Source organism: Pseudoalteromonas sp. B131b (assembly GCF_037162545.1).
Lineage (GTDB): Bacteria > Pseudomonadota > Gammaproteobacteria > Enterobacterales > Alteromonadaceae > Pseudoalteromonas > Pseudoalteromonas fuliginea.
In genome coordinates this window covers 2766795-2824465 of record NZ_JARLUZ010000001.1, presented here as the reverse complement: position 1 = coordinate 2824465, position 57671 = coordinate 2766795, and the positions used below count along the sequence as shown (strand labels likewise).

Annotated in this window: 43 protein-coding genes, 1 tRNA gene and 2 pseudogenes (2 of these 46 cut by a window edge); 12 read left to right on the top strand and 34 right to left on the bottom strand. The window is 38.3% G+C overall.

Annotation, left to right across the window (positions count from 1 at the left end; all coding sequences use genetic code 11):
- The 9 genes from P4S65_RS13040 to P4S65_RS13000 form a co-directional block, all read right to left on the bottom strand.
- A protein-coding gene (locus P4S65_RS13040) for a family 16 glycosylhydrolase (RefSeq protein WP_337120316.1) crosses the window boundary here: on the bottom strand, positions 1 to 593 show its 5' end (the start). The gene continues 682 nt to the left of window position 1, outside the view; only the first 593 of its 1275 coding nucleotides appear in the window; its start codon is at positions 591 to 593; its stop codon lies off the left edge, out of view.
- Between the two features lie 148 nt (positions 594 to 741).
- Positions 742 to 4215, bottom strand: coding sequence for a TonB-dependent receptor (locus tag P4S65_RS13035; protein ID WP_096793024.1), 3474 nt, complete (start codon positions 4213 to 4215; stop codon positions 742 to 744).
- A 213-nt stretch (positions 4216 to 4428) separates the two neighbouring features.
- The gene (locus tag P4S65_RS13030; protein ID WP_096793023.1) at positions 4429 to 6768 is read right to left on the bottom strand and encodes an alkaline phosphatase D family protein; all 2340 of its coding nucleotides are present in this window, start codon (positions 6766 to 6768) and stop codon (positions 4429 to 4431) included.
- 68 nt (positions 6769 to 6836) lie between these two features.
- Complete coding sequence (gene galE, locus P4S65_RS13025; protein ID WP_337120315.1) at positions 6837 to 7865, bottom strand: UDP-glucose 4-epimerase GalE; 1029 nt, start codon at positions 7863 to 7865, stop codon at positions 6837 to 6839.
- A 10-nt stretch (positions 7866 to 7875) separates the two neighbouring features.
- On the bottom strand, positions 7876 to 9030 hold the full coding sequence (galK, locus tag P4S65_RS13020; protein WP_149605594.1) for a galactokinase: 1155 nt from the start codon (positions 9028 to 9030) through the stop codon (positions 7876 to 7878).
- On the bottom strand, positions 9027 to 10082 hold the full coding sequence (locus P4S65_RS13015) for a UDP-glucose--hexose-1-phosphate uridylyltransferase (protein ID WP_337120314.1): 1056 nt from the start codon (positions 10080 to 10082) through the stop codon (positions 9027 to 9029). The genes galK and P4S65_RS13015 overlap by 4 nt, the downstream gene beginning before the upstream one ends.
- A 12-nt stretch (positions 10083 to 10094) precedes the next feature.
- Positions 10095 to 11177, bottom strand: a complete 1083-nt coding sequence (locus P4S65_RS13010) for a glycoside hydrolase family 117 protein (protein WP_337120313.1) — start codon at positions 11175 to 11177, stop codon at positions 10095 to 10097.
- A gap of 9 nt (positions 11178 to 11186) precedes the next feature.
- Positions 11187 to 12125 carry a sugar kinase gene (locus P4S65_RS13005; protein ID WP_197151440.1) on the bottom strand — a complete coding sequence of 313 codons (939 nt, stop codon included), beginning with the start codon at positions 12123 to 12125 and terminating at the stop codon, positions 11187 to 11189.
- Entirely contained in the window at positions 12122 to 13717 is a 1596-nt protein-coding gene (locus P4S65_RS13000; protein ID WP_007583098.1) for an MFS transporter, read from the bottom strand. The genes P4S65_RS13005 and P4S65_RS13000 overlap by 4 nt, the downstream gene beginning before the upstream one ends.
- Positions 13718 to 14038: 321 nt before the next feature.
- Here P4S65_RS13000 and P4S65_RS12995 point away from each other — a divergent pair, with 321 nt between their 5' ends.
- The 5 genes from P4S65_RS12995 (at position 14039) to P4S65_RS12975 (ending at position 20121) form a co-directional block, all read left to right on the top strand.
- The gene (locus P4S65_RS12995; RefSeq protein ID WP_337120312.1) at positions 14039 to 14626 is read left to right on the top strand and encodes a hypothetical protein; all 588 of its coding nucleotides are present in this window, start codon (positions 14039 to 14041) and stop codon (positions 14624 to 14626) included.
- Between the two features lie 26 nt (positions 14627 to 14652).
- Positions 14653 to 15654: a hypothetical protein gene (locus P4S65_RS12990; protein ID WP_337120311.1), complete on the top strand. Its 1002-nt coding sequence runs from the start codon at positions 14653 to 14655 to the stop codon at positions 15652 to 15654.
- A gap of 29 nt (positions 15655 to 15683) precedes the next feature.
- The gene (locus tag P4S65_RS12985) at positions 15684 to 16376 is read left to right on the top strand and encodes a hypothetical protein (protein WP_337120310.1); all 693 of its coding nucleotides are present in this window, start codon (positions 15684 to 15686) and stop codon (positions 16374 to 16376) included.
- Positions 16377 to 16546: 170 nt separating this feature from the next.
- Positions 16547 to 17161 (top strand): GntR family transcriptional regulator, encoded by a 615-nt coding sequence (locus P4S65_RS12980; protein ID WP_096793019.1) that lies wholly within the window; start codon positions 16547 to 16549, stop codon positions 17159 to 17161.
- An 848-nt stretch (positions 17162 to 18009) separates the two neighbouring features.
- The gene (locus tag P4S65_RS12975) at positions 18010 to 20121 is read left to right on the top strand and encodes a multiheme c-type cytochrome (RefSeq protein ID WP_337120309.1); all 2112 of its coding nucleotides are present in this window, start codon (positions 18010 to 18012) and stop codon (positions 20119 to 20121) included.
- 208 nt (positions 20122 to 20329) lie between these two features.
- Here the strand turns inward: P4S65_RS12975 and P4S65_RS12970 are convergent, their stop codons facing one another.
- The 5 genes from P4S65_RS12970 to P4S65_RS12950 all read right to left on the bottom strand — a co-directional run bounded on the left by P4S65_RS12970 (position 20330) and on the right by P4S65_RS12950 (position 27343).
- The gene (locus P4S65_RS12970; protein WP_096793017.1) at positions 20330 to 20929 is read right to left on the bottom strand and encodes a DUF1287 domain-containing protein; all 600 of its coding nucleotides are present in this window, start codon (positions 20927 to 20929) and stop codon (positions 20330 to 20332) included.
- Between the two features lie 69 nt (positions 20930 to 20998).
- The gene (locus P4S65_RS12965) at positions 20999 to 21721 is read right to left on the bottom strand and encodes a SapC family protein (protein ID WP_096793016.1); all 723 of its coding nucleotides are present in this window, start codon (positions 21719 to 21721) and stop codon (positions 20999 to 21001) included.
- A 23-nt stretch (positions 21722 to 21744) separates the two neighbouring features.
- On the bottom strand, positions 21745 to 23298 hold the full coding sequence (locus tag P4S65_RS12960) for a tryptophan halogenase family protein (protein WP_096793015.1): 1554 nt from the start codon (positions 23296 to 23298) through the stop codon (positions 21745 to 21747).
- A 73-nt stretch (positions 23299 to 23371) separates the two neighbouring features.
- Entirely contained in the window at positions 23372 to 26143 is a 2772-nt protein-coding gene (locus P4S65_RS12955; protein WP_337120308.1) for a TonB-dependent receptor, read from the bottom strand.
- Between the two features lie 432 nt (positions 26144 to 26575).
- The gene (locus tag P4S65_RS12950; RefSeq protein WP_337120307.1) at positions 26576 to 27343 is read right to left on the bottom strand and encodes an IclR family transcriptional regulator; all 768 of its coding nucleotides are present in this window, start codon (positions 27341 to 27343) and stop codon (positions 26576 to 26578) included.
- Positions 27344 to 27576: 233 nt separating this feature from the next.
- Here P4S65_RS12950 and P4S65_RS12945 point away from each other — a divergent pair, with 233 nt between their 5' ends.
- Together P4S65_RS12945 and P4S65_RS12940 are read left to right on the top strand one after the other, a co-directional pair.
- Positions 27577 to 28350, top strand: a complete 774-nt coding sequence (locus P4S65_RS12945) for a phytanoyl-CoA dioxygenase family protein (RefSeq protein ID WP_007378079.1) — start codon at positions 27577 to 27579, stop codon at positions 28348 to 28350.
- A 77-nt stretch (positions 28351 to 28427) separates the two neighbouring features.
- The gene (locus P4S65_RS12940) at positions 28428 to 29531 is read left to right on the top strand and encodes a hypothetical protein (RefSeq protein ID WP_007378078.1); all 1104 of its coding nucleotides are present in this window, start codon (positions 28428 to 28430) and stop codon (positions 29529 to 29531) included.
- Between the two features lie 235 nt (positions 29532 to 29766).
- On the opposite strand, the gene P4S65_RS12935 is transcribed toward P4S65_RS12940, so the two are convergent.
- The 3 genes from P4S65_RS12935 to P4S65_RS12925 form a co-directional block, all read right to left on the bottom strand.
- Complete coding sequence (locus P4S65_RS12935; protein WP_337120306.1) at positions 29767 to 31734, bottom strand: agarase; 1968 nt, start codon at positions 31732 to 31734, stop codon at positions 29767 to 29769.
- A 716-nt stretch (positions 31735 to 32450) separates the two neighbouring features.
- Positions 32451 to 32879, bottom strand: a complete 429-nt coding sequence (locus P4S65_RS12930; protein ID WP_007378076.1) for a hypothetical protein — start codon at positions 32877 to 32879, stop codon at positions 32451 to 32453.
- A 199-nt stretch (positions 32880 to 33078) separates the two neighbouring features.
- The gene (locus tag P4S65_RS12925; RefSeq protein WP_007378075.1) at positions 33079 to 33258 is read right to left on the bottom strand and encodes a hypothetical protein; all 180 of its coding nucleotides are present in this window, start codon (positions 33256 to 33258) and stop codon (positions 33079 to 33081) included.
- 281 nt (positions 33259 to 33539) lie between these two features.
- On the opposite strand from P4S65_RS12925, the gene P4S65_RS12920 reads away from it, so the two are divergent.
- A complete protein-coding gene (locus tag P4S65_RS12920) occupies positions 33540 to 33926 on the top strand; it encodes a YkgJ family cysteine cluster protein (RefSeq protein ID WP_033029369.1) in 387 nt (128 codons plus the stop codon).
- A 466-nt stretch (positions 33927 to 34392) separates the two neighbouring features.
- On the opposite strand, the gene P4S65_RS12915 is transcribed toward P4S65_RS12920, so the two are convergent.
- From P4S65_RS12915 to P4S65_RS12900, 4 genes are all read right to left on the bottom strand, one after another.
- On the bottom strand, positions 34393 to 35001 hold the full coding sequence (locus P4S65_RS12915) for a hypothetical protein (protein WP_337120757.1): 609 nt from the start codon (positions 34999 to 35001) through the stop codon (positions 34393 to 34395).
- Between the two features lie 38 nt (positions 35002 to 35039).
- Entirely contained in the window at positions 35040 to 35261 is a 222-nt protein-coding gene (locus tag P4S65_RS12910) for a hypothetical protein (RefSeq protein WP_337120305.1), read from the bottom strand.
- Positions 35262 to 35442: 181 nt separating this feature from the next.
- Positions 35443 to 36261: an alpha/beta hydrolase gene (locus P4S65_RS12905; RefSeq protein ID WP_008136679.1), complete on the bottom strand. Its 819-nt coding sequence runs from the start codon at positions 36259 to 36261 to the stop codon at positions 35443 to 35445.
- Between the two features lie 11 nt (positions 36262 to 36272).
- The gene (locus P4S65_RS12900) at positions 36273 to 37382 is read right to left on the bottom strand and encodes a Zn-dependent alcohol dehydrogenase (RefSeq protein WP_007378070.1); all 1110 of its coding nucleotides are present in this window, start codon (positions 37380 to 37382) and stop codon (positions 36273 to 36275) included.
- 141 nt (positions 37383 to 37523) lie between these two features.
- Between P4S65_RS12900 and P4S65_RS12895 the strand changes: the two genes are divergently transcribed.
- Complete coding sequence (locus P4S65_RS12895) at positions 37524 to 38273, top strand: helix-turn-helix transcriptional regulator (protein ID WP_442961882.1); 750 nt, start codon at positions 37524 to 37526, stop codon at positions 38271 to 38273.
- On the opposite strand, the gene P4S65_RS12890 is transcribed toward P4S65_RS12895, so the two are convergent.
- The 6 genes and pseudogenes from P4S65_RS12890 to P4S65_RS12865 all read right to left on the bottom strand — a co-directional run bounded on the left by P4S65_RS12890 (position 38259) and on the right by P4S65_RS12865 (position 46154).
- Positions 38259 to 39536 carry an NAD(P)/FAD-dependent oxidoreductase gene (locus P4S65_RS12890; protein WP_337120303.1) on the bottom strand — a complete coding sequence of 426 codons (1278 nt, stop codon included), beginning with the start codon at positions 39534 to 39536 and terminating at the stop codon, positions 38259 to 38261. The genes P4S65_RS12895 and P4S65_RS12890 overlap by 15 nt on opposite strands.
- 16 nt (positions 39537 to 39552) lie before the next feature.
- Positions 39553 to 39861 carry a 2Fe-2S iron-sulfur cluster-binding protein gene (locus P4S65_RS12885; RefSeq protein ID WP_007378067.1) on the bottom strand — a complete coding sequence of 103 codons (309 nt, stop codon included), beginning with the start codon at positions 39859 to 39861 and terminating at the stop codon, positions 39553 to 39555.
- Between the two features lie 60 nt (positions 39862 to 39921).
- Positions 39922 to 41093, bottom strand: a pseudogene (locus P4S65_RS12880) (cytochrome P450).
- Positions 41094 to 41621: 528 nt separating this feature from the next.
- Positions 41622 to 42731, bottom strand: coding sequence for a mandelate racemase/muconate lactonizing enzyme family protein (locus tag P4S65_RS12875; protein WP_007378064.1), 1110 nt, complete (start codon positions 42729 to 42731; stop codon positions 41622 to 41624).
- Between the two features lie 291 nt (positions 42732 to 43022).
- Positions 43023 to 43808 (bottom strand): SMP-30/gluconolactonase/LRE family protein, encoded by a 786-nt coding sequence (locus P4S65_RS12870; RefSeq protein WP_337120302.1) that lies wholly within the window; start codon positions 43806 to 43808, stop codon positions 43023 to 43025.
- Between the two features lie 198 nt (positions 43809 to 44006).
- Complete coding sequence (locus P4S65_RS12865) at positions 44007 to 46154, bottom strand: agarase (protein WP_442961881.1); 2148 nt, start codon at positions 46152 to 46154, stop codon at positions 44007 to 44009.
- 611 nt (positions 46155 to 46765) lie between these two features.
- Here P4S65_RS12865 and P4S65_RS12860 point away from each other — a divergent pair.
- The gene (locus P4S65_RS12860) at positions 46766 to 49147 is read left to right on the top strand and encodes a TonB-dependent receptor (protein WP_033029387.1); all 2382 of its coding nucleotides are present in this window, start codon (positions 46766 to 46768) and stop codon (positions 49145 to 49147) included.
- Between the two features lie 362 nt (positions 49148 to 49509).
- On the opposite strand, the gene P4S65_RS12855 is transcribed toward P4S65_RS12860, so the two are convergent.
- The 7 genes from P4S65_RS12855 to P4S65_RS12825 all read right to left on the bottom strand — a co-directional run bounded on the left by P4S65_RS12855 (position 49510) and on the right by P4S65_RS12825 (position 54833).
- The gene (locus P4S65_RS12855; protein WP_007378060.1) at positions 49510 to 50130 is read right to left on the bottom strand and encodes an FKBP-type peptidyl-prolyl cis-trans isomerase; all 621 of its coding nucleotides are present in this window, start codon (positions 50128 to 50130) and stop codon (positions 49510 to 49512) included.
- Between the two features lie 69 nt (positions 50131 to 50199).
- On the bottom strand, positions 50200 to 50583 hold the full coding sequence (locus P4S65_RS12850; RefSeq protein ID WP_337120301.1) for a hypothetical protein: 384 nt from the start codon (positions 50581 to 50583) through the stop codon (positions 50200 to 50202).
- A gap of 50 nt (positions 50584 to 50633) precedes the next feature.
- Positions 50634 to 50724 (bottom strand) — tRNA-Ser (locus tag P4S65_RS12845).
- 96 nt (positions 50725 to 50820) lie between these two features.
- Entirely contained in the window at positions 50821 to 51198 is a 378-nt protein-coding gene (locus P4S65_RS12840) for a hypothetical protein (RefSeq protein WP_007378058.1), read from the bottom strand.
- Positions 51199 to 51401: 203 nt separating this feature from the next.
- The gene (locus P4S65_RS12835; protein ID WP_008136700.1) at positions 51402 to 51950 is read right to left on the bottom strand and encodes an NAD(P)H nitroreductase; all 549 of its coding nucleotides are present in this window, start codon (positions 51948 to 51950) and stop codon (positions 51402 to 51404) included.
- A 131-nt stretch (positions 51951 to 52081) separates the two neighbouring features.
- Complete coding sequence (locus P4S65_RS12830; RefSeq protein ID WP_008136701.1) at positions 52082 to 52768, bottom strand: HvfX family Cu-binding RiPP maturation protein; 687 nt, start codon at positions 52766 to 52768, stop codon at positions 52082 to 52084.
- Positions 52769 to 52871: 103 nt separating this feature from the next.
- On the bottom strand, positions 52872 to 54833 hold the full coding sequence (locus P4S65_RS12825; protein ID WP_337120756.1) for an NADPH-dependent 2,4-dienoyl-CoA reductase: 1962 nt from the start codon (positions 54831 to 54833) through the stop codon (positions 52872 to 52874).
- A gap of 287 nt (positions 54834 to 55120) precedes the next feature.
- Here P4S65_RS12825 and sppA point away from each other — a divergent pair, with 287 nt between their 5' ends.
- Together sppA and ansA are read left to right on the top strand one after the other, a co-directional pair.
- A complete protein-coding gene (gene sppA, locus P4S65_RS12820; protein WP_337120300.1) occupies positions 55121 to 56986 on the top strand; it encodes a signal peptide peptidase SppA in 1866 nt (621 codons plus the stop codon).
- 82 nt (positions 56987 to 57068) lie between these two features.
- Positions 57069 to 57671, top strand: a pseudogene (ansA, locus tag P4S65_RS12815) (asparaginase) (it continues 406 nt past the right edge of the window).

Sequence of the window (57671 nt, the reverse complement as noted above, 5' to 3'; positions counted from 1 at the left end):
TTAACTGGCTTGTTAAACTCAACAGTGTGATCAGGCTTGCCGATTAAAGTGTGGTGTAACTGGTTATCACTGTGAGTAACACGGCCATTTGGTAGTGTATAAGTATCGGTCCAGTTATGTACGTTGGTATTAATTATATTAGGGAAATGCCCTTCATTAATATCAATCTCGCATGCCTTTAAGCCATCTTTAACCCCTTGTTTTGGCCAAAACCAAAATGAGTTATTCGTGCCATAGGCACCAGCATATTTAAAGCGAGCTTCAAAATAGCCATAATGAAATGAGCGTTTTGACCAAATATTACCTGTCGTCCAGTCTTGGCCACCTCGAGGTTCTTTCTTTGCTAATAAGTGCAGTATTCCGTCTTTAACTTGTGCATTATCGCGCCAGCGACTACTTAATACCCATGGGTTTTCTGTCGGCCCATTTTGAGAAACCCAGTTTTTATCTAATTCAGCATTTGCATAATTAAACTCATCATTCCACTGTAATTGCCATGTTGAGGAGTCAAGTTCGCGTGGTTGATCAGCACCAGCAAAAAACGATGTGACAACTATTGTTGCCAGCGTACATTTAGAAAATACTTTAAACATGTTTTACCCTTTCTTGTTGTTCTATCTAACGAGTTATAAGTTTTATTTCATGCTAGGTATTGTCTTGAGAAATCAAAATGACACTATTTTTATTAAAAAATAAAAAAGCCCGCAGTAATACTGCGGGCTTTTTCATTATCTTATCGTTTTAGAAATTAATACGGGCATTAAGTCTAAGTGTTCGGCCAGTATGGTATTGATAAACCGTACGCGACTTGGTTGCTTCGCCTTCAAGTGGACTACCTTCAGAGAAAGTCTGACCACCAGCGGATAAGAAGCGACTAGTAAAGTACTGGCGTACGCCCTCATCCGTTAAGTTTGCTACTTGCAGTGAAACCGTCATTTTATCATTTACTTTATAGCTTGCTGAAAAATCAAGCGTCTGGCGTCCCTCTTCCCACAAAGAACCATTTTCCCAAGAGCGTTGTACTAACTGATCAGTTGTACCTTGGTATGATAGACGAAGTTGATGACCGTCCTTTTCCCAAAAACCTGTCAGGTTGTAGCTATGCTCTGGTGTATAAGCAACAGCAAGCGATGGTAGCTTAACATTGCTATCAATTGATGATACTTCTTGGTCATACTCACTATCTTGATATGTGTAGTTAGCTTGTAGTCCCAAACCAGACCAAATACCAGGCAAATTGTCGTAAGTTTGCATGTATTGTAGCTCTAGACCTTTGATCGACGCGCCTTTACCGTTTTTAATACGCGTAGTATTGAACTTGGCACACAACTGTTCTAAATCATCAGAATATAGCCATTCTTCTTGGTAGTCTGTACTGCCTTGAAAACGTCTAGGCATACATCCTTCAAGGCTGTCTTGTCCTGAAATAAGTACAAGATCATTCGGGTCGTAAGTTTCACCTTCAGTTAAACCTATACCACGTAAATCATCCATATAAGTCACAATAGTTTCTGACTCTTCAAAGTTAGTCATATCTTTGTAAAACAAAGTTGCAGCTAACAGACCAGACTCATTAAAGTACCACTCATAAGAAATATCTAAATTAATTGATTCTAATGGATCAAGTTTAGGGTTAGTGAGCGTGATAGTATTATTACGATTTTCACCACCCCACTGTGTTTCTCTTACCTTGAAGCCTGGGCGCAACGAGTCTATTTGAGGGCGAGCCATTGTTTTTGAGGCCGCAAAACGGATTATGGTATCTTCATCATACAAATAATTAATATTTAAACTTGGCAAGAATAAATCATAGTCATGCTCATCTGTCACACTGAATGAACGAAGGCTTCGATCCTCAGTTGGTAATAAGTTGCCATTATCATCAAACTTGCGTTCGCCATAAACATAATTTTTTTCTGTTGATACATCAGAATGGCGCCATAACCACCACTCAGATTCATTTGGATTCCCACGTACAGCATTAGGATCGTGACATGCACCTTGGTCAGCTAACGCAGTATCATCTCTTAAGTCTTTTGTAGCATTTGTGTCGTAGCCCAAACCGTCTACACGAGACCAACGTGTTTCTGCATTATAATCAGTACCATAGAATAAAATTGGCGCACATTCAGGTAAACTCGTATCGCGTAGCTCTGCCAGTTTAAATGGGTCCATTAAACGAGCTGCGTTAGATGGGTCAAATGCAAACTGTACTCCTGATGCACCTTGAACCTCTACTGTGGTTTTAACATAACGAACGCCAAAATCACCAGAAATCTTACCATCCATTAATTCAAAGTTTAACTTAGTGTAAAATGCTAAGTTGTCTAGTTCAGTATTGCGTGTATTCGAATCATCCGTATTAAAAGCAACTTCGGTACTACCTTGGGCAACTTCAAATGCTTTAAATGCTGAAAAACGATTCCAACCATCTGTAATGCTATCACGAGCATAACCAAGACCAGCCATAAAGTCATCAACTGGAAACTCTTCGCCATCAGTTATCAAATCGCCAGAAATATCGCGCAATCCACTGCCCAATACAGCCGGGTTACCAGTGTAAGGGTTTGTTACCACAACGCCCTCACCCACTGAGCTGAATGTACCAATTTGCGCATCAACGTATTTTGTACGGTTTGACCATTTAGCACCAAACTCAATCGATCTGAAATTATCGAAATTAAGGGCGTAATCAAAATCTACAAATAATGATTTTTGGGTATCTTCAACTTCATTTAATGAACGGCTCATATATGAAAGATGTTGAGCCCTTAGTTCATCAGGATTAAAACCTGTTGTACTATAGTTATCCCACACATTCAGCGGATCACCAAAATTGTCATTAGGGCCATAATCAATTAAACCCTGACCCGCAACTAGCGTACACACGGAGCTGCTAGTACAATCATAACCAACAGGCTCTATATCTTCTGGCGGTACATTATTGATTATCCACGCATTAATATTTCCAAAGTTTTGTAATGCAACGTAAACTGAGTTATTAGGTATTTGCTGTGTTTTTGAATAGCCAACACCTGCTTTCATCGCAAATGAATCGGTAAAACTATGATTCATATCTAATGACAGGATCTGATTTTTATTTTCAAAATCGCCTTCAGATTGCACAAGTCCACCATTACTAAAACGGTTTACAAATTTTGTAAACGTATTCGTTTCAAGATCAATAGTTCGCCAACTTGCTTCGGGATCTGTAAATAATGCAGGGCCTGTACCGCCCAAGCCAGGGTCAACACCTTCAATTAAATTTCCATATTGAGACGAGCGCGTGTTAATACCATGCATTGAGTTATTTATATCTTGCTTACCCAAAATAGCATTAAAATTAAATTCAGTATTCTCTGATGCTATCCATTGCAAACCAATATTAAAATTAGTTCTATCATTTTCACTTTCATGATATTGATACTGAACATTACGAGGGGCTATACCGACAACGTTTTCAACAATATTACCGTTTGTATCTGTAGCTAGAGGCGACTCTAATGCATACCACTCCGTTGCTGAAAATTGGTCTTTACGATAAGTATTTGTTTCTTTAACTGCGGTAACCACCACACCAAACGTATCATCAAAAAACTTTCTTGAAAAAGTACCTGATACTTTGTAGTTATCTTCTTCAGACAGATCGTTATAACGGCCTTCAAGTGTTACCGTATTTATTTCATAATTTAAATCAAGTGGCTTGGTTGTACTAAGGTTAATATTTGCGCCCAACGCACCTTCTTCATGATCTGCACTTGGGGTTTTTACAACCTCTATCTTAGATAAGATATCTGAAGAATACTGTGATAAATCGACACCTTGGCTATAGCCAGTTGAGCCCAATTGCACCCCATTCATACTAATATTGTTTTGTTGTGAATTAGCGCCACGAACAGTTACCCGTGCGCCTTCACCATCAACAGTTTGTACAGATACCCCTGTTACGCGTGAAAGCGCATCAGCGATGTTTTGATCAGTGGACTTACCAATGTCTTCAGCGTTTATGGAGTCAACAACGTTTTCAGCAAAACGCTTATCATTAATGGATTTTTTAAGACTCGCCGCTAAACCGCTTACTTCAATTATTTCAATATCGGCTTCTACTTTCGTTTTTTCTTGTGTGCTTTTGTCTTGCTTGGCATACACCAATTGTGTTGCAAGTACTGCGGCCGTAATCGCGCTCAATTTGAACGCTTTGTTGATGATTGTCATGTGTGTGTTCCCTTTCTAAGGTTTTATTATGTTGGCAGGTTAATCTTTTGTAAACAATAATATAATAACCAAACAATTGTCAACTGTATTTTGTTAACAATAATTGTTTAATTATAAAAAAGCAACTTAATGCGTAAGCATTAAATTGCTCTTAAGTAACAGTGTTAAAGTAAATATTTACACAGAGTTTATCTGTCAATAGTTCTAGCCTAATCAAAATTCTTTTATATACGGCCAACCAGTAAACTGCTTTTCTGTTGATGGATCTGTATTCCACTCCCAGCACTCTAATTGATAATATTTTTTTGCATGGTTTATTTTAATAATCCCATAACCTTCACTTTTTAAGTTTCTGTCAGCTAAAAACTTACCCCACGTTGTATTTTGTTTAGCAAAAACTTTATGCGTAACTTTTGGGTTAGCTGCCGCTAGAACTCGCATTTTATTGCCAAACGTGTCTGTAAAATCACCGGTGTTTTTGTCGTTGTTTCGCTGATTTGGTAAAGGTGCGTGGGGTTCAAACCATCGCTGCCAAAATGCTGCGCTAGCTGGGCCTGCAAAAAACAAGCTACCATCATCAAAAGTATTGATTCCTTGATAGGCAAGCAATCCGAGGTGTTGATCTCCCGCAATTACTAATGCATTAGCATCACTTACTAATTTTACTGCGCGTGTACGCCCATCAGCCGGGTAGCCATTTGCATCGTAATCTATTAATGCTTTGCCATTTTCATCGGTTTGAGGCGACCCCCACATGGAAGCTGTAATACATATTTTAGGTTTACCCGGGTGCATAGTTTGCCAGTCTTTTAAAAAGGCTTCTTGGCGCTTACCTAATAACTCACCCGTTGTGGCAAGCTTATTAGCTTTGTAGTCAGGTGGCGTTTTAAATTTACGATCCTCAACCATCGCAAAGCTAATTCCGCCATATTCAAATGCAGCATAACTAACCGGAATATCATATTTTATCGGTGTGGGATCGTAAGGGTCCGGATTATGCCCATTTTGCATACGGTAGATCATTCTAACAAGGTCTTTGTCCCACTTATAACCGCCATCTTCTTCTTTTAGCATATCGGAGTGATCGCCACCATCGCCCCACAAATTACCTTGCAGCACATCATGGTCATCAACTAAAACAAGTGTAGGCTTATCTTTCATACTATCGGCAAACGCCCAGTACCATAAGTACCATTTATATAAGGTATCTAGTTTGGCATCTTTGGTGTGGCGACCATAGCGAGTCGGGTATGTTTCGTAGTACTGATCGCCACAAAAGACATACATATCAGGGTTATGGTAATTAGCATTTTCTACAAGTTCAGTGTGAGGAAATAAAATATTGTCTTTGGTGTAACGTCCTAAATCGCGCTCGCTACTAATAAGGCATGTGTAATGTGTGTTGTCTAAGCTTTTAGAAGTAGGAATAATACAAGAGTACAATGCAATCGTAAATTCTTTACTACTTTGTGGGTCCTTAGCAATAGTTCCAGAATATAAAGTGTCATCAGGCTTTTGTGGGTTAACAATTCTGTATTGAGCTTGTTTTAAATAATCCCAATTACTTAATCTAAACCTTACTACAAAACCATCTTCAATTTTTGCTGTGCCTGCATGCTGCCAATCGGATTGGTTTTCAAACTTATATTGCAGCTCTACGCGTGAAAATTCTTTAATATTAATAGGCATTAACTGACAAGATAACTTGAGTACCTGCTGATTAACGCTATACATACACCCCATAACGGGGCCTAAGGTATTGGCATTATTTAGAGTTATTTTACCTCCACCGGTTTCAATATCACTAAACCCCCAACGAGCACCTGCTACAAAAGGCTCTGAGGAGCTTAATAACGAAATACCTCCTTGCAGTTGATCTGCGGGGACTTTGTGAAGTACTGCAAATCCTAACTCCTGGGCAGTATTTGTGTTACTTGCCACAAGACGAATATCAAAATGGTTTGCATCTATTGGGTCTAAATGGCAATCGAGTGTTATTTTATCGCCGCTTTTATATTGTTGTATATTAAATGGAGTACGATTAATAATAGTAAAATCAAGGGCTTTGCTTTCATCATCAAACTGTCTAAATGATAATTTACCTAAACTGTCAAAGGCCGCAATTATTCCGCCATTTTCGCCACCAGCTCGCTGCGCTAAAGCAGCACCTTTAGCTGTTAGCTCACCTTTACCAATCCCTAATAAAAATCCACAAAAGCCTTTTTCGTTCGGCGTTAAATTGCGTACGGTGGCTTTTATACGCCCACTTTGTAAAGAGCTATTAAGCTGCCTGGTGAGTAACGATACGGTACGCGCTTCAAAATCTTTTTCTTCTCGAGTACATAAAAGCTCATTACCTATGCGTTGCCAGTCTTGGAGTCTGTTCCCCCAAAAATGCTTACCGAGCCACACTTGCTTGCTTAAATTCGTATTATCTAATGGTGCAGTTGAGGTTAAGTCACCTCGGTATGATGCAAATAAACCGCTGCAACCACCGAGCATACTTGAACTTAGTAGGCCGGCGCTGAGCTTTAAAAAACTTCTGCGTTTCATTTTAATCACCTTTATTATTGTGTGTGAATTAGGACGCCTTGTGTAGACAGTGTTTTTACATAAGGAGGTTATACATTTGGGTAGCCATTAGGGTTATTGCTTTGCCAGCGCCACGTGTCTTTCATCATGTCTGCAAGGGTGTATTTACATTGCCAGCCTAAAATAGCCTTGGCTTTAGATGAATCGGCCCAAAAAGCAGCTAAGTCGCCATCGCGGCGCTTTACAATGTCAAAGTTAATATCAACTCCGGTATACTCAATAAATGCTTTTACGATACCAAGCACAGAATAAGGAGTGCCAGTGCCTAAGTTAAATGCTTCATATAAGCTATGGTGTTGCTCGCCAAGCCATTTAAGAGCTTTAATATGACCCTTGGCTAAATCACTAACGTGTATATAGTCCCGCTCACATGTACCGTCTTCAGTAGGGTAATCACCACCAAAAATAGCTAATTTTTCACGCTTCCCTACAGCAACTTGAGCAATAAAGGGCATTAAATTATTTGGAATACCTAATGGGTCTTCGCCAATTTGACCACTAATATCTGCACCAATTGGGTTAAAGTAGCGTAAGCTTGCAACTTGTAGTCCCGTCTTAGAAGCCACTATTTCTTGTAGTATTTGCTCAATCATTACTTTTGTTTGCCCATAAGGGCTAGCCGCGCGACCAAGCGGTAAATCTTCGGTGTAAGGTACTGATGCGCCTTGCCCATAAACGGTGGCTGATGAGCTGAATACTAATTTATTCACGCTAAATTTGAGCATGCACTGACATAGGTTTAACGTAGAGACCAGATTGGTGTAGTAATATTCCAACGGTTTTTCTATTGATTCACCCACCGCCTTTAAACCTGCAAAATGAATGACCGAATCAAACTGATGCGTTGTAAATGCGGCGCATAACTTATCGTAATCAAGTAAACTGGCATGAATAAATTCAACTTTACGTTGCGCTAAAGCTTCAACACGAGTTAACGATTCACGACTCGAGTTACTTAAATCGTCAATCACAACAACGTTATAGCCATCTTTTAATAAGCTTAAAACAGTGTGACTACCTATATAGCCTGCGCCTCCCGTAACCAGTACTTTTTTCATTGAATTTTCCTCACGTTCTTATGAGTGATACACCAGCAGACGGTAAGCTGGTATAAATAGACTCTTTCAAGCCTGTTAAACGCTCGTATTGCGACTCAACAGCAGCAATAACATCTTTTACCAGTATATTGGGTACAAATGCGACGACACACCCGCCAAAGCCTCCACCAGTCATTCTTACACCACCATTGTTTTGTATTACTTGGCTAATAATATCCACCAATGTGTCTATTTGCGGTGTAGTTATTTCAAATAAATCACGCATAGAGCCATGGCTTTGAGCCATTAATGTACTAAGTTTCGTTATGTCGTTATGAGTAAAAGCCTGCATAGCTTCAAGGGTGCGGAGATTTTCATAAACAATGTGCTCTACACGTTTAGCAACGTCTTTATTTAGCATATGTTTTTGCGATTCATACTCCTCAATACTCACCTCACGTAAACTTGACTTTGAAAAAGCTTTAGCGCCGCTATAGCATTGCTCGCGTCGAAGGTTATACTCGCTATCGAGTAAGCCGCGTTTAACGTTGGAATTAATCATTAAAATGGTCATAGCAGGGTCAATGCTCACTTCCACTAAATCAAGTGAGCGGCAATCTATCCCTAGTGCTTTACCTTGTGTACCACACGCCGATATAAGCTGATCCATAATTCCACAGTTACACCCTACAAAGTTGTTCTCTGCTGCTTGTGCTATTTTTGCAATCTCTTTACGTTCAATAAACAATTCACATAAATGATTAAACGCATAAGCAATACCTACCTCAAGTGCAGCCGATGAGCTAAGACCAGCTCCTTGCGGGACATTACCTGTGATGCATATGTCGCAGCCACTGAGTTGATGATTTCGTTTTTGCAGTTCATCAACTACGCCGCGAACATAATTACTCCACGTTTGCGTACTGTGGCTATTAAGCGGTTTATTTACTAAAAAGTTGTCGGTTTGGTTATCGCAATCAAGTGCAAGTACATTTACTACATCGTCAGTTCGAGGTGACACTGCAATGTAAGTAGCGTATTCAATGGCACAAGGCAGTACAAAACCGTCATTGTAATCGGTGTGCTCACCAATTAAATTAACACGCCCAGGGGCTTTGACAACAAAGTCGGCATCGCGTCCAAAGTGGTTTAAAAAAGCTAACCGTGCGCTTTGTTCAACATTCATTTAGTGTTCTCTTTATAATGCGTTAGTGATTGTTTCTTCAAAATAGTGGCAGCTTGCTCGGGTGTTATATCACGCTGTGCTTCGGCCATCATTTCGTAACCAACCATAAATTTTTTCACACTGGCTGATCGTAGTAATGGCGGTAAAAACTGCGCATGTAATTGCCAAAATAAGTGGCTTTGACCATCATAAGGCGCGCCATGCCAGCCCATAGAGTAAGGGAACGAGCACTGAAATAAGTTATCGTAACGAGTCGTTATATTTTTAATAATTTCAGCTAGAGTACTTTGTTGAGTGTCTGTCAGCTCTATCATTTGAGTAACCGCAAACCGAGGTAATAGCAGTGTTTCAAATGGCCATGCAGCCCAATAAGGGACAACCACAAGCCAATCATCGTTTACACATACTACGCGTTCATTTAATTCCATCTCACGTTTTGCGTAATCGAGCAATAAACTACTGCCATACTGTTTATAATAGTTACTAAGGTTTGTATGTTTACGTGCAACCAAACTCGGTAATTTATTTTGTGCCCAAATTTGACCATGTGGATGCGGGTTAGAGCATCCCATTACAGCGCCTTTATTTTCAAACACCTGAACCCAGTTGTAAGTTTTTGATAACTCTTGGCATTGCTCTTGCCATGTGCTTACTACATTTGTAATTTGCGAAACACTGAGCTCTGGTAGTGTTTTTGCATGATTAGGCGAAAAACAAATAACACGCGCAGTGCCACGCTCTGTATGCATGCTAAATAGGGGATCGGTTTGCTCCACATCAGGCACACCTTCACGCAAGGCGGCAAAGTCATTAGTAAACACAAAGGTGTTTTTGTAATCTGGATTTACTTCGCCGTTGATACGCGTATTGCCTTTACATAAAAAGCAGCTTTCGTCGTATTCTGGTTTAACCTCAATATCTACACTTTCTTCTTGACCTTGCCATGGGCGTTTAGCCCTGTGTGGCGACACCAACACATATTCATTTAATAATGGGTTTAAACGCCGATGTGGATGCTCTGACGGGTCAAATTGATTTTGTTGCTCACTCATTGTTTACTTTCCCTAGTTACTGTTTTGAAAGGTACCGGCGTCGAGCACTTGCTTACGAGGAGTAAAACGACAAATATAGTTCCAGTTCCAACTGACATCGTATTTATGGCACAAGCCCCAACTAATGCCTGGCGCTGTGTTTTGATCAAACCCTTGTGCAGGTCTATATAAGCCAATTGCTTCTGGACCGCCTTTTATATGCGCCATAATTTCAAAATTAATACCGTCCTGAGCAAATTGAATAGTATTTTTTTCAGGGCCATCGGTTGTTAGCAAACTAGCAATACCACCTTTGTAATTCCAAACAACGACCTCATGACCGCTATTAGAAATAGGGTTGTAAGGCGATTTAACATAAGGCCCTAATACATCATCAGCAATAGCAACACCGTGTTTGATTTCACGACCACCAAAGTTCATTCCCTCACCTTGGGTCTCACCTTTGTAATACAAGTAAAATTTGTTATTAAAAAACACCAAACACGGATCGTGTACTTTATGGCTATCAAAACTACCTTTAGCTGTTACTGCAAAGCGATTATCTTCATCACCGTGCCATTGACCATCTTTACTTGGGCTAACAATAGGTTCAGGTGATTTAATCCAAGGACCAAAAGGGGTATCGCAATGCGCTATAGCAATATGCTCATATTGGCGATTGGTGTACGGTGTTTGTACCGTTTGATACACCAAGTAATACTTACCTTGATGCGCAAATACTTCAGGGGTAAAAATAGCGCGATCGTCATAGTTACCAGCGTCGCCTCGACTCACAGCGACCCCTTGTTCTTGCCACGTTATGCTGTCTTTTGACGTTGCATGCCAAACTTGCGTTAAATCCCAAGGAAACACTTTTGCACTTGAGTCTTGTGCATTAAAACCAACTGTTTCCCCCTCACCTTTGGTGTACCAACAATGATAAACACCATCAATGTATAAAACAGATGAAGGATCGCGACGTATAACTCCTTCTTCATAGGCAAAATCACCCAGCAACGGTTCCACATCAAATTCTGTCAGCCACTGCGGGCCATATTTATCGTAGCCACGCTCTATTGCACGCTTACTTGCTAAACTTAATTTTTTATCAGACATGTTAATTCCTTACTTACCTAGGCTTATATTTAGCGACTGGTATACGTCAAGAGGTAAAATCGCGCCTTGATGCTGCACAACTTGTGAGGCAACACTGTCAGCCATTTCTAATGCATTTTGAGGGGTTTGTGCGCACATTCTGGCGGCTAAGTAGGTTCCGGCAAATGAGTCGCCAGCCGCTGTACTGTCAACTTGCTTTGCAGCGGGTGTAAACGGACATGACGCTTTAAGATCATCTTTGCAATAAACCTGCATCCCGGCACTACCAGCTTTAATAACAATTTCGTCGATATCAAATTGTGTACAGTACTTAACAATCTCTGCACTGCTTGAATGACCGAATAACACACGGTGATCATCAAGACCTGGTAAAACTACATTACTAAGCGCATAAGCACGCTCTAGCCATTCAATAGCGTGGCTTTTTGATTGCCACATACGCGCGCGATAATTAGGGTCGAACGCAATTGTGCAGCCTTGTTTTTTTAAATCAGCTAATAATGTGAGTAAACCTTGTTTAGATTCATCATCTAAAATACCTAAACTAATGCCACTGAAAAACACCCAGTCTGATTCTTTCAAACCTAAATTAAATGGCTTTTGAGTATATAAACTCATCATATGCTTCGCTGCTGATTGATTACGCCAATAATCAAAGCTTCGCTCACCATCAGCATCCGTTGAAATAGCGTAAATACCCACGTTATAGTCTGCTGTTGTAATCACGTTTTGCGTGCTAATACCTTCTTGTTGCCAACATTTGAGCATATTGGCACTCAGTACGTCGCTACCTACAGCTGTAAATAGCGCGCAATTTAGTGTGTTTGCAAAACGCTTTGCATACACAAGAGCATTGTAAGTATCGCCCGCAAAAGACTGCTTGCATTCGCTAATACCTGTTGGTACTAGCTCGACCATACATTCACCAATAGCGAGTAAAGTACTCACACACCCTCCTGTACTTTTTTAGTGTGTAGGCCTTCTAGGTAGACTTCAATTTCTTCTATCGATTTATTTTTAGTCTCTGGCATAAACTTAAATAGCAATGCAAAGCCGGCAACACCCGATACGGTATAAAGTAAAAAGATGTTTGCAGCGCCTAAATTACTTAGCTGCCATGGGAAAAACTGCTGAACAAAATAGCTAATTACACTGGCAATAAATGCGAAGGTAGGAATGGCCACACCTCGAATACGAGTCGGGAATATTTCAGAAAATATCACCCACATAATTGGCCCAATCGAAAAGTGAAAGGCTGCAATAAAGCCCGCTATACCAAATGATATAAGTGGCGCGTTTATAGTTGCTGCGCGTGAAATTAAATCGCTTTCAAATAATTGCTGTTGCGAAGCAGTAAGTACGCTCGCTAGTGCTTGCTTAAATTCAATATCACTGTGATACACAGTACCAATTATGTGCTCCAGTCCTGTAATAGAGTTTAACGCTGAAAACGAGGCTATATCTTCAGCCGACAAACTATACTCTGCCTGGCTAAAGCCTAAATAACACATAAACAAACTAATTGTTGCAGCTGCTAATCCCCAAATAACAAGGGGTCTGCGCCCTAACTTATCTATCAAAGCAATAGCTACCACAGTAAATACAATACTGACTAAACCAATTAAAACAGCGTTAAAAAAAGCCGCATCAGTGCCGACTCCCAGTTGTTCAAACACCGTTGGAGCATAAAACATTATGGCGTTAATCCCCGTCACTTGCTGCACAATAGCAATAGTAAAAGCAATAATGACAGCGGCGCGAACACGACTTTCGAGTAGTTGTTTAAATGAAGAAAAATACCCACCTGTTTCGCTGTAATCAACCAAGCTCTCTTTAATACTCTTAAGTTGCTCTTGGGCCAATTCAGTATTTTTATTTAAACGATGCAAGATAGTTATAGCGCGTGTTTCGTTGCCTTTCATAACTAACCAACGCGGGCTTTGAGGAATAGTAAATAATAATAAAAACCATAAAATAGCAGGAATAATCTCAACGCCTAGCATCCAGCGCCATAAATTATCTTGCACATTCCACTGTGTTACCCACTCAAAATTACTGTGAGCTAAATCAACAAGTAAGTAGTTAGCAAAATACGCTGCGGATAATCCAACAACAATATTTATTTGAATCATAGACACTAATTTACCACGGTACTTAGACGGTGCAACTTCACCTATATACATAGCAGCGACCGATAAAGACGTGAATGCTAATCCACCTATAAAACGAGCAGCAACTAATAGCTCGTAGCTTGGCGCGAAAACCGATGCAATTGCCGACAGTATGTATATAAACGCAATGCCTATTAAAGTATTTTTTCGGCCAAACATATTGCATATGTAACCGGTAATGACTAAAGCAAATAGCACACCAAAACCAGGTGCACTCACGACTGTGCCAATTTGAATGTCTGATAAATTGAATTCTGCCGATACAAAACGAACCGTACCTGAAATAAGAGCAGCGTCTAATCCAAATATAAAGCCACCAAAGGCGACAATAAATGCAAAGAAAAACACATTACGTTTACTACCATTCATACTTCAATCCAACTTTGTTGTTATTGTGTGTTACTTTATGTAGAGAATAAAGTAAGGGGTTGTGCTAAATTATATATTGTTAACAATTAACCATGGGTGTGATTTCGAGAGTATTTTAAAATTAATATACTTGCAACCTATATTTTAAAGAACGTTACTTTATGTTCATTTGTTTTGTAATAAATATAAAAAAATAATTAAATAAAATCATTACCTTACTGGTGTACATTCTAAAAAGTTAAAATTGCACATTGTTAACAATTTTCAAATTTGTTTTTTTAATGTATGGTATGTTAAATTGTAATTAAAGGTTAAACAGCAATGACATATAAAAAGAACATACTCCTCACATCGCTCTTGCTTGCGTTAAGTGCCTGTAATCAAGAAGACGTTAAAGTTGATCGCCCCACAACAGATGCCGTACAGATTAAATCTACTAATACATTAATGTATTTATTTGCAGATGACACTCACCATACAGCGACGTCTGTTGATTACCAAAGTAATTCCGCTATAGTAAAAAATGAAAACTCGGTTTTAAATGTACAGTTTCAATCTAAGAAAAACTCGTACGCTAGTATTGTTTTTTCACCGGAAAAACCTTGGGATTGGAGTGAATTTAATGATTTCAATCTTGCCTTTGAATTGGCAAACCCGGGAACACACTCTGTACAAATTTATTTAGATATCTCCGATATTGACGGTGCTAACTATACGCGTAGCGTTAATGTGCCGGTAGGTGGATACAACACGTATTACGCAAAACTTGACGGCCACGACCTTGCAACGCCCGATGGCAAAGAAAATGTAGAACTTAACTTTACTTCTGGTCTTCGCTCTAACCCAGATACGTGGGAGTCTGATGAGGTACAGTTTATTTCTATGTGGGGTAAAAAAATCTCAACTTAAAAGGCATCGCTAAAATAGCAATTAGCGTGCAAAGTACATTACATGACAAAGAGCTGGCAATAAAATCTATTTCACTTCGTAAAAACCCTCAATTTAATACCGCTTTTTTAACCAAAATTGTTGATGAATTTGGCCAAAATGCAAAACAAGAATTTGCAGGGAAAGTACATTCAGAAGCCGAGCTATTGAGCGACAAAAAACAAGAAGCAACACAGTTACTTTCTAAACGCCCTACTAATCGCTCACGCTTTGGTGGCTGGGCAAAAGGTCCAAAATTAGAAGCGACTGGTTATTTTAGAACGGCTAAATACAACGATAAATGGTCATTAGTCGACCCTGATGGCTATTTATATCTTGCAACTGGCATTGATATTATTCGTCTTGCAAACTCAACAACACTGACGGGTTACGATTTTGATCAAGCGTTGTTAGCTAAACCAGCTGATGCCGGTGTAACACCTGAGGATTCAAAAGGTTTAAACCAAGTAAATAAAGAAGCGCTTAAAAGCCGCTTTGTAGCGTCACAAGTGCGTAAAAATTTATTTGAATGGCTACCTGATTATAGCGATCCACTCGGTAAACATTTTGGCTATCGTAAAAGTGCGCATTCGGGTCCGTTAGAACACGGTGAAACATATAGCTTCTACGCTGCTAATTTAGAACGCAAATATGGTCAAAATAATGCAGATTACATGCAAAAATGGCGAGAAGTTACCCTCGATAGAATGATTACATGGGGCTTTAGTTCATTAGGCAACTGGACAGATCCGAGCTACTACGATAATCAAAAAGTGCCCTATTTTGCCAATGGTTGGATTATAGGTGATTTTAAAACCGTATCAAGCGGCAACGATTTTTGGGGAGCCATGCCGGATGTATTCGACCCTGAATTTACAGTGCGTGCTAACGAAACCGTTAGTGTTGTTGCAAAAGAAGTTAAAAATTCGCCTTGGGCAGTAGGTGTATTCATTGATAACGAAAAAGCTTTGGCCGCCCTGATTCTGTTAAAAGCCATTATGGTATTGTAATAAACACATTAGGCCGTGATGCTAAAACAGTGCCTACTAAAGCTGAATTTTCTCGCTTAATGAAAGAAAAATATACTGATGTCGCTAAACTTAATAAGGTATGGCACTTAAACTTAGCCTCATGGGTTGAGTTTGACAAAGGTGTAACGGTTGATATAAAAAATGAAGAGCAGCTTGTCGATTTTTCTATATTACTCACCGCCTATGCTGATAAGTACTTTAGTGTGGTAAATGCCGCTATGGATAAATACCTACCAAATCATATGTATTTAGGTGCGCGTTTTCCTGATTGGGGCATGCCTATAGAAGTTGTTAAAACCTCGGCTAAATATGTTGATGTAATAAGTTTTAACGCATACAAAGAAGGTCTAAGGGATGACAAGTGGGCGTTTTTATCACAATTTGACAAACCCGCTATAATTGGTGAGTTTCATGTTGGTTCATCTGATTCAGGATTATTTCATCCTGGGTTAATACATGCTGCTAATCAACAAGACAGAGCAAATATGTATACCGATTATATGAACTCAGTGATCGACAACCCCTACTTTATAGGTGCTCATTGGTTTCAGTATATAGATTCTCCGATTACAGGCAGAGCTTACGATGGCGAAAATTATAACGTAGGCTTTATAAGTGTCACTGATAGACCCTACATTGAAATGATTGAAGCCGCTAAAGCGATGAATGAGTCTATGTATGAGCGACGATTTAAAAAATAATTGCACATTCATCATTTAATTGTACATTTATTGGTCTGTTGTAATGTGTTAACAATAGACCATTCCTTTTTTTATATACACTGAGATAAGTACATGATCTTAACTCGAATAACGACTATTTTTTAACCGTAGCTAAGGTCACATAAAGTAAATTAAATCTAGGAATAAATATGGCTGGTAACAGAGCAACAAAAATTTTGTCTGTAAAAGATCAAATCGCTGAACAATTACGTTCAGATATAATCTCTGGTGAAATGCCACCACAAACTAAGTTAAATGAAAAAGAGCTGGCTGAGCGCTTTGGTCTCTCCAGAGGTCCAATTCGAGATGTGATTTTGCAGTTAACAAAAGAAGGTCTGTTGATTTCGCGAAATAATTGCGGCGCATCAGTCAACAGCGTACTAGAGCCTAAGCTACAACGTTTAATGATTAAACTTCGTCGCAGCATTGAAGAGTACGCAATCACTGAGTTAAACGGTAATTTAACTGATCAAAACATTGCTGAACTTGAAAGTATTTTAGTCTCACTGCAAGATGCCCTCGACCGCGAAGATTACACCGAAGTAACTAAAATCGATATATCATTTCACCAATATTTAATTTATCAAGCGGGTGGTGAAGAGTTAGTTAATATTTGGTACCCGTATGTCATGCGTATGCGTTTAAATTATAAACGCATCACCTCAAGCTCTGAATGTGTAAACGAGCATCGCGCTATTTTAGAAGCACTAAAAGCACAAGATAGCGCCGCAGCAATTAAAGCCGTAAAACATAATATCAAGTGATGAAATAAACTTTATGCTTAATCAACGCCACTGCAAATCGAATTTAAAGTCAGTAGTAATAAATTAACTAAGCTGAATCTTGTTTAAGAAATTGAACTAAGTGCCTGTCCCGAGCTCCGAACTTTCGCTCAAGAGTGATTGGATAAACAAGGAATAGGCATGATTAAAACTGTTGAATTAGTTTTCGATGTCAATGTCGATGTCGATGTCGACGATTTTTGCAAAATACTCCCCTCAATGAAACAAACAATTACTCGACGATGACACTCAAAAATGTCAACGACCAGTGAAGTTATGACCTTAGTTATGTCTCACTTATATACAAAAATGAATTTTACAATTTAGTCAGCTATACCCGACTATTAGCGTTTATGCCTAAGGTCATTATATCGATGTAACTTAATAACTTATAAAGCTGCATCGCTGTGTTATCTAACATCTAATTACTCTTAAATATTAATGCTAATGAAGTTTAATAATTGATGTCTTTTTGTTATTGTTAACGGTTGACAATCATGCTTTTATTAATGGTCAATATAAATCTCCAATTCGAACTAATTAAGATTAAGGGTCGTACTATTTCAAATCACGAGGAATAGGGTATTTGATAAGGGTTGCAAGTGTGATCAGGATTTAAAGCACCAATAAATATGTAAATAAAACCACTAATATTATAAAGTTTCACTTAAAAATAACTATTTTAGTTATACAGGGCTTGATAACGGCGAGTCTCACTTTTCAACTATTACCAAGACAAGCTCTGTTGATTGCAATGAAATACATGAATAAATCTCAAGCGAGAATTTAATACTTGCTAATATAAATAAAGACTATGGATCGAGTCCAAAATGATAAATATAATAAAGAGCCTCTTTGCTATTCTTTTTTTATGTAGCTGTTTTTCAGCTAGTGCAAACGATGAGTGCCAATCTTGTCATCAAAAACAAACCAGCGATTGGAAACAATCAGACCATGCCAGCTCAATGGCTTTAGCCAATAAAGATACCGTGCTTGGTGATTTTAGTAATGTAACGGCGACCCACTTTTCCCAAAAAGCCGTATTCTATAAAGAAAAAGATGCCTTTTTAGTTGATTTAACCGAGCAAGGCACTAAAAAAACGTACACCGTAAGTTATGTATTTGGCTTTGATCCGCTGCAACAGTATTTAATTGAAGTTGAAGAAGGTAAGTACCAAGTATTTCCTTTTGCATGGGATAGCCGTCCTAAAAACCAAGGCGGCCAACGATGGTATGCCAACTACGCTAACGAAGATGTGAAACCAAACGACCGTCTACATTGGCTACAACCTCTACAAAACTGGAACGGTATGTGCGCCGATTGCCATTCGGATAATTTAAAGCGTAATTACAATACTGAAAAAGAAAACTTTGATACGCACTTTTCAAATATAAATGTGGGCTGTAAATCTTGCCACAACGATATAACGGACGAACATAAAACTAAAAAAAACATAAAGGCAGCTCAAACAAGCCCAACCAATATGTCGCAGTGGAAAATTATCGGCGATAATAAAATTGCTACTTGGCAAGGTGAGCCCCGCGATAACAGCTTTATGCAAGGCTGTTATGCGTGCCACTCGCTTAGAAGCCCGCTTACTGATGGTTTTGATAACAACCAAGCGTTTTTGGACCAATTTAGTCCTTCATTTTTAGAACCTAATTTGTATCACGCCGATGGCCAAATTAAAGAAGAAGTGTATGTATTTGGCTCTTTTGCACAAAGTAAAATGTACAAAGCCGGTGTTAACTGCGTTGACTGCCACGATAAACACACTATGAAAGTTAAAACAAAAACGAATGGATTGTGTTTACAATGCCATAGTGCCAGTGAATACAACAAGCCCGAGCATCATCGTCATAAAGAACAATCTACCGGTGCGCAATGTGTTAATTGCCATATGCCCACAACTAGGTACATGGGCGTTGATGACAGGCGCGACCATAGCTTTAAAATTCCGCGACCTAATATATCAATAAAATACGATACACCCAATGCGTGTGTGCAATGCCACGACGGTCAAACAAACGAATGGGCAGCAAGCACACTTAAAAAATGGCATGGTAAAGCACCGGCATTAAGTGCAAGTGAGCACAGTATGCTTGAGTTACGCTCACTCAAAGCCATATCGCAAAATGCACATATGCGCTTAATTAATGACTTTTCGTTAAACGAAATAGATCGCGCCAGTGCAATTGCTTATTTAGGCAATTCAGGAGCTGAGCTTAACGATGCCACAGTAAAAAGTTGGGTTAATTCACCGCTTCCGCTTATTCGTTTGGCGATTGCTAAAGTAGGCTTTTTGCTGCCCGAAGCAGAGCGCTTAAAAAGCTATAAGCAACTATTAACCGACAAATTAAAGTCGGTGCGTGTTGCTGCAGCGCAAAACCTAAGCCAAACAACAGCGCAGTTAAATGGGCTTAATCAATCAATTATAGAGCTTGCACACGCTAATAACGTAAATACATGGCGCGGTGAAGGTAACATTAATCAAAGTATGCTCGCGCTCAACAAGCAAGACATAAACGGCGCCATTGAATCGTTACAAAATGGCATTAGCGTTGACCCTTACTTTGATGCAAATTATGTAAATCTAGCCGACATTTATTACCGACTTGGCCAAACAGAAAAAATGCAAAGCGTGCTTAATAATGGTTTAACAGCAGTAGCTACCTCTGCGCCGCTACATTATGCAAACGGTATGGCGCTTATTAGAAACGGTAACAAACTCGCTGCTGTTGACTCGTTTAAACACGCAATGGCACTTGAAAATAGCAACGTGCAATACGCCTATTTGTATTTTTTAGCGCTAGATAGTATAGGCTCAACAGCGCAAGCTATAAGTGAGTTAAAATCCAAAATCAGCACATATAATAATGCAGTAAAGCTAAAAAGCTTAGGAATGAGCTTTACTAAAAAGCTTAGGAATGAGCTTTACTAAAAAGCTGAAAAATGCAGAAGGTTATCAATTTTTTAAGCAGTTAAAGTAGGTTTTACCTCTGTAAAAGAGAAACTTATGTAATATAGTAATTATCTATTACCCAAATACAGAATTACATAAGCAAAATTCACACTTAGAACTTAACAACCAAGATACAAAATTCACACCTTATTAACAATGCCATTTTATTGCCTAAAAAATAGATTACTTAATTAAATGAATTTGTGTGCTTTTTAGGCAAGAATCTATAATGTCCTGTAATTTTATAGGCAAAAAGGATATCGCTTTTTTCAGGCCCTCGCCCAATGTTATGTACAATTAACGGACTACCAGAACGTGTATCTTGCTCTTTAATAACCATACCAATGTGCGGCAAATTACCTGGCAGCATCCACGTGACGATATCGCCTGCCTTGTAGTCACTCGCGTTATTAGATTTAGTAAGCTCTTGTCCATGCCGTTTAAAATATACTTGCAGGTTAGGGACTCGTCGGTGATCTATATTTTTATCAGGTTTGGTTAAACCCCAAATACGCTTAGAGGGATATAGCTCAAAGTTTTTTACCATGTCCTCATGAACACGCTTTTGCAAATCAACACCCAATTGACGATATGATCTAATTATAACATCTGTGCACACACCAGTATTCTTTGGTACATCCCCACCAGGGTAAGTTATTGAGCGATAAGACCCATCGTAGGTAACGTTATGTGTTGTTCTTTCAAGTAATGCAGTTACCATATCTTCTTCAAACGAGGCTGTATTTACATTTAACGTCGTAGCTAAAAATAGAGTTAGCTTAATCATACAAATTCCTTTTAAAAATAGTTTAATGATCAAATTACGCTAATAGAAATACATAAACAACACTACTGTTCAATCACTGCAATGTAACCATTTTACTAATTTTTTAACATGCCCGCTTGAACATAAGATTAGATGACAAGCTTGTATATAACCCATTGAGTGCAGGCCGTTTAGTGCTTCTGCAGGTAGTTGCTGTAGTGTATCTGCGGCAATAGAATACAAGCCATTGTAGCCTTGTGTTTTGCCATTTGGTTTAGTGATGTTTAGCTGTATTGCTTCAATTAAATCGTGTTTTAGTAAGGTATTGATAAAAGCGGTTGTACGTTCGCCGCCATGCATAAGCTTTATCAATTGCTCACTAACATTATTTAAATATGTGGTTGGCTCCCCTGTTTCGTTAAATAACCGTGTTCCCTCACTATTATTTACTCTTGGGTGTTGTTCGTTAATTGTAACAGCGAGATCTGTTTGCTCGGTCTTGTTAGTAAGTTTATTTCCTATTCCTAACTTAAATGGTTGTCGCTGTAAGTGTAAAGGTACGTATGTGGCATGCCATATATCATTTTGTAAAAATAAGTTTTGCCCCTCATCAAAGCCAGTTAAAGCATATAGTTCAAACTGGCCAGTTTGATTGTTCTTCATAAAATAGACTGGGTAGTCTAATGCAAGTTGAGCAAGCTCATCAGCAATAACCGGAATGTAGTTTACTGCTTCGCCGTATTGTGTACCGCGTTCAGTTTTAATACGAGTGTGCTTATGTGTATTTTTATCGAGTAATACTGAGTTTGTCATAGTGTGTCGCTCTTATGTTTTAACTATATTTGCTGCATACCAAATTGATTAATTTGCGTTAATAATGCTTTATTGGTAGGTAATTTATTAAGTAATTTTTGGGTGTATTGCTGGTTGTTATTAACAAGCGCAATGGCCTTTTTAAAATAACTTTCTGAGTTGCCATACAGTTCGCTTGAGCCTGTAAACCCCATGCCATACATCACATATTGATAGCTTGCTGCTGGAAACACTTCTTGTGAATGATCAAAGTGGTTATCGCTTGGTGTATGAAATTCCCAAAGTGATAAGTTATCTTTTAAGCTTTGTGGAATAGTATTTTGATGACAGTGCGCTTGCCAAAATGGGCTGTCGGTTCGTTTACTCAACATATAATGCAACTTTAAAAAGTCGATTATTCGCTCCCATCGGTAGCTAAATGTACGGTTAAAACGCTGCGCGGTTATATTCATTACATGCCTATTGGCCGGAAATTGCTGCGCAACAAAATTGGCTGATATTTCTATCAGTAATAAAGCGGAGGCTTCCAGTGGCTCTAAAAAACCAGCTGAGAGGCCTACTGCGACACAGTTTTTATGCCAAAATTTTTCACGATGCCCTGGTTCGAAACTAAGCTTTTTAACTTTGTATTCGCTTTGCTGATCTTTATTAATATTTAAGTAATCAAATAATTGCTGCTTAGCATCTTCATCACTAATGTGTTTACTAGAGTACACATGCCCTATTCCACGGCGTGTTTGTAATCCTATATCCCAAATCCAGCCCGATGTTTGTGCTGTAGATAAAGTATGCGAGCATATTGGTTCGTCATCTTTGTATGGCATGTGTATGGCAAGCGCACTATCAGCAAATAATACATCTTTACAAGATTTAAACCCCACCCCTAAGTTCTCACCTAGTAATAACGATTTAAAGCCACTGCAATCGATAAATAGATCCCCAGCTATCTCTATTTTATTATTAAGGCTAACGCTTTTAATATCGCCATTTGTGCAATTGTTTACACCGACGACAGTGCCTACAATGTGTTTAACATTAAGATTATCAATGCAGTGGTTTTTTAAAAATGTAGCGAATAAGCCTGCATCCAAGTGATAAGCATAATTTGCTATTGCACTAAATTCGGGTGTGGTGATTTGTTTGGGAGCTAATCCACTTTCGCATATTGACTGCTGCGCACTTACATACTGGGCAAAAGGAGGTTGTGCGTTATTAATATTAAGCCAGCTGGTGGCTAAATTATTTTCAAACATACCCGTAGGTAGCTCAAGCGGGTGATAATAGTAATCATCATTTTCTCCGGTTACCCACTTAGCAAATTTAGCACCTTGCTTAAACGATACATTACATTTTTTTATAAATTCAGTTTCACGAATACCCATGTCTTTAAGGGTTCTGCGCATTGTAGGCCAAGTTCCTTCGCCAACGCCAACTGTAGGAATATCTGAGGACTCTAACAGCGTTATATTTATTTTTTTGCTGTGATGTTTTTGCAAATACGCCGCAATTATTCCTGCACTTAGCCATCCTGCAGTTCCACCGCCAACTATTACTATTGATTTAATATCATCGTTCATAGCAACCTCGTTAGTTAAAAAGCAAAACGACAGCGCTGAGCTGTCGTTTTGTATTATTTGTCAATAAACTAACTTACCATTTAGCACTTAAGCCAATGCTAAAGCGCGGACCATATTGCTCAGCAGATACTAATTGCTCTGCAAAACGACCATGGCGGCGTGTTGTTTCATTCGTTAAATTAAGTGCATCAAAGCTAACACCCAAGGTGTCGTTAATGGTGTAATTAAAACTAAAATCTAGCTGACCATACGCCTCTGTAAATGTAGGCTCAGTTCCCAAAGACAGTAAGAAATCATCGCGCCAGTTATAGGCTAAACGTACTTGGTAATCATCGTTTTCGTAAAAGCCGACCAAATTACCTGAATCGCTTAGTCCTGCTAGTGCAATTGTTTGGTCAAAATCATACGGTTTAAACGATTCATCGCTATTCACTATCGTATAATTAGCAACCACGCCAAAGCCTGTATCAGGCACCATGTACTGCGCATTTAATTCCCAACCATCTACTTCACGATTTTGAAGATTATCTGGCGTTGCAATATCAAATGTAACAATCGGGTCTGACGCTTGGCTTAAACATGCTGGGTTAGGTGTATCTGAACTATCAGGACAACCAGGGCGGGGGTTAACACTTGGATCGCGTAACGGCTCGCCATTTACATCATTTAGCGTACCTTGCACTACGCCTGCACCAATGAAGTTTTCAACAAACTTTTTAAAGTAACCAACTGATGCATAGCTTCCGTCGTCTCCATACCACTCAACTGAAAAATCAAAGTTATCTGACGTAATTGGCAATAAGTTAGGGTTACCTTGCGATGCATTAAACGGTCCTTCAGGACGGGCGTTAATGGTAGTTGATGGGAACATACCACCAATACCTGCACGAGCTAATGTACGACTATATGAAAAACGAGTTTTAAAGCCGTCATCTAAGTCGGCGCTTATATCAAAGTTTGGTAATACACGTGTATAACCACCTTCAAGCTCCTGCGGTGTTGCTGTTGCAGCAAATACAGGGCGAAGCTCTTCAGCATGACGATAGTTAAAAGCAACAACCCCAGGCTTGACTGAATAACCTGTTACATCGGTGTCTTCGTAGCGCACACCGACATTCATATCAATTGGAATATCATTAAATTCGGTTTTAAGATCAAATGATACATATATCGCGAGCGTTTGCTCCTCAACCCCATTTGTAGAAATATTTGGCTCAATAAATAATCCTTCATCTCTGACAATATCTACAAAATCGTTGGCACTGTAACGTGGAATAAATGGAAATAGCTGATCCGAACCTGAAAACTCATCAGCAAAGTCACCTTGTTCATCAAAGGTTAGCCCTAGGTTGTCTAGAGAAATATCCACAAATGAGAACTGCTCAGAAAGATAAGTATCAATTTGATAATCGGTATACATTACACCAAAATTTATAGCGCTGAGTGCCCCACTCTTCAAATTCTCCCATTGCCCACTTGCATGATACTGCTTAATGGTATTTTTCATTTCATAGCCACGGCGCTGATATAAATCTGACACAATATTAGCTGGGTTGTAAGCCCCACCCGCCAATGTTGAATCATCAACCCCAATACTCGGAATATCACCAGAGAAGTTAGCATTGATGGATTTAACCGAACCTGGGACATTCTTTAAATTTGCAATTGTTTCAGCTGTATCACCATCTGGGTTTGAGTGTGATGTAGAGTTATGAGCGTCAAACGTAAGTTTCAATGAATCGCTTGCTTGCCACGCTAAATTTAAGCCTAATGAATCGTTTTCTTTTTCTTCGTAAAGCTCCCACGCCCAAAAATTCAACTCATCATTTGCATTTTTAATATCGACTAAAGTGCCATTTTCATCGGCGGTGCCTGTTGGGTTATCGAACCAAAATGCCATTTTATTTGTGTTACTCATTTCTTCAAAGCGCGATAAAGTGTAATCAAGTGTAGCCGTTAAGTTGTCACTAGGAGCATACTGTAAAACCAACTGCGCATTTTGGCGTTCTCGCTTAGTTTCAAAGCGCTCCATTTCTGGCGTCCAAGGTACCCAATAAGTACCCGTTGGATTAACTGTGGTATCAATTGCACTGCTATCAATACCGGCAGCATTTGCTCGGTTACGTACCCAACCTTGCGATGTGCCTACGCGCTCTCGGCCACTTTCTCGCTCTGAATGCGACAGCGCAAGTAAAACACCAAACGTATCATCAGCGAATGTTTGGCTAACCATTCCCGAAATTTCTGGTGTTACGTTTGATTTCTCTGAGCTGGTGTCTTTAATTGCCTTTGCATTTGCAAATGCTTTAAAACCGTCAAAATCAAATGGTTTTGCTGTATTTATATTAATGGTTGCGCCAATACCGCCTGAGGCTACATTAGCTTTACCCGTTTTATAAACTGATACACCCGACACACTTTCAGCCGCGATTTCTCTAAAGTTAAAGCTGCGAGAAACTCCCGCTTCTTGTAAAACCGAAGAGTTTGACATTTGACGACCATTTAAGGTTACTAAATTAAAGCCAGGACCAAAACCCCGAACACTAACTTGGTTGCCCTCATTGTTTGCACGGTCGATTGATACACCACTAATACGTTGCAGCGATTCAGCTAAGTTAGTATCAGGTAACTTACCAATGTCCTCTGCTGATATAGCATCTACGACGCCTGATGAATCTTGCTTTATTGAAGCAGATTTACTTAATGCGCTTCTGATACCTGTTACTTGGATAACTTCAACATCACTTTGTACAGTTGTCTCGTTTTCCTGTGCGGCGTAACTTACTGGAGAAGTTATCAGCATTGCCGCGCAAATCGCATTTAATTTGAATTGTGTGTTAGTCATTATTGCACCTAAATATTGTGTTTATAACTTTTAACCATTAGCAGGTTATCTATGGGCACTATAATTGTTAAAATAACATTGTTAACAATTAACTTTACAGTAATGGAATTTAACTAACCAAGTCAAACAAATTGACCATTTATTTTACAAATAACGTTTAGTTTTCGCTCAAGAATGAGTGGGAATAAATATTTAGTGAGCTAAAAAGGCGGTATAAAAGTTAATTTTTCACGGCGCTGGTTAAGAGGTTTATCGACATATTGAGCCATAAGGATATTTAAATTTATCTTTCGAGGCTGAATTTGCAGCAGTATGTTTGACTTTTAGGCAATGCAGAGCCTGTGTTGTGTCGCAACGCAGCATAAATGCCAAACAACCGCTATCCTTGGTTCCTCCTAGGCGCGAGTTAATACTTAAGCGCTAAAACTAAGTTTAGCGCGCCAATAATGATGTAATTTTTTGCGCTGTGCTTTTAAGTTCATCAATAACACATTGCTTATTTGAAGAAGTATTAAGTGCTGAATCAAAAGACGAAATGGTAAGTGCGGCTATTAATTTTGCATTAGGCTTACCTATTAATACGCTAAAGTCGTGTACACCAGCGATCAGTGGGTTATTTTGTACAAGGTATCCTTGCTCTTTAATTAAATCGAGCTCGTTCAATAACTGATGACATTCATTTTCATAAGCACTATACGTTTCATCGTGTTCAATAAGCATCTGGCGCACTTCGTCATTACTGTTTGATAAAAGTACTTTACCTGCACTAGAACTACTCAGCGTAAATAAAGCCCCTTCTGCAATACTTAAATGCATTGGACTTTTGCTACGCGCTTGCACAACAACCATTGCTTGGCTTTGATACAACATACTTAAATGGCAAGACTGCCCACTATTTACAGCCAAATCTTCCATATGCGGTAATGCCGATTGCAGTACATTATCCATAGGGGAGATACTTCGTGATAAATTATAAAGCTTTAACGACAGATAATATCTGCCCGACTCCAGTGAGCGAACTAAATAGCCACGCTTTTCAAGGCCCACGAGCACTCTGTATACCTCATTAGGTGTTCTAGAAATACCAGATGCTATTTCACTTTGCGTACAAAGTGCGTTATTTAGAGCTAAAAACTCTAATATATCCAAACCTTTATCTAAAGCGGGCACTGCATATTTTGCTTTTGACTTATCGTTCATAGATGTCCTTTGTTTGAATTTCAATCTAAAATAACTTGTATCTTTATATATAAATTTAAAAATTTTTTTGACTACAAAAAACAATTTACTTACTTACAATCAAGCACATAGCGAATAAAAATCAATTCATATATAAATGCAGTATTTTTATATAAATTAAACTTGACCTAAATGCATAACCGATCAAATATTGTCAACAATAAACAAATAAATAGAAAAATGGAACTACATTTATGTCACACACTTATTTAACACCACAACAAATAGCTGATTTTCACCGTGATGGTTATATTATTGTCAAAAATTACTACAGCGCTGATGAAATTGAGCTACTACAACAAACTGCTTTTAATGACGATACACTCTATGAACGAGCATGGGACAAAAAAGACGCCGATGGCGCTGTAAGTAAAGTCTGTTTATGGCAAAAAACAGGCGACGATTTATACAGTATGTTTTCTCGCGGTCGTCGCTTAATTGAAGTATGCGAAACACTTATTGGCGAAGAGGTGTACCACACCAGCACTAAAATTATGATGAAAGAACCATTTGTAGGTGGCGCCTGGGAATGGCACCAAGATTTTGGCTACTGGCATCGTGATAATTACATGCTTTATCCAAAATCAATTAGCTGTATGGTCGCCATAAATAAAGCGACGCAAGAAAATGGTTGCTTGCAAGTACTTAAAGGCTCACATCATTTGGGACGATTGGATCACAGTAAAACCGGTGACCAAAAAGGCGCCTGTTTAGAGTTTGTAGAAGAAGCAATGAAGTACCATGAACTTATAAATGTAGAACTTGAACCAGGTGATGTACTGTTTTTCCACTGTAATTTACTGCATAAATCAAATCAAAACCGCGCTGCCGAACCTCGTTGGTCAATGATCAGTGCTTACAATGCGATTAGCAACCAGCCATTTAAAGAAAACGAAGCTGTTTATTATCCATTAAATCGCGTTAACGATGATGCTATTTTAAATTTTAAAGCAAAAGAACGCACTTAAAGTAACCTTCAAGCCTAAACCAGCTTATGCATTGTAGCCCAATGCATAAGCTGGTTTTTTTATATGGAAAATTCTGTATGTTAACCTCAGAGCAAAAACACCTTATACCTCACGCTACTCCTAAAAATGACGAAGACCCACACGGGAAAATAATTGGCCAAGGTAAATTTAAATACAAAATAGACGCCCACTGGGGAAAGTTAAACCCCAATAAATACCCTATAGAAAATTGTCATGCGATGGTGATGGACTCACAAGGGAGAATATTTATGATCACCGATAACACGACTAATAATATTTTAGTGTATAGCCAAAACGGTGAATTACTTGACGCTTTTGGAAGCTCTTTTCCTGGTGGACACGCTATAAAAATTGTAAAAGAAGGCGAGCAAGAATTTCTATACGTTGTAGATAGTGGCTGGATTGTTAATCGCCACTGGGATGGTCACAGCACAGAGCAATGGGATAGCCCTACTAACAATGTCATTCCACAGGCTGGCTTTATTGCCAAAATGACCTTAGATGGCAAACTAATATACAGTATCGGCCATCCACAAACGTGCGGTGCTTATAAACCCGAGCAACCTTTTCGCCCTACTGACATTGCCATTGCCCCCAATGGGGATTTATATGTCACCGATGGTTATGGCAGCGACTTTTTACTGCATTATGATAAACAAGGTCGCTATATAAACCATTGGGGCGGTCACCATAATGAAGACAAAAATTACAATTTACACAACACCCATGGGGTTGAAGTAGACTTACGTGATCCCTTAAATCCTACATTAATAGTAAGCTCTCGTTTTGAGCAATGTTTAAAAGTATTTTCGTTTGATGGTAAGTACCTTGATAGAATTAGCGCTAATGGGGCATATATTGGCGGTCCCGTGTTCAAGGGTGAACTATTTTATGCACCTGTTTGCTGGTCGCATATTGACAATAAAAATGCTGACGACTCTGGCTTTATTAGTATATTTGATAAAAGTAACACGCTAATAGCTAATTTAGGGGCACCGCAACCGCAGTATATAAATGGAGAACTACAGCCGATGCAAAGTAACGGGGACATTTTTAATCACGTGCATTGTATTTGCGTAGATCAAGACGACAACTTATATGTAGGTCAGTGGAACTCCTCTAAAACATACCCAATTAAATTAATAAAACAGTCATGCTAAGTTTAACGCTCTGAGAATAGTGTTTATGCTTTACAATGAGTACCTTGCACTCATTGTAAAGCATAAAACTCACAGGCTTAACAGCAAAAATACACCTAAAGCCATTCCCAGCATATTTAGTATTAGTTTATTTGTATTGTGTTAGGCAGTTGTAGCGATAAAAATAAAAAAACTGCGAAGCTATCATATAGATAAACCCGCAGTTTGTTTATTACTAAATCTTTATTACACGTTTTTAGCGAGTAATACGTTTACTCATTTTAAAGTTTTGTAATGTTAGTGAACTAACTGCACCACCGCTGTCAGGGAATGTAACTTCAATATTGTTAGTTTTTTTAATGTTATTATATGGCACTGGAATTTCAATAACACCAAAGAAACGTTCACGTCCAAGGCCACCATTTTTTTGATCATATCCTCTAAAATCAGTAGGAATAGCGACTCTATTACCATTAACAGTTACAACTGGCGTTAACGACTTACCATGAGGGCGGCCAACACCTAAGCGCAATGTAGCCTCGCCATTAGCCCCTTTATCTACATTGTTAATAGTAAAGAACTGGGTCGCGTTGGCTGCAATATTTTTAACTACTGCACTTGCGTAATGCTTAGTCTCTTGATTAATATTGTTAATAACAACATTTTTTTGGTGACTCACTTTAATTATCATGGTTGACTCAGAGCCTAATACAACAGAGCTTGGGAGTGTTGTTCTGTTGCTGTTATCCAATACTGGTTTGCCTTGGGCATTAGGATATAAATGCTTAATATTTACACCCGTTACGTTGTTAGAACCCTTGCCTAAAACACTTAAATCAATATTGGTCGGCGAAAATTCAAGGCTGTTTAATACCAAATAAACATCTTTGCCATCAACATACGCGTCAGCTTGAATATCCATATCGCTTGCCCAGCTATCTATTCGCGTCCCTTTTATATCAGACCATAACTGGTAAAACTTAACCATTTCGGTGTAAACCCATTGCTCGCCGGTTTCACCTTGACCTTCTTTAGCTTGACGCAGTAAACGCCAGTAATAGGGAATAGTGTCGCTTATACGGCCCCATTCTGCTTTTAATGGAATAAACGGAATGGCTTTATCAATACGGTTTGGCCTTTCCATAAAGCTCATCAGCATAGAGCTCATTGCCTTTAGACATAACCAGTCACGTTGCGGTGTCCATTTAGTACCAAATGAGCCTTGTAATTGAGAGCCATATTCGGAAATAACTAACGGCTTAATACTTCCCCATTTATAAGCCATATATTGCTCAACCATATCAAGGGTCGCTTCCATATTGCTGCCTTTTCGGTACTGTATTTGATGCTGACCACCAGGGCCACCTGGGAAATTTGGAAAGTCATATAAGTGCATCGAAATAAAGTCCATTTTATTTCCTGCAATATCTAAAAATGCCTTGTCGCGTTGCTTCCAGTTATCGAAAAATTGTGACCCTTTTTCATAATCAGGAAACGCCACCGTAAAGCCCCCTACTTTCACATCATTCAGTGCAGGGTTAGCATTAATCACATCAGCAACTGAGTTATGCAATCTAAAAATGTCATAGAGGCTTTCTTTATCATAACCGGTATGCGGAAAGTCGTGCAGTTCAAACAGTGGCTCGTTCATTACCTCAACATACGTTGGGCGCTTTTGACCAAGGCTATCTGATGGGCCTGATTTAAAGTATTTTTGTAAAAACTGCGCCATGTAGTCGCCCATGGCTGTACCTAGTGGTTCAGCCGCAGTATCTCTTTGCGAGAAAGACCAATTTTGATTACCAATTTTAGTGCCATCAGGATAATAAGGATGTTGCTGTGCAGCGACAATTAAATCGCTGTTACGCCCTTCATGCTTTCGCATTGTTTTAGCTTGAGCTGTTGTAATATTGGTGTAATTCCATTTTACTCCGCCGCCATTTGTTGTTGCGGTTGCCGCGCTTGCATAACCTGGTTTTGCTGAATCTTCTGGTAATTGTGTTAGTTGATATTTCATGCCCCCTGTATCACGACCAAAGTACACATCGTAATCTTCTAAAAAATGGGTCATTAAATCAGGATCAGCATTAGGCGCATTTAAGCTTTGAGCGTTATTTCCAAACCAGTCACTTTCGGTATTTGATGAATGTAACGTAATAAATTTACGACGATCGAAGCTATCAAACTGTCCTACAGCATGTTTTGTATCAATATTAAACTGCACTTTAACAGCGTGCACATTAAAGGTACTTGAAAGTAATAGCGCACTCGAAACCGCACAATACAATGATCTTTTTTCATAACTGTTACCTATCTTGGTGTAAAAATTAATCCTTTGTGTAAAGGCATGGAACTCACAATTAATATAATGTTAACAATTAACAAAATGCAACGATTAGTTAAAGTTTTGTTCAAATTTCACACTTTAGTGGTAATTAACGGGACTAAGTTAACGCCGTAAATGAACAAGCTGAACACCCTATTTACAACTAGGTATTTAGAGAGTGTTAACTTTTTGAGATTGAATTTGCTGCAGCATGCTTGGTTTTTAGCCAAACCAGAACCCAAGCATTTGATAAAAAATATTTTATGTGTGACTTTTAATTACATTCTAATTATTTCAGACGTTTTTCAGTGTTAACAATTTGTTGTTATTCATTCAAAAGGAAGATGACTCATGACCACATTGGTTAACTTATTTTAGTGGGACTCACTCATAAAAAGTAATCTATAGATTTGCTGAATAGAATTTAATAAGTAACAGGCTGATTAATAAATATAAACTTTATGAGTAAACTGGCTCAAAAATAAAGCATTTCTTTTTGTCATTTATAGTAAACATAAAAAAGCGCTGAGGGTATAAACCACCAGCGCGTTATTAATATCAAGTTAAGTCCACAAAAATCACATTTAATGGGGGCTAATTATACTTTTAAATACTTAACCTTCCTCTTCAATAAGTGACTCTAGTAAGTCATGTATTTCAGCTTTAAGCTCTTTGTCTTCAATTTTATTAGCACTAACTTTAGCGTTTTGTAAGTTTTTAATCGCTTCGTCTTTTTGACCTATTTCTAACTGTAACGTAGCCATTGAAAAAGCAACCGATGACATATGATCTTTGTTATTAATTGCAATTGACTTCTCTAACGCTTTTTCATAAGTGGTGATCGCTTCTTCTAGCTCTTCGGTAAAATCAGCTAGGGTTTCCCATTGCACTGGGTGATCTTTAGACGTATTTTCGTTTTCCATACAAATAGCTTTTAATTGAGCAAATAAAGACTCAAACTTTTCACGATCATTTTTATTAGCAGCCGTCATTAGTTCTTCTGCTAAGTCGTGTACCGCTTTGTATACTTTTGTGTTCATCATTACGTGTTACCTTTTAATGCAGCTAAACTCAATTACTCACTCAATTTAGCCAAAATATAGCATTCAGCCATTACAAAACATGTTTTAACAACTGATTTATTTAATTTGGTCTATAGCGTAATAATACATTAATAATAAACATCGGGTAGGCGTTAAACACTTTGTGATTAAAATTTTACCGAAATTATTGCTTGTAACCTTAAATGCGAAATAAACTCGCAAGCCAATCGAAGGTAAATATGGTTGTAAATACCTTAAGCGCAATAACAGCTATAAACAATAAGAGAATTAGCGCTTTAGCTTTGTTACTTTTAAGATTGTTCCAATACAATAACTTTGCATTAAATTCTGTTTTTAACTTTGAAACAGCTTCTTTCATGATAATTCCTGATCAAATATTTTTGTACAGTAATTGTAACAGCCACAAGTTACTCAAACTGATTTCATAACATTTTTAACTACCTTTAGAGTAAACCATTAAATAATGTTTGCACTATATAAAATGTAACAAGGGATTTTGCATCTAGATTAATACCGTAACTACTGTGTACACACAAATTAAAGGGATGGTTTTTTAATTAAGCAAACAGCGAATAATAAATTCAGTGCTACACTCACAGCTAACTTAAACTCGTTGACAACCAATTCAATTAGCAAATTATGAAACAATGTAATCAATGCGGTAAGTGCTGTATTAAATACGGTGGTGGCGATTTAAGCGCATCAAAAGAAGAAATTGATTTATGGGAGCTTTTTAACCCCGAAATCTACGAATACGTGAAAAACGACGAAATTTGGTTTGACCCAAAAACAGGATTGAGACTAGATGCATGCCCTTTTTTAGAAATTGCGCCTAAAAAAGATCCCTTGGCTAAAAACATGTACACCTGCAGTATTTATCTCGACCGCCCAGAGGACTGTCGCCACTACCCTAGCCTCATTCCTGAAATGATCAGAGACGAATGCGAGATGATTGAACCTATCGACATAAAGAATCAAACCAGAGCTCAACATAAACTCGATATACTTATGATTGATAGTCGATAATTCTCTTTTAAACTGCAACAGGTTATTGGTTAGTTTTTATTTTTAAAAAAGAGTAAATCTGTATACCAACAACCTATAGCAACTACAATAGAGCCAAAGCAAATTAAAAAAAGGCCCTACAGGTTCAATCCAACCTATTGAAATAATTACAATAAATGGGATTACACTCGCTAAAAGAACCATAGGTAAATTAAAAACATTAAATTTTTTTAATAAAATTGATATTGGTACCTCATAAACAAGTAGTGCGGGATAGACATAACATAAGCTTCCGCCGACCATTAAAGCATCTGTTTTCTTTTCGGCCAATAGCACAAGTAAATATAATACACATAAAGATCAATCACTAATGCATACGAATTATGCCATCTATTTTTAAAATTGAATAAGACTTCTGTGACAACTAAGGCCACTAATAATTAGTGACCTTGCTTTTTATAACATAACAAATAGTTAGTTTTTTAAATTAAATATCATCACTGTACTCAAACGCTTGAAGCGTCACGCTACTAACAAATCCGCCATCATCTGGGTATGTAACTAATATCGTATTATTGGTTTTTAACAGCTCGTTTGGAACTTTGATTTCTAGCATGCTAAATACTTGTGGGCGAAATACTTGCTCATCACCGGCATAATCGGTTGGTACAGTAACTAAAGTGCCATTTACTTTAACGATAGATTGTTGAGCTAAATCATGCTCTCTACCAAAACTTAAACGCAATATACCTTTACCATATTCACTTGTTTTTACATTGTTAATGTTAAATTTAAGCGCTGTATTGGCTTTAATTGGCTGTTTGTAGGTTGTTGCATAGTATTTATGCTCGTCAGACTTAGCAGTAATTTTTATATTGTTGCTGAACGTATATTCAATAATTACTGTGGCTTCTGCGCCTATGTTAATGCTTTTTGGTAACTCATTTTTTACACCAATATTTTGTGATGTTGCTATAAGTGTTGGCTCACCATTAGCAAAGTGCAAGTGCTTAATTTTAATGTTATTAATCGGATTGCTTGGTAGCTCTGTTAAATTTAGCAAGGCGCTATTAGCACTTGTTTCTAAATTACTGATAATTACATATGCTTTGTTCTTGTTTACGTAACTATCTACTAATAAGTCGGCTTCATTTGAAGCTTCGACAACGTTTTACCATAATAATCTTCGCGAGCAGTTTTGCCATAAGCAGCGATACTCTCAGGGCTTGCGTACCCTAGGTTATTTGAGTTTTGCTCAACTTGAGTCGCGTAATACGGCATAGAACCATTATCGCGACCAAAGTACACATCAAGGTCGTTAAGTAAGTAGTCAAGCTTATCTTCTTCCCCTTCCAATCGGTTGTTGTTAGCATCGAATGCATAACAATGTATTTGCTTCTATCAAAGGTTGATAGGCCGTCAATACTTCGCTTTACGTTTAAATTTACGGATACTTCTGGCTGCGCGACTAAATTGCATGATGCAGTACATGCAAATGCAATTAAAAGTGAGCTAATGACTTTCATGTGTTATCTCCTTATTTTAATTGTGTGTGAGTTTTGCTTTCTAATTGAGCAAAAAAGATCATAGTCTTAGCTACATGTTCGTGCCAATACTCCCAGCAATGGGTGCCTGCAAAAATATCGAACGTATGAGGAACATTTTCATCAACTAGCTTTTTTGCAAGCGCAGTATTAGCACTAAAAAGTACATCGTCTTTTCCGCAATCAAATCGCAGTGGCGGTAATGTCTTTTTATTCGCGATCAATGTTTTAAACACGTCGCCTTTGTACTTATCAGTGGTTTTTTTTAGTGGCTTTAGAGTGTGTTCATCAACAAAGAGATTAAAGTCGTCAAGCTCAGTAATTGATGAATGCGCTGATATACCGCTAAAAATAGTTGGATGCTTTGCACCTAAACATAATGCTCCATACCCTCCCATTGAAAGGCCCGTAATATAAATATTTGATGAGCTCGAGCACATTGGTTGAGTTTGAATAACAGCGCTAATCACATCATCAACTATCCATGCTTCATAATCTGCATTTTTAAGTGGCAAATACCCGCTGCCCTCGGCGTGTGCGCCATCTGATGGCATCACTAATACAAACTCGTTAAGGCCACTGCTGCGAAGCTGCTGATACACTTTATGTACGCCCCCTAGCTGGCTCCACACCCAGTGGCTACCATACACACCATGCAGTAATACAATTATAGGTACATTTTTATTACTGGTTGCTTCTTGGTAAATGCTTATATCACCTCGCCCTTTTAAGTGACTGCTATACGCGGTTAGCGTTACAAAGTTATCAGCGGTGTAACAGTTATTTGATACCTCTAAACGATGAATTGCCATTTTATGCTCCTTTAATCATCAAACACGACGACACCTTTAGCGATACGCCCTGCTAGCATGTCGTCAAAGCCTGTTTGTAACTCATCTAACGAGTAAGTTTTTGTGACTAGCTCATCGAGCTTGAGCTTTTTTGCGTCATAAAGGTCTAGTATTTGAGCAAAGTCGCGCTTAGGATTACATTGCCCGTAGAGCGGATTTATATAAATTTTATCCCACTCAAATAGTTCGCAATCAAAATCTATTTTTTGCTCAATGCCACTCACTTGCACCGCAACGCCCGCGCTGCGTATTAATGCTAATGGCGCTGAACCAAGTGCCGGCACTGCTGTACACTCAAAGGCATAATCGGCTCCGCGACTATTTGTTAGCGCTTTAACTTCGTTTATCATATGAACTAAATCAGGGTCATACTTTTTAGCAAGTACGGTATGTGTAGCACCAAATGCTTTAGCTTGTGTTAATCGCTCCGGTGACAAATCAATTGCTATTATTTTAGCGGCGCCTGAAATTGCAGCCCCTTGTATTGCATTTAGTCCTACGCCTCCACAGCCTAATACGGCTACTGACGAACCTGCTTTTACTTTAGCGGCATTAACCACTGATCCGTAACCGGTCATTACACCGCAACCAACAATACTTGCACTTGGAAAAGGAATGTCACTGTGTATTTTTATAACTGCAGCAGCTTTAACGACGGTGTATTCGCTCATCGTACCTAAATGAAATGAGCGCTCTAAGCTATTGCCATTATGCTCACACGCTTGTTTACCTGCGTGTCCGCATAAACCATTGCCAGTTACGGGGCTATTTACTTCACAAATGTGTAAATTACCCTCTTGGCACTGGAAACACTCACCACACGGAATTGCCCAATTTAGTATTACTTTATCGCCAATAGTAAATTCCGTTACACCTTCGCCCAACTCAACAACGGTTCCTGCGCCTTCATGACCAATGATAAATTTTTTATTCCATGTTTTAATTGAATCCCAATCGGTATGACAAATACCTGAGGCTTTTATTTTAATTTTCACTTCGCCAGTACTTGGTTTTCCGACATTAACGGTATCGAAGAAAAAACCGCCTTTTCCATCTGCAATTGCAGCTTTTGCCTTGTACATGTAGACTCCTAAGTCTCTAAATATAAGTATTATGTTATGAAGCAACCGACAATTTACTGTGAACCGTTTTGTATAAAAGACGGTTACGATTTCGAAATTCATCATGTAAGTTATCTTCAGCACGATAGCTATTCATGTTTTATGCACTTTCATCAGGTGCACGAATTTATATTTTTTGAACAAATTTATGGCACGTATTTTTACCATCAGGGTGAATCAACTCTGTCTGATTTTGAGGCCGTTTTTACGCCTGCAATGGAAACGCATGATTTTGCTTTAAACCCACGTCCTAAATCTTGGTATATTGTGCAGTTTATGCCTGAGCGCCTTAACGACCCAGCCCTACAAGAGTTTTTAGATCTATTGAAAACCGGTTTACATCTAACATTTAGCGTTGAACTACAAAAAAGAATCCATAAACTACTCGCATGGATGTTGAGCGAGTTTAACGAAAACCCAAAAAGTAAAACCTGCAAACAACTGTTTAATAGTTTAATAACCATGGTGTGCGAATACGGTAAAAGTAGTTTATCTAACCAGCAAAAACCGTTGAGTGGTTCAGCTAGCTTTAAAAAGTTAACACCCGTTGTTAATGAGCTAAAAACAAAAAATGGCCTCAATCTTTCGCTAGAGCAAGCCGCAGCACTTTGTTATTTATCACCTTCGTATTTTTCACGAGTATTTAAAAAGCATTTTAGAGTGCCGTACTCCGACTACCTTATTCAGCACAAGCTATATAATGCCGCACGACTACTTGGGCAAAGTGATGCCTCGGTAACTGATATTTCTTACGACTTGAGTTTCTCCAGCCCGTCGTATTTTATTAAGCAGTTTAAGCACCATTTTAAAGTTACCCCTCACCAGTATCGCCAGCAGCTACGTCTCAAGTAGGTGTTGCTTTGCAAGCGGTGTTGCTAAATCACTTAATATCCGCTTATTAACCTTTATATTTTGCTTTATAGCCTGTGTACCAAGTACGTAGGCTTTAGCATGATTAACCGCTTCTACACACAACAATGTGTCGTTATTAAAATACCAAAGCGAAAATTGTTCCGGTGACTCTTCGCGTACGACAATTTCGTTATACCCTTGTGATAAACCCACTATCTGTAGTTTGTACTCGTATTGATCTGACCAAAACCAAGGTAAAGCAGGAACCGGTTCACTATTTTTTGCTAAAAACTGTGCAGCTGTTTTAGCTTGTTCTACGGCATTTTGAACCGATTCAAGTCTTATCCATCTCTGATAAATTTTATTAAAGTGTGAGGTACAGTCGCCGATAGAAAAAATATCAGGGTGTGAAGTTTGGCATACATTATTTACTTTGATACCTTGTTCGAGCGCTAACTCTGCAGTCACTGCAAGCTCGGTATTAAGCCTTACCCCAACGCCCACTAAAATAAAATCGGCGGGATATTGAGTGCCATCACTGCATACAACATAATGTTTATTAGCTGTGTGCTTTATTTGTACAACATCTTTTGCTGTTTGCAAATCTACCCCTTTGCTTATGTGCAATTGAGTTAAAAAGTCAGACATAACAGCTGATGTAACACGCGAGAGTATGCTTTGTTGCTTTTCAATTACCGTTACTTTTGCACCTAACTTTATAAACGATGACGCCGACTCAAGGCCAATGTAGCCGCCACCAATAATGACTACCTGTTTATCATTACTTTTATTGAGTGCTGTTTTTATTGCCACTGCATCTGCGTGTGTTCGCATCGCAAAATATTGTGCATTCCCTTTATCGTCAACGGTATCAATAAGCCCTTTAATAGGCGGAATAAAGGGCGAACATCCTGTCGCTATCACTAATTTATGAAAGGCTATTTGCTTTCCACATTTCAGCGTAATTGTTTTACTTTGTTTATTAATTGCAGTAACACGCTGGCCCAAGCATAAATCTATATTGCTATCGGTATAAGCTTTTTCTACTTTTAATGGAGTCGATTTTACATCATCCGATTGCAACGTTTTTTTAGACAAAGGTGGCCGATGATATGGCAGCTCTGGATCGCTGTCGAGTAACGTAATTTTACCCAGCCAACCTTGCTGGCGAAGGGTAAAAGCAAAGTTAACCCCGCCATGGCTTGCGCCAATAGCCACCACGCTTTGCTCAAGTAGATTTGGTTCTGTATGTGTGTTTTGCATAATGCTGTACCCGCTTTTAATTGGCTACTCTGAAGGTCATGCCATCAATATTGTCAGACACCTCAATTTGGCAACATAAACGGCTGTATTGCGTTACGTTATCGTCCAGCTCTAGCATGTCGCTTTCTATCTCATCGGGTGTACCTACTTTTTTAAAGTCATCCGGTGTTAAGTAAATATGACACGTTGCACACGAACATACACCGCCACAATCACCATCAATACCAGTAACACCATTTGCTGATGCTAGTTCCATTAGCGAGCCACTGTCGCCCTCAACTTCAACTGCATCGTTTGTTTTGGTTATAAATATTACTTTCGCCATCGTATTAATCCTCTACTTTTACTTGTTACTGTATTTATTTAACTATTTTGTACGGTGTTTTTATTTTGATTTAAAGCTAACGTGCAGACTGTTAAAGCCTACCTTTCTTGAAAACTCACCTAGTTTTTCAATATTTTCATCTGCTTTTATTGTCTCTATTCGAGCAACTTTATTAGCAAGTGATAACACTAGTTGACGTAGAATTTGGCGAGCATGCGTTGCGCCCAAACAATTGTGATGACTAAAACCAAAACTAATATGCGGGTTAACTTTTCGGTCGAAGTCGACATTGTTGGGATCTTTGAATACCTTTTCATCGCGATTAGCCGACGCCCAACATAACGAAACTCGTGTGTCGGCTTTTATAGCGTGCTCACATACGCTTGTGTCTTGCGTAGCGACGCGGCCCATTTGCGTAAGCGGCGAAAAATAGCGAATGAGTTCTTCTACGGCCCTGTTTAATATTTCAGGCTCATCATCAATACGCTTTAAATCACAGATGTTTTCGCTAAAGTAGGCAATAGAGTTTGTGATCGCGTTTATAACGGTGTCGCGCCCCCTGCAAAGGTCAGGATCATCACACCTTTTACTTCTTCTTTACTCAGCTTTTTACCGTTCGCCTCTGAATTTAAAAGCACTGAATATAAATCATCACCCGGGATTGCAATGGCGTTTTCTATTTGCTCATCAATGTAATCGTATAGAATATTGGCTTTATCGCTATCAAGGTCACTATCTTCACTTCTAAATACGTGCGTACCCCAATCTATCCATGTTTGTGCTTTATCCATTGAGGTATTAAGTAACAGCGTTAACGCTTTAGATTGCAGCGGAAGTGCAAATTGTGACACCACATCTAACGACTCGGCTTTGAAGGCATTGTCTATTGTTTCATCAATAATAGCTTGTAAGCGCGCTTGGTAACCCTCATCTAATGGACGCTTAAACCATGGATTTAATAGTTCACGAAAACCGCCGTGCTCAGGTGGGTCTACTTCAAATGGGATTTGACGTGTTTCACGTATTGCGACTTCTGATGGAATTACAATACGCCCTGGTTTAGCTCCTGATTGAAAAACAGCACAATTATGCGCCGCTTTACGTACATCTTTTAGACCTAATATCATATTGACGGGATCGTTTTGATCGTCCATTTGTCCCATGCCACTTGCTGTGCGTTTTGTTAAAAATGCATCAGGGAAATCGCTCACACCTATTATTTTTGACGTCATAATAAAACCTAACACTGTAATAAATGAATTTATATACAACATATTAAGGGCAACTTTATGATGGAAATACACGCATTTTGCTTAAAAATGGTAGTTTCATGCTTTTTAATACAATTTAAAAGCATAAAAAAGCCAACAGTTTATGTTGGCTTTTAGTGGGGATGTGAGAGTTACTAACTAATTTAATTTGTATTGCTTATTCAGCAAAGAGTGCATTACTTTATAGCAATCTAAAGCTTTACCACTTACTTTGCAATTTGGGTTGTGGTAAATGCCAATTCAGATAAATCTCTGAATAATTAAATATAAAATATTGCCTCTTTAGAAAACAATTTTTTAACGTTAAATACTCCTATTATAGTGGATTTAATATCAACAGCTTGCACTGTAAGTAATGTAACTATTTTTATAAAGGCGCCCACAAGGGCAATGCACATAAGATTTAATTTATGATGGATTATTCATCACTCCTTGTTAAATAATCACTTCACTGCTCTTGTGGCCGCACAACGACTCGTTTATTTTTTACTAGGAGTGCTTAACTAAATGTGGTTTAACGAGTTGTGGGTCAAACTCGACACCTGTACCTATTATATCTGGCGCGCACGCTTTGCCGTTTTCAAGTTTTAAAGGACGCGTTGTGTATTCATCAATAGGAAAAGAATGAACCTCTAAAAAACCAGCATGTGGCTGAGATGCCAGTAGTGATACATGCAGTTCATGCATACCATGACTGCAAATAGGTAAGTTATGGGTATATGCCATACTGGCTACATGTAACCACCCTGTTATACCACCAATATTTGATGCATCTGGTTGTAAAAAACCCAATTTAGCTTGGTCAATTGCATAGCCAAACTCATGCAGTGTGTGTAAATTTTCGCCCATGGCAAGCGGTATTGAGGTTGCTTGTGCTATGCGAGCAAAACCTTTGTAATCATCTGGTATGGTGGGCTCTTCAAACCATGTAATATCATATTTTTCAATCGATTTTGCAAAGCGAATTGCTTGCTCCACACTCATCGAGTAATTAGCATCGACCATGAGTATTTTGTCATTACCAATTAAATTGCGTACTGCAGCTACACGTTCTATGTCTTCTTTAAAATCTGGTTTACCCACTTTAATTTTTACGGCGTTAAAACCACGATTTAAATAACCACCAATATTATCAAGTAGTTTTTGCTCACTAAAGTTTAAATCTATTCCACCTGCATAACATTTTGTGTTATCACTACTGCCCCCAGCAACTTGCCATAAGGGTGCATTTAAACGTTTACATTTAATGTCCCACAGCGCTATATCAACTGCTGAAATAGCAAAACTAAGTAAACCACCACGGCCTACATAATGTAGATCCCACTGTAACTTATCCCAGATTGCCATAATTGACGTTGAATCTTGGTTAATTAACCCCGGTTTAATTTCGTCATTAAGGAGTGAATAAATTGCACGTCCACCTTTTCCACCAGTATAGGTGTAACCCATACCTTCAAAGCCGTCATGGGTCATTATATGTAATGCAATAATTTCAAAGTGAGTGTGATCGCCATGTTTAGCATCACTTAATACTTCAGCTAGCGGAATTTGGTAATACTCTACTTTTACACTTTTTATTGTTTGTGATGATACTTTCATTAAACCACCGAATTAGTTCACATAACACTGTTCATTGTTAACAATTTACAACACGATTGAATTATTGTAAAGGTCATGTCATTAATAAAATGAAATTAACTTGTGAGACTTTTTAAAGATAATTGTTTTAAACTGCAAAATGTCAAAAATAAATTTGCAGTTTACTGAAGGTATATTTACTTGAGCCGGATCTGTTTAACAGATATAAAAGTATCACCTTGTTGCCCCATATAAACAACCCAACAAATATTAACAATTAACACTACAATTCAAAGGGCTTACAATTGATTTTCACTTTAAATCAAGCGCTAATAACTGTGTATGCGCGGTTATATAAACACGGTTCTGTTGAGTATTAAATGCCAAATTAGCACTCATATTTGGCGTGGTAATTTTAGCTAATAGTTCAGCCTTTTTATTAAATAGCCATAAACCATTGGGTCCTGTAGCAAAGATAATCCCGCTTTTATGTACTTTTAAACCATCAGGTAATCCTTTGCCGTGCTTTGCAATTGGTGGCAGCTGATAAAACAGTGATTTGCTAATAACACCTCCATTGCTATTTAAATAATACTGGTACCAAGCGGGTTTATTTTCATTCGATGCAGCTACATACAAAATTTTGTTATCATTCGACAACGCAACACCATTAGGATAAATTAATTCGTCGTCTAATAACGTTATTTCTCCTGTATCTTTAACCGAATACACACCTTGAAAACTTAACTCTTTATTTTCGTCATTTAGCTGCTTAGGAAGTCCATAAGGTGGATCACTAAAATAAAGTGTGCCTTTGTTATTAAATGCACCATCATTTGGACTATTAAACTTTTGACCATTAAAGTGACTTACTATAGGTAAGTAATCAGATTTTGGGGCGCTTAAAGGCGCTTTCATTTTAGATACAACACGAGAGCGAGATTGCAAAAGAACAAGCTCGTTTTGTGCATTAACCAATAAGCCATTTGAGTAGCCGCTTTGCGCTAGATATAGGCTAACACCTTTACCTGGCGTGTATTTATATACTTGATGATTAGGTATATCAGAATATAACAAATACCCCCTTGATTTACCCACACGGGTCCCTCTAGCCATTCATACCCAGAGGCAAGTATTTGCAATGGCATCTTTAAGTTGAGTACCTCAAGCGCTTGTTCATTAAATATTTGATACGGCCCCTGCTCATACAATAGTTTTTTGGTTGGTTCGGCTAATGCTATCCCCGTTAAACCAAAAGCACTTAAATACAAAGCAGTTAGAACGTTAATAATGTGTTTAATTTTTATCATTGCGGTACCTGCGCTCATATAAAGATTTATTCACATTTTTAGCTGCATTAACGAGTGGTTCGTAAGGAATATCAGCCACATTTACGAAACCCACATTGTAGTTTTCGCCATCGTATGCACGCCCTGTTAAAGGTGAGTCTATATATTGAAACCAATGCGCGCCGACAAAATAAGGGTTATCAATTACGCTATTCATATAATTTTGGTATTTTGATCCGCGCTCTTGCTGCGATTGAGTATGTATTAGTCCAGGGTTTAGCAGACCCGAATCAAGAGCTCCATTATGAAACTCGCCAATAATACTTGGCATATCTATATCCGACAAAAACTCCCAAAACTCTTGGTTTAAGCCTTCTCGATAATAATTGTAACTCATTACATCAACGTGAGCTGCACTGGCGGCTCTAATTTCAGGAGTCATTCCCCAATCGGCAAAACGCGCTCCCATATTTAACTGATTTGGTAAGTGTTTTGTAATTGCTTCATCCACCACTGCAAAATACTGATTAGCATAATGGAACAACATCGCTGATAAATCGGTATTAACGTGATCGTTAAACTGCGTTAAAGTCACTCCCTCTGCAAACTCATCCCACGATGAGAGTGTTGTATTCCATGCTTTATTTAATTTACTTATTTTGCTGTATTTATTTTTCATTAAAAGTACAAATTCAGCTTTAGTTGGACTATTTTTGGCATTATTTTTAAGTGTATTAATGGCAATGCCGTAACGTGTGGTATCTGAATTCATCATGCCCCAGCTTTTTTCGTTATCAATAAACACTCCAACACACCATGGACTGTTTTTTACTTGCTGAGCTACTTTTGCAAGTGTTACATCGGCGCGCTCAACAAATAAAGGATCGAATGGATCTGGTAGTGGGCTCCAATAATCGTTACCGCTGCTTACTGTTTTAAAGTTACCAATGATCCATGCATTAGCAAAATAAGGTAATTTTTTAGTATGGTAATACTGCTCTTCTATCCAGTTACCAAACGATGTAAAACCCCACGACAACATACGATTAACGGTTGTTTTTTGCCATTGTTTCATTAATTCATTGTTGTTATGTGTCTGATACTTTCGCTCTAAGTTCGCGCGATAAAAGCTAAACGTTTCGCCTTTTTTAACTGCTCCACTGTGTACTTCGCGTCTGTAGCCATAATTATCGGCAAGGGGATCGTCCTGTTTTGGTAGCCAGTTAAACATCTCAGCTCTGAGCTTTGAGCTTTGATAACGTGTTGGCCAAGCAGCTACAGGCGCTGGGTTTAATCCAAGTGAGTCTTCGGGTGTTAAGTCGCCAGCTTCGCGTTGTTTAATATAACTTTGATCAAAATCGTAGCCAGTAATCGTTGAGGTGTTTGCCATGCGGACGTTATCGATACCGGTCGAAAAATACAGATAACCTTCTGGGTCAACTAAACTCCATTTACCTTTGTATTTTTCGGTTCTAAAATACCCTGTAGCCTTTAATTGCGGGCCATTTTTCCAGCCGCTAAACTTAGAGCGCCCTTGCAGTGGTTGTGCTTGCAGCTGAGCTTGTTCCTTTTGTGAGATAACTAATAGCTGCTCAGTTGACGTAACCTTGTTAATAAAGTTTAACTTTGCATTCTGTCCAAATTCATCCACCAACCCTTTGAGGTAATTTACATCAAAATTAGTTGGTTTTATCAAGCGTAAGTTATCAATTAAAAAACGTTTATCTTCAAGTAAACCCTTTACACCAAGCGACACCTTTACAATGCTGCTTACATCTATATTTTTTTGCCCACCCCTATAAATAATAGGTGTATAACCGCTATGCCAACTGGGTGGATTTGAGCGAATGCCTGAGTTTATATTAAGGTTAGCGCCTTTAAGCTCGATGTAATAAGTGTTTTCTGAGTGCCCGGGTACAACGACACTGCGTGTTTGTGACTTGCCTGACTTATCGGTAGTTTTCACATAAATATGGGTGGATGCGCTATTAGGATTTTGAATATCAATCGCAAGGGCAAAGTTACCAATAGCTTGCCAATCCCAACCTTGTGGATTAACGAACTCAAAATCGCTTTCGGTGTGTGATTTAGAGTATAGATTTACTTGTAATTTATGATTGCCACTTTGCTCAACAAGTTTAGTAGAAGCATTAATGGTATTTATATTATCGCTGTAATTGTTTTTTTCGAAATCAAAAATAACAAGCTGTTTCTTAAAATCAACGACTGTATTGTTCGGTTTTTTTCTGATATTTTTCCATTATTACACCCTGCAAGTCCTACTAAACAGCAAAGCATTAGTGTCAATCTTACGTCTTTAGGTATGTGATTCATGTTGAGCCTATTATTGTGTTGGTTTAATAGCGAGCTTTAAAGTAGCAAAGCTAAAAGCATTTAAAACTAGGCAGGATAATTACACAACACTGAAAACAAAACAATTAACTGTTAACAATAACGGCAAATCTAAAGATATACTCTGATTATAAAAAGTTCGAAAATAATTTTATAAATTCATAATAAACAATATCTTATTTATTTTTTATTGTTGAAATGAATTAGTTTATATGATTTAAGTATAAATAATTTTAGGCGAATTAATTAAATGTACTGACTACATTTATAGATACTTGATTGTTCATAAAACTGTTTATCGGTGTTTTTAGCCTATTTAACGCAAAAATAAAAGTTATGGTATAACATTGTTGATTCGTTTATTTCTCGGTGTTATATTATATCACAACATAATAACCGCGAACCAATATATCCATGACAAAGCTAACATTAATCTCCTCCGCTATTTTTTCTGTTTTATGTTCTCATTCAGTACTTGCTGCCACAATTAATGGCAAAGTAACAGATAATAAAAATCAACCAATTCAAAATGCGACTATTCATATACATGGTAAGACACAAGGCGTAAAAAGTAATGAGCTTGGCGAATTCTCTATTGAAGTTGATACAGCAAGCCAACTGCATATAAGTAAAAATAATTACATTGATTCTCGAATAGATGTTACAGGTTTATCTAACAATGTAACCGTTTCTCTTAAACCAACCTCGGTAGAAACTGTTGTTGTGTATGCCTCAGCGCTTCATAAAAATAGTCTAGAAATGATTTCTCCAGTGAGTGTTTTATCTGGTGATGAGCTTAGAAATAAATCTAAACCTACACTTGGTGAAACGCTAAAGGGTTTGCCAGGTGTTAACGCCAGCTACTTTGGCCCTGTTTCTTCAAGCCCTATTATTCGTGGCTTAGGTGGCCCTCGCGTTAAAATCATGCAAAATGGTTTAGATAGCAGTGATGCGTCGCGTATTGGTCCAGACCACGCAACATCAAGCGATAGTTTAGCCGCAGAGCAGATAGAAGTATTACGCGGCCCAAGTACCCTACTTTATGGCTCGGGTGCGATTGGTGGTGTAGTAAATGTAGTAGATAACCGCATTCCTACTAGTAACATTGATGAACTAACGGGCGCGGCAGAATACAGTCACGACACTGTATCAAACGCTAATACATATGCTGCAAAATTAGAAAGCGGTTATAACAATTTTAATTTTCATTTTGATGGTACAAAACGTACAGGTGATGATTATCAAACACCGACTTTTACTATCTCAGATGAAGATGGCGATGTAGAAATTGAAAACTCAGTAGAAAATACCTTTATCGATAGTGAAACAGTTAACTTTGGTACTAGCTATGTTGGGGAGCACTTAACGGTTGGTTTTTCATATGGCAATATAGAAACTGATTACGGTATTCCGGGGCATGAACATCATCACGAGCATGATCACGAAGACGAAACTGAAGAAGAGCATGCTGAGCATGAAGATGAAACGGCTGAAGACCCAGTTTATGCTCATTTAGAGCAAGACCGCTGGCAAGGACTTGTAAGTTACGCACTGCATAATAACTGGATTGAAACAATCAAATTACGTGTTGGCTACACTGATTATTCGCATAGCGAAATTGAAGACGGTGCAATTGGTACAACCTTTACAAATAAAACGACAGAAGCACGTTTAAATGTAGAGCATAAATTTGCTGATTGGCACGGTATGGTTGGTTATCATTACAGTGATTCTGATTACGATGCTATTGGTGAAGAAGCATTTACACCAGCGAGCGTAACAACAACTAACGCTGTGTATTTATTAGAAGAACGTGAATTTGGTGATGTGACAGTAGAGCTGGGCGCACGTGTTGAAGATTATAAAATAAAAAGCCAAATTTCAGAAGTTGAACACGGCCATGATCACGACGAAGTTGAAGATGACCATGACGATGAAGAAACAATCGGTTACAGCAAAAGTTTTACTAATGTAAGTGTATCTGCTGGCGCTATTTGGCAATACAAACCAGGCCATAGTATTGCGACGAGTATTTCTCATTCAGAACGTGCACCACTCTCTGCTGAATTATTATCCAATGGCTTACACATTGCCACTGGTACGTATGAGCTAGGTCTTGGGTATAACATTGAAGGTAATGAAGCACATTTCGAACCAGAAAATATTAAACAAGAAACCTCAACAAACTTAGATTTAAGTTTTAGACGTTTTAGTGGCGATTTTGGTTATACCGTTAACTTTTTCTATAACGATATTAAAAACTTTTACTTTCAAGAAAATACAGGATTAGTATTTGACGAAGAGGATGGTTTAGAATCAGCTATTGGTGCCCATGACGATGCCGTTGCCGTTTATCAGTTCACAAGTAAAGACGCTGAGCTTTATGGAATTGAGTTTGATGCACATTACCAAATAACACCAAGCGCTATGGTAAAAGTATTTGGCGACTCGACTCGCGCTAAATTAAAAGACGATGAAGGTAATTTACCGCGTATTCCAGCTAATAAGTTAGGTTCTGAATTGCAATACACTTTAGGTGATTTACAGTTGACACTTACTGGCACGCATTACTTTGATCAAAGTGATATAACGGCCTTTGAAACTAAAACAGATGGTTATACATTATTCGATGCACAGGCTAACTACCAATTAGGATTAGGCGCAATAGATGCACAACTTTATCTAAATGTAGATAATATTACTGACGAGTTAGGCTTTGTGCATACCTCTTTTATTAAAGATACCGCCCCACTTCCAGGCAGAAACTTTCGCTTTGGTGTTCGTGGTTATTTTTAATAATTAAAAATCGTTTTAGCTTATATATTTATAAACCGCATTTTATTAATGCGGTTTTTTTATTGTTAGAATATATATCCGTAATAATAGTTAATCAATTTAAGGGATTAAATCTTACTCTAACTGTGTAAAAAATTCTGATATACGACTGCATGGATGTAGGAGGTAGAGCAATGCAGGAGCAATTAGTGATAACAATTAATTAAAGAAATTTTTGCCTTGTTATGGACACAATTTTCTTAGCGCAAAATAGACCACTTAATTAATCGAATTGGTATAAAACGCTTAGATTACAGATACAAAAAAGCCGTATTCAGATCGAATACGGCTTTTTAAACTCTTAATTTTAAAATTTATTTAAATTAAGAAATGATTTCGTGTAGTTCAACGTCAAATACAAGCGTTGAGAAAGGTGCGATTGCAGCACCTGCGCCACGTTCACCATAAGCAAGCTCATGAGGAACGTAGATACGCCATTTAGTACCTACAGGCATCATTTGTAATGCTTCAGTCCAGCCTTTGATCACGCCACCAACTGGAAATTCAGCTGGTTCACCGCGCTCGTATGAGCTATCAAATACAGTACCGTTAATAAGTGTACCGTGGTAATCAACACGTACTGTAGACTCAGCTGTTGGCTTTTCGCCTTCGCCAGTTGCTAGTACTTCGTATTGAAGACCAGACTCAGTTACTGTGATTTCAGGACGTTTTGCGTTTTCTTCTAAGAATGAAATACCTTCTGCAGAAAGTACTTTAGACTCTTCTTCACGACGAGCTTGAATCTCTTCGTTGATTTTTTCAAATGCAGCTTGGATCTCAGGGATCTCAACTTGAAATGCGCTACCAGCGTACGCATCTTTCATGCCTTCAAATACTGAATTTAGGTTTAAGCCTTCAAAAGGATTAGACTTAAGTTGCTCACCCATTTGTAAGCCAATACCGTAACTTGCTTTTTCAGCATCTGTAGTAAAATTATCTGACATAATGTGTTTTTCACGTTTTGTTAGTTAAAAGACGCCACTATGCTATCACAAAATAAACCGCGTTTGGGGCTAGTTTTTGCTGAGTTTTAGCTTAATTAGGCCAACAATATAACTGCAAAGCGGCAAACTGAATAAAATTCCAACAAGTAGAGGCATTGTTAGTAATCCTGATTCGCCAAACAGTAAAAATGGCACGACAAGCAGCCCTATACAACCGATAAAAACAGAGCCAATAACTGGCCAATGCTTATCGTATTTAGTAATAAGATGGGCAGCTAAAACATTAAAACCAACACCATAAATTAAAGCGGTAATTAATGGGTATTCTGGTTGAGCGTCTATAGCCATTTTTACTAATAAGCTAATAGCACTTTGATAGCAGTAACCAAATACCGTCCATAGTAAAGTATGTTTAATTAGTAATTGTGGGATTGATTGAATTTGTTTTGTCATTTTTAGTTCCACATAGCAAAAAACCGCCAATAAGGCGGTTTTTTAAATAATGGTGGAGAGATAGGGATTTGAACCCTAGATGGGCTATAAACCCATGCCGGTTTTCAAGACCGGTGCATTCGACCACTCTGCCATCTCTCCGTACGGCGCGGATAATAGAGTGAAATGCATTGTTTGTAAAGAACTAATACACTCTAGTGAGTAAAAAATTAAATATATTTATTAATAATCTACTTGTTAGTAATACTGCTTTGGTCTTCGTGCAATAAACGAACAAATCAAACATGCTAACAAACTCAGTGCAAATAGCGTTATGCTTTGAAAAATCATATCAAATTGATTTAAATCACCACTGGGTATCACAACAAGGATAAGGGTGGGTAATAGACTTAACATTAATACATAGCAACATATTTTAAATGCCCGACCAAAATCAAATCGTTTAGATTGTTGCATCCACCAAGTTAATATTACTAATACACCAATAGCCGAACCTGCCGCAAAATGCGCTATATTAGTACTCATAGCAACATAGAGTGTGACAAGAGCTCCCAAAACACCCCAGATTGACCATGCTAACCAGTTTTCTTTTTCACGTAAAAATAAATTACCCATCGTTTTCGTCTTCTTTATCGTTATTTTTATTAAGACTTTCCATACATTATCAAAAAACAACCGATTAAAAAACAAACTGAAGAAGAATTATTATACTTTATGCTTCCAAGCACTTCTCACAGCCGAACCATTAATTTTTTCTCTAAGCAATATACAACATTAATGATTTAAGACTATTAGAATTAGGAAAAGTTCATACTATTTTACAAATAACTAAAATAATTTTCAGGTTTATGGCGAGCCGATTTTTTGCAATCTACAGTCGGCGTACCTATATATAAATAGCCCACTATTTCATCGTGTTCTTGCAAATTAAGTGCCTTTTTAACAGCCTGACTTTGTGCAAAATACCCCGTACGCCAAACGCCACCTAAACCTTGTGCAAATGCGGCTTGTTGCATTGCCAATACACTGCATCCTGCACTTTGTATTTGCTCTATTCGAGGGACTTTTGGGTGTTCTTGGTATTTTGCAATCGCAATAATAATCATAGGTGCACGCAATGGAAGCTCTTTAGCACGATTAATTACTTTTTCTTCTTGTAGCTCTGTCACTGCACTTTGATGATAAATTTCGCCTAATTTATGACGCGCATCACCCTGGGCAATAATAAACTGCCAAGGGGCTATACAGCCATGATCAGGAACACGTAATGCTGCTTGCTGAATAATTGCAAGTTGTTCCTCATTTGGCGCGGGATCAGTTAATTTTGGATCAGATTGACGGGTAAGTAGAAGCTCGATTGCGTTCACAGCTATTTCCTTAAAATTAAAAACGTTAGGGTAACATTTTAATGCTGAAAAAATAAATATTGAAAGTCTAAAACGCAAAACGGCTACATAAATAATAATTTAAGTAGCCGTTAGTAATACATGTTAAGTCGTTATTCTTTTAGAGCAACTCGCTTTAGCCAATAATCAATACTGACAAAACGTCCGCCGCCCATAAAAAATAAGCTAAATAGCATAGCAAAGTAGATTGCTGAAAACTCAATGCCATTGTTTAAAATCGATGGTTTACCTTTTTCGTATAAGTAATCGGAAGAACCATGTTCTTCGACTAATCCACGAATTATCCCGATTCGGTTTTGTACTTCTAAAGAGTTTTCGAGGCTTTCTTTAGCACCTGGAACAGATAGCCAATCAAGTACTTGTGCTGCACTGGTATCAGGGTTTGTGGGTGCTATTGCAAACCAACCATTATGCCAATGCACTGATGTTGCCGCTACAACCATCGTGAACATCAGCGGAATGCTAACTAAGCGAGTGAGCAAACCAAGCAGTAAAAACCAGCCGCCTAAGAACTCACTCCACCCCGCTAAAAAAGCAAGTAAATCTGGAAAAGGTAATCCTAATCCCCATTCACTATTGCCAAACCATTGAACAACGTCGGGAGAGGCTAAAAAGTTATCAAAAAAACTTTCGGTTTCACCGCTTATCGCAAGTTTATTGTAACCTGCAATAATCATTACTGGCGCTAAAATCAAACGAAATAGTAAAGCGGGTAAACCATCTAAAAATGATAATTTACCCAAAATTGTATCGTAAATACCAATTATTTTATTTTTCATGTGTGTCCTGTTCGTTCATTGTTTATTTAGTTATAGACTATAAACAACCAAGACCGCACTAAAACAAAAAGTATTTCATTGCACAAATATAGCGTTATGTTCGTCAAATACTGCGGGCAATTTGCAATGCTTCAAATATCGCGCGCTTAGCGTCAATTGCTGAAGCGAGTTTAACACCGCCTATGACATGTACTTTAGCATTATCAAGTTGATTTTTGAGCACTTCATTATTTGATACCTGCCCGATACAGGCAATAACAGTATCAACTGGTAAGGTTTGTGTCTCACCTGCAACAGTTATGGATAAACCATTTTTATCAAAACTGTTATATTGGCAATCAGCAATTTGCTTAACACCATGTTGTTTTGCGACTTGGCGATGTATCCAGCCTGTTGTTTTGCCTAACTCACTACCAAAGCGCCCTGCACTTCGCTTTAACATGTATAATTGGCGTTCATCTTTATGTGGTTGTGGCTCACATTCAATGCCCCATTGCGTTTTAAAATCGCTAATAGTTTGTGATTTGTGCTCACTTAAAAATGCGACCATATCAAAACCTATGCCACCTGCGCCTAAAATTGCAATTGATTTACCCAGTTCTACTTCGCCACGAATAACTTCGTCGTAGGCAAAAACACGTTTGCCATCATTACACTTAATCGTTGCTTCACGTGGTCTTACACCTGTAGCGAAAACAATATCATCATAGCTTTCAAGCATACTGTCATTATAAGCTTTACCCAATTCAACACTCACATTTAAACGTGCTAACTCATTAGTGTAATAATTTAAAGTGTGGTTAAAGTCTTCTTTACCGGGTATTTGCATAGCTAAATTAAATTGGCCACCCATCTGCTCTTTTTGATCAATTAACGTGACGTGATGGCCTTTTTGCGCTAAATAGCAACTTGCCGATAAACCAGCAGGACCGGCCCCCACTACCAATACATTTTTAGCTTTAGTCGCTTGCTCTAATGGGTAATCTAGCTCAAATGCAGCTTGTGGATTAACTAAACAGGTAGCACGTTTATTCTTAAACACGTGATCTAAACAACCTTGATTACACCCAATACAGATATTGATTTGCTTAGATTGCTTATTTACATACTTATTAAAAAACTCAGGGTCAGCCAATAACGGACGAGCCATTGAAATTAAGTCTGCTTCCCCGGCAGTTAAAATATCATTAGCAATTTCAGGTGTATTAATTCGGTTAACAGCAATTACTGGGACACTAACTACATCTTTTAAGCGTTTTGAAGCTTCTTTAAATGCACCAGGTGGCACCATACTCGCAATAGTCGGTACACGCGCTTCGTGCCAGCCAATGCCTGTATTAAAAATATCAACGCCCGCTTTTTCAAGTTCAATAGCTTGAATTGTCACTTCATTGGGTGTTGAGCCATTTGGGATTAAATCTATTACTGATAATCTAAAAATGATTAAAAACTTTTCAGATACTTTTGCTCTCACTGCTTTAACTATTTCAAGCGCAAGTCGCATTCTGTTTTCTAGATTACCACCAAACTCATCTTCGCGTTTATTAGTATGAGGCGCCATAAATTCATTAATTAAATAACCCTCAGAACCCATCACTTCTACGCCATCGTACCCTGCTTTTTCAGCCATATAGGCAGAGTGCGCAAAGTCTTTAATTGTTTTTTTAATAGACCCTAATGACATAGCTTTAGGTTTATAAGGGTTAATAGGTGCTTGTATGGCACTTGGCGCTTGATTGAATGGATGATATGCATAGCGTCCAGCATGTAATAGTTGCAGGCAAATTTTCCCGCCATGTTTATGCACAGCATCTGTGTATGCACGATGCTTAAATACGTCATAATAACTATTAAATGAGGAAGAAATAGGTGTCAATTTACCCCGTAAATTAGGGCTGTATCCGCCCGTAATTAACATTGCGGTACCGCCCTTGGCACGTGCTTCATAAAAAGCACGTAGGCGTTTTCGGTTATGCCAGCCTTCTTCTAAGCCCGTATGCATTGAGCCCATCACTAAGCGGTTACGTAATTGTGTGTGTTTTAATTGTAGTTGTTGTTCTAACATCCTCTGCCCCGTTAACTGGTCTAACCTGTATACATTAGCTAATTCTGCTTCAATGGCAAGTAATAAGCAATATTTGACTGCATTTAATTGTGAACCTCTTAACATAATTAACTAATTTTTAATGCGCATTAATTTGATGCAAAAAATTATTAAATACTTCAAAAATACTGTATTTATGGGCACTTAAACACATTCATAAACACTTCGTTACGATTTAGCAGTTAAATTTTTTTATTCTAGGATAAGATGGAACAAACGTATTAGCTGTACCAAATTAAGGAGCTATTTTGATAGCAAAAATATTTAAAGGTATTTGGGCTGGGATTAACTTTTCTCGTCGATTAGTACTTAACATTTTGTTTTTATTACTTGTAATTGTTTTTATTGCGGGTATATCAAGCGATGACGATAAGATAATTATTGAAGATGGTTCTGTCCTAAGATTAAATCTTAATGGTCCTATCGTAGAAGAAAAAACATACATTGATCCAATTGAAGCAGCTATCAGCGATGTGACATCAGGTTCAGAAGTACCAAGTGAGATTTTACTAGATGATATCGTTGAAGTAATTAATGAAGCGGCTAAAGATGAACGCATTACTGTGTTACTTCTTGATTTACAAGAAATGCCTAAAGCACATTTGAATAAGCTTAAGCAAATTTCAAGTGCCATTGACCGCTTTAAAGAAACAGGTAAAAAAGTTATAGCATCAGGCTATTACTATACGCAAGCGCAATACTATATAGCATCGCATGCTGATGAAATTGCTATGCACCCATACGGTAGCGTTGCAATTGAGGGGTATGGCATGTACCCACTTTACTTCAAAGATGCACTTGAAAAACTTGAAGTAACGCAGCATATTTTCCGTGTTGGTACTTTCAAGTCGGCAGTAGAACCTTTTATCCGTAATGACATGTCTGATGCAGCGAAAGAAGCTAACCGTGTTTGGCTAGGCGCTCTTTGGAGCGAATACAAACAAGATGTTGCTTCAGTACGCCCTTTTGATGAATCAAACTTTGACGAAACAATGGATGTGTATTTAGCAAAAATGCAAGCCGCAAGTGGTGACGCTGGTAAATATGCACTAGATCATCAATGGGTTGATTCGTTAAAAACAAGTCAACAGATCCGCCAACAACTTATCGACTTAGTGGGCACACAAGAAGATGGTAAAACATTTAAGCAAGTATCATTTCGTGAATACTTAAGCTTAGTTAAACCACCTATTGCATTTGATAATCCACTAACTGAAAAAGTAGCCGTTGTTGTTGCAAAGGGCACAATTGTTGACGGTGAACGTAAAGCTGGCGAAATTGGTGGCGACTCTACTGCAGCCCTTCTTCGTAAAGCACGCCTTGATGATAAAGTTAAAGCAGTTGTACTTCGTATCGACTCTGGTGGTGGTAGCATGTTCGCCTCTGAAGTTATTCGTGCTGAAGTGCTCGCACTAAAGGCAGCGGGTAAACCGGTTATTGCTTCAATGAGTTCTGTAGCAGCATCGGGCGGTTATTGGATTGCCTCTGCAGCAAACGAAATTTGGGCAGCGCCGAGTACAATAACAGGTTCTATTGGTGTGTTTGGTACGTTTATGACATTTGAAAAAACCTTGTCTAAAATTGGTGTTTATTCAGATGGTGTTGCAACAACTGAAATGGCAGGTTTTTCCATCACTCGCCCACTAAACGAAAAAATGGGTCAAATAATTCAAATGAGTGTTGAAGAAGCATACGGTCGCTTTTTAAATGTTGTGGCCGAAGCACGTAATATGACCCCAGAGCAAGTTGATAAAATAGCACAAGGGCGCGTATGGATTGCTTCGCAAGCTCTAGAGTTAGGCTTGGTAGATAAGCTTGGTAATAAACAAAATGCAATTGATGCTGCAGCTGCTCTTGCAAAACTAAATCACTACGAAGTTAAAACAATGACGCATGATTTAAGCCCGCAAGAAAAAATGATGCAAGATATCTTTGGAAATGCGTCGATTAAATCAATGTTAGGCCTACAATCACAAAAAACATCAGTGCTCGCTACGCAAGCTAACTTGCAAAGCGTTATTAACCAATTAAGTACTGAAGTTGAAAACCTTAAAGATTACAACGATCCACAAGGTGTATATGCACGCTGTCTAGTGTGTGACGTTGCACAATAAAAGTGCATCGCTTCGTCTAATCAGCTGTATTTGAAGCTGCTTAACGTTATACTAAGCCCAGTTTTTTTACTGGGCTTTTTTTATGAAACGCAAACGCATTTATATCGCTTACACTGGCGGTACTATAGGGATGAAAAAATCGAGCCGTGGTTACATTCCGGCCGAAGGCTTTTTAACTGAGACAGTGGTCAACAACGCTGAATTTAATCGTGATGAAATGCCTTTATTTGATATTCACGAATACTGTCCTCTTATTGATTCGTCTGATATGTCGCCTGCTCATTGGCAACTTATTGCTGATGATATTAAAAGTAAGTATCAACAATACGATGGTTTTGTTGTTCTGCACGGCACTGACACAATGGCGTACACCGCCTCTGCACTTTCGTTCATGTTTGAAAATCTGACTAAGCCTGTGATTGTAACCGGCTCGCAAATTCCGCTTTCACAATTGCGCTCAGACGGACAAGTCAACTTGCTTAACGCAATGTATTTAGCCGCAAACTATCCGATTGCTGAAGTAAGCTTGTTTTTCAATAACCAGCTATTTAGAGGAAATAGAGCAACAAAAGCCCATGCTGACGGTTTTAATGCATTTGCATCGCCTAACCTTGAACCTTTAGCGCTATCTGGTATTAGTATTCAACTTATTAAAGGTCAGCTTAGCCCTTACGTTGAAAACGAG

What these genes read in the sequence shown, in the direction of transcription:
- P4S65_RS13035 (WP_096793024.1), bottom strand. Translation starts at nt 4,215, where the DNA reads ATGACAATCATCAACAAAGCGTTCAAATTGAGCGCGATTACGGCCGCA.
- P4S65_RS13030 (WP_096793023.1), bottom strand. Translation starts at nt 6,768, where the DNA reads ATGAAACGCAGAAGTTTTTTAAAGCTCAGCGCCGGCCTACTAAGTTCA.
- galE (WP_337120315.1), bottom strand. Translation starts at nt 7,865, where the DNA reads ATGAAAAAAGTACTGGTTACGGGAGGCGCAGGCTATATAGGTAGTCAC.
- galK (WP_149605594.1), bottom strand. Translation starts at nt 9,030, where the DNA reads ATGAATGTTGAACAAAGCGCACGGTTAGCTTTTTTAAACCACTTTGGA.
- P4S65_RS13015 (WP_337120314.1), bottom strand. Translation starts at nt 10,082, where the DNA reads ATGAGTGAGCAACAAAATCAATTTGACCCGTCAGAGCATCCACATCGG.
- P4S65_RS13010 (WP_337120313.1), bottom strand. Translation starts at nt 11,177, where the DNA reads ATGTCTGATAAAAAATTAAGTTTAGCAAGTAAGCGTGCAATAGAGCGT.
- P4S65_RS13000 (WP_007583098.1), bottom strand. Translation starts at nt 13,717, where the DNA reads ATGAATGGTAGTAAACGTAATGTGTTTTTCTTTGCATTTATTGTCGCC.
- P4S65_RS12995 (WP_337120312.1), top strand. Translation starts at nt 14,039, where the DNA reads ATGACATATAAAAAGAACATACTCCTCACATCGCTCTTGCTTGCGTTA.
- P4S65_RS12980 (WP_096793019.1), top strand. Translation starts at nt 16,547, where the DNA reads ATGGCTGGTAACAGAGCAACAAAAATTTTGTCTGTAAAAGATCAAATC.
- P4S65_RS12975 (WP_337120309.1), top strand. Translation starts at nt 18,010, where the DNA reads ATGATAAATATAATAAAGAGCCTCTTTGCTATTCTTTTTTTATGTAGC.
- P4S65_RS12970 (WP_096793017.1), bottom strand. Translation starts at nt 20,929, where the DNA reads ATGATTAAGCTAACTCTATTTTTAGCTACGACGTTAAATGTAAATACA.
- P4S65_RS12965 (WP_096793016.1), bottom strand. Translation starts at nt 21,721, where the DNA reads ATGACAAACTCAGTATTACTCGATAAAAATACACATAAGCACACTCGT.
- P4S65_RS12960 (WP_096793015.1), bottom strand. Translation starts at nt 23,298, where the DNA reads ATGAACGATGATATTAAATCAATAGTAATAGTTGGCGGTGGAACTGCA.
- P4S65_RS12955 (WP_337120308.1), bottom strand. Translation starts at nt 26,143, where the DNA reads ATGACTAACACACAATTCAAATTAAATGCGATTTGCGCGGCAATGCTG.
- P4S65_RS12950 (WP_337120307.1), bottom strand. Translation starts at nt 27,343, where the DNA reads ATGAACGATAAGTCAAAAGCAAAATATGCAGTGCCCGCTTTAGATAAA.
- P4S65_RS12945 (WP_007378079.1), top strand. Translation starts at nt 27,577, where the DNA reads ATGTCACACACTTATTTAACACCACAACAAATAGCTGATTTTCACCGT.
- P4S65_RS12940 (WP_007378078.1), top strand. Translation starts at nt 28,428, where the DNA reads ATGTTAACCTCAGAGCAAAAACACCTTATACCTCACGCTACTCCTAAA.
- P4S65_RS12930 (WP_007378076.1), bottom strand. Translation starts at nt 32,879, where the DNA reads ATGATGAACACAAAAGTATACAAAGCGGTACACGACTTAGCAGAAGAA.
- P4S65_RS12925 (WP_007378075.1), bottom strand. Translation starts at nt 33,258, where the DNA reads ATGAAAGAAGCTGTTTCAAAGTTAAAAACAGAATTTAATGCAAAGTTA.
- P4S65_RS12920 (WP_033029369.1), top strand. Translation starts at nt 33,540, where the DNA reads ATGAAACAATGTAATCAATGCGGTAAGTGCTGTATTAAATACGGTGGT.
- P4S65_RS12905 (WP_008136679.1), bottom strand. Translation starts at nt 36,261, where the DNA reads ATGGCAATTCATCGTTTAGAGGTATCAAATAACTGTTACACCGCTGAT.
- P4S65_RS12900 (WP_007378070.1), bottom strand. Translation starts at nt 37,382, where the DNA reads ATGTACAAGGCAAAAGCTGCAATTGCAGATGGAAAAGGCGGTTTTTTC.
- P4S65_RS12895 (WP_442961882.1), top strand. Translation starts at nt 37,524, where the DNA reads ATGCACTTTCATCAGGTGCACGAATTTATATTTTTTGAACAAATTTAT.
- P4S65_RS12890 (WP_337120303.1), bottom strand. Translation starts at nt 39,536, where the DNA reads ATGCAAAACACACATACAGAACCAAATCTACTTGAGCAAAGCGTGGTG.
- P4S65_RS12885 (WP_007378067.1), bottom strand. Translation starts at nt 39,861, where the DNA reads ATGGCGAAAGTAATATTTATAACCAAAACAAACGATGCAGTTGAAGTT.
- P4S65_RS12875 (WP_007378064.1), bottom strand. Translation starts at nt 42,731, where the DNA reads ATGAAAGTATCATCACAAACAATAAAAAGTGTAAAAGTAGAGTATTAC.
- P4S65_RS12860 (WP_033029387.1), top strand. Translation starts at nt 46,766, where the DNA reads ATGACAAAGCTAACATTAATCTCCTCCGCTATTTTTTCTGTTTTATGT.
- P4S65_RS12855 (WP_007378060.1), bottom strand. Translation starts at nt 50,130, where the DNA reads ATGTCAGATAATTTTACTACAGATGCTGAAAAAGCAAGTTACGGTATT.
- P4S65_RS12850 (WP_337120301.1), bottom strand. Translation starts at nt 50,583, where the DNA reads ATGACAAAACAAATTCAATCAATCCCACAATTACTAATTAAACATACT.
- P4S65_RS12840 (WP_007378058.1), bottom strand. Translation starts at nt 51,198, where the DNA reads ATGGGTAATTTATTTTTACGTGAAAAAGAAAACTGGTTAGCATGGTCA.
- P4S65_RS12830 (WP_008136701.1), bottom strand. Translation starts at nt 52,768, where the DNA reads ATGAAAAATAAAATAATTGGTATTTACGATACAATTTTGGGTAAATTA.
- P4S65_RS12825 (WP_337120756.1), bottom strand. Translation starts at nt 54,833, where the DNA reads ATGTTAGAACAACAACTACAATTAAAACACACACAATTACGTAACCGC.